Genomic DNA, 57671 nt, shown 5'->3' with positions numbered 1-57671 from the left:
TCAACCTTTAAAAGTCGTGCCAGCCCATAGACGACACCAAGTGTAGTCACAAGTAAAATCGCGGCATACAAAAAAGTGCTCCAACCCGCAAAATAAATATCAGCTATATCTAATCGCAACCCTAATAAAATAATTCCTATACGTAATAACTTTTTACTAGAAAATTCAATGCCCGATCTCCATTCATTTTTCACCTTGAGCGTATGATTCCAGATTGTCCCTAAAATCATCGCTATTACGAGCTGTCCGATAATCGTTAAGTAGGGAAGTTGAGCTAATAATGCTGAGGCAACCGCAATAATGAATGTGATTAATATACCTAAATAAAATGACTGGTCCTGTAATTGTCTATAATTCTTCATGATGTTCCCCCTGTTATGATTAAGGATACGCCAAGACTATCTATTTGTGAAATGAATATATATAATCATACTTATAGGGAATATTAATAATTGAGGGTGATGTCTGTGCATCTAGACGAATTAGAAACATTTATCACATTAGTACAAGAGAAAAATTTTACTAAAACAGCGGCTAAGCGAGCATTATCACAGCCGACCGTAAGTGTTCATATCAAAAACTTAGAAAAAGAATTTGCTACAGCGTTGATTAAACGGACAACCAAGCATGTGAGTTTAACACCAGAAGGCGAGCTTTTTTATGACAAGGCCCTGCAGATGAGGGACTTATATAAAGAGCTGCAAGAAACGCTATACGAGAAAAAAGAGCAAGCTTCCGGACTGATCCGGATTGGGGCAAGCTTTACGGTTGGAGAATACTTACTACCAAAAATCATTGCAAACTTACATTCAGATCATCCGCAATTAGATTTTCATAGCTCGATTGGCAACACAGATAACATAATAGATGCTGTTCGACGTTTAGAGGTCGATATCGGATTGGTGGAAGGGAAGAGCCATTCAAAGGATGTCATTCAAACTCCTTTTCAACAAGACAGACTCGTCATCGTCCGTTCACGGTTGTCTCCAAAAAAGATTCAAACATTGACCGATTTAGATGAACAAGTATGGATTATCCGTGAAGAAGGTTCGGGGACAAGACAATCATTTGACCATTTAATTCAAAGCCATAACATTAGGGTCGGAGCTACTTTTGTTTTTAGCTCAACCCAAGCGATCAAGGGAAGTGTCACGAGTGGAATGGGAATTGCCTTGTTATCAGAGGCGACCATTCAAGAAGAATTAAAGCATGGCACCCTTGAAATTATTCCAATTGAAGGCTTGTATGAGGAAAGGGCTTTTTCTTCGATTTTGACTAAGGGAGCAAAGCCCAGTCGGAATGTCCAGCTGTTGCTAGAATATTTATGAAGAAGAATGAGAAGTAATGATATAGGAGGATGAATATGAGTAAAAATATTAAATTAAGAGCCTTTGAGCTCTTTGATGTTTCAGCTTTGCATCACTGGCTAAATGATGAGGAGTCTATTTCTATGGTCGGAAGAACGCCTATGACTAAGGAGGAAACAGAAAACTATGTGCTCCATCTGCGAAAAGAGAATGCCCTGATCATGGCAATTGAAAATCAGGAAAAAGAGTTAGTAGGGTGGGTCCACTTATCAAATGTATCACATGGCCATGGAAGGGCGGAAATAGGGCTATTATTAGCCCCAGAATTTCGTGGGCATGGGTATGGAAAGGAAGCAATGGAAGAGATGATAAAAATGGGCTTTCACCAGCTAAGATTACATAAAATCTATTTAACGACTAGAGCAATAAACGAACGGGCAATTGGCCTTTATAAAAAACTTGGTTTTCAAGTAGAAGGTACTTTGCGTCAACATAGTTTTATTAATGGAACTTATTACGATACGATTTTTATGGGGTTATTGGCTAGTGAGTGGAACCAAATACGAAACAAAATAGAAAATTAAATAGGGAAGAAGACCATAGCAGATATCTATGCTTCATTAAAAAAAGTTCGAGAAGAAAAGATTTCCCGAACTTTTTTCTGTTTAGGGGCCTTTGAGCGGATATCTTTGTTTTGAAATGGTTAACTTTTTTCAATTTCGTAAGTAGTAATCCAATCACTATAGCTACCAACATATAATTTTACTTTTTCGTAGCCAGCTTCTTTTAATGCGGCATAGACAGGCGATGCGGTAACGCCACTTCCGCAATAAACGACAATCTGCTCATCTTTAGAGACGACTTTTTGTAACTCAGCTGTTGGGGCAAGTGTTTGTTCATTTTTTAAGTGAGCCCAAAAATAATTGCGAGCAGATGGAATGTGTCCCGGAATTTTATCAATTGGTTCAGATTCACCACGGTAACGAAATTCTTCCCTGGCATCAAGAAGGACGCCAGAGGCATGTCCATCGACCATCTTTTTAACTTCTTCTCGGCTAGCATAAATGGACGGATCCCAATTAAGAACGAGCGTTGTTTCTGGGTAGTGCGGAACAGTAGTATCAACAGCATAGCCAGCTTTTATAAGTGCCTCAAATCCTCCATTTACAACATATACATGCGGAAATTGAGCGTATTTAAGAAGCCAATAGGCACGGGTTGCGTAAGGTTCGCCGCCGTTATCATAAAGGGCAATTACTTGTTCCTTCTTTAGTCCAGCTCTTTCAAATAGTTTTTGCAAGTTCTCGTGAGAAGGAAGAGGATGTCGCCCGTTCTCACTTGATAAGTCAGACAAATCCCGATTGAGATCCCAATAAATAGCCCCTTTAATATGACCTTTCTGATAAGCATTGTACCCCGTTGTTAAATCAGTTAGTGAAAAACGCGTATCAATAAAACGTACTTCTTTTGGAAGTTCCTCGGCATTAATAAATACTGACATATTCATTCCTCTTTTCTTAATTTGACAGGTGCCTATTACCCCTCGGTTTTTGTCGAATGATGAGAAAAAAGGAACCTTTCAATCACGATGAGAGGTTCCTTTTGAATGATTTTAATTGAAGTATGCTCCTTTGTCTACTATCTTTTTTCTAACGAATTATTTCGAGCTTTCGTTTGTTCTACAAATAATTCATCCATTTCTTGGGCCAGTTGAAAATCGAGGTCAGTTAAGCCATTTTCATTCCAACTTGAGAGGTTGAGAATGACCATTTTATATTGAATCTGTATAAAGGGATGGTGATTTTCTCTTTCTGCGATAGCGGAAATATTATTTACGAATGTAATCCCATCTAAAAATTCGTTAAAGCGATAACGGCGTTCAATCCATTTAGTGTCTTTTCTTTTCCATTTAGGGACTAAGGTTAATTGTTCAGTGATTTCTTGTTCATTGAGTTTTTTCATTTCGCGATCGTTCTCCGATTGTAGATGACATCTAATCCGTTTTGAATTAATCGTACGTAACGTTCATCTTGCTTTAATTTCTCAATTTGAACCAACAGTACTTTTTTCAATGGTGATTGTGGATGATGATTTTCTAATAATTCAAGGATTTCAATTTGAAGAAGCCATTCTTCTGGAAATTCATGCATAATATTTTGAACAATACTTTGAAGAGGTGACTCTTGAAAAGTGGCTGATTCTCGTATTTGCCTAACTTCTAAATATAATTCTTCTAGCAAAGTCACGGCATTCGCTTCTTTTTCGTCCTCTTCTAGTATTATAGATTCCCCGTAATAGGAGAGATGATCAGCGGCGATTGGACGTGCGGAAACGATTTGACTTCCTACGGCTAAATCATACGTACCCCATGTCGGGTCAAATAAGACTTCCTCTTTGTAAGTCACAAGGCATTCCTCTAATGTGATTAAAACAAGAGCATCTTGATGGAAAACGAGATTAGTAACATGACCAGTAAGTTCAATGCCGCTTTCAAAAGTGATTTGAGTCTTTTTATGGACTTCAACACCTAGCTCTTTTAAACTTTGTTCCGTTTGTCCCTCTAGCTGTGTCCCTCCTAAAAGCTTTCCGATTGGTGCACCAAATCCATCAAAGTGAACCTCTTTTCCATGGTGGGCGAGCTGTTTATTCTGAACAGAAAGAGCACTAGGGCCAGAAGTTTTAACATAAATGGCCTCTCCGTCTGAGTCTTTAAGAAGCTCAGTGAATAATCCGGTGATTTGAAGGCCTGAGTTATACTCAATATGAGCAACTTGACTAGAAGCAATCGCTTTTTCAATCGATTCGGTACCACCTTGTCTGAAGGCCATTGTGTTCCCAAAATGATTCACTTCTTCAATTAATTGTTCAAAGCTTTCACAAACAAATAACTGGGTTTGCATAGAGGTCACATCATAACTGGTGGCAGCGGCATCCTCGATCGTAAATCGACGCTTTTCTACTTCATTAGATAAGCAGTGTTTGCTTTCTCCGACAGAGGATAGTAGTCCAGCCCCAAAGATTTTAGGCTGTTGAAGGTTGCCAATTAAACCAAATTCAACTGTCCACCAAAAAATCCGGGAAATTTGTTCTGATTCAGAAAGACCCGTTACAGCAGCCTGCTTTTCTTTCAATTTCTTTTTTACAGCGTCGATTTCACTCTGTGATGAAGATGGATCCTCCATCACAATCGATAGCTCTCTTGTCGCTTCAAACACTTCATGTTCTTCTTTTGTCGCAAACGCATTGGCTCCGATATGACCGATTAATTTTACAAATTTAGAGTAGGTTTCATTAAATAAAATAGGGGCGTGACCTGCTGCTTCATGTAAGATATCAGGAGCAGGTGTGTATTCGATATTCGATTTCTGACGAATATCTGTCGCAATCGGGAGGATTCCATGTGCTTGCAAATCAAAAAAAGCAGAGCCTGGAATTAATCCGTCAACAATGACGGCCCCCCAGCCGATTTTACTTAACTTTTCGTTCATGTCTTTTACTTTCGGGATGTTGTCAATGTCGATTCCTGATGATTTTAATCCAGTTGTGAATGCTTCATGAGCAATATTTTCAAGGAAATGATGATTCTGCCTCATCACATATCGCCAAACGGCATGGTCGATTGGACTGTAAGTATTGTAATGTTGCTGGGAAACAAACGATCGTAAATGTGTAGGTATTTCTTTTTTCATAATTCATGACTCCTCACATGTTTTATTTTATCGTTTTCAGACAGTACACTCCCACATCAAGAAATGTGTAAGGTTAGTTATAGCTCCTCTTGTTAATGACGAATTTGCCATTTTCGACGTTTCTTTGGTGAAAAGAAGCTATTCCGATCTCTTCGGGCTTCAATTCGGTTTTGACAAATTTGATTAGCCGCTTCAATGGTTGTGATGTCTCGTTTATCAGCTTCTTCAAAAACTTCAAGCAGTAATTGATAGATGGCTTTTGTTTTCGCTAAAACTCGTTTTTTGTTAGGTGTGTATAGTTCATCGGTTACTTGGATAATGCCACCACTGCTCACAATATAATCTGGTGCGTATAGGATCCCTTTTTTCTTTAATGTTAAAGCACTTTCTTTATGAAGGAGTTGATTATTAGCCGCACCTGTAATCGCTTTTACTTGTAATTGATTAATTGTTTGTTCATTAATGATGCCGCCAATCGCACATGGGACAAAGAAATCAGCGTCTACACTATAAATATCATCATTATTTACGGCGACGGCTTTTCGACCAAGTTGCTCTGAAATGTCGATGATTTCTTTCACTGTATCCTCGTTAATATCAGTTACGTATATATCGGCTCCTTCGTTTAATAAGTGCTCTGCGACTTTAAAACCGACTTTTCCTAAGCCTTGAATGGCAAAGCGTCTGCCAGTTAAGTCTTCATTCCCCCAAAGTACTTTTGCGACGGCTTTAATGCTATAAAGAACCCCGAAGGCCGTTGGAATCGATGTTTCGCCGCCCCCATCATATTCTTCTGGGAGACCAGCAATACAGTTCGTTTCCTTATAAGAATGAACAAAGTCATCTAATTCCGTGCCCATGTCGGTTCCTGTATAAAACCGACCATTTAGTGATTCAACAAATTGTCCATAGGCACGAAAAAGTTCAGGTGTTTTATCTTTTGTTGGATCTCCGATAATAACGGCTTTCCCTCCACCGAAGTCGACATCTGCAGCAGCACATTTGTACGTCATTCCCTCCGATAATTTTAAAACATCATCTAAAGCTTCCTCAAAGCTGGCGTAATTTCTCATTCTCGTTCCACCTAATGCGGGCCCTAATGTCGTGTCGTGAATCGCGATAATCGCTTTTAATCCGGTCTTTGGGTCGTTACAAAAAACAACTTGCTCATGATTTTTCATTTTGTCAAACAAATCGATAGAGTTGTTTGTGAAATCTTCCATTTGATTATTTGATAGTGTCATTTTTTCCATTATGATTCCCCCGTAGTTTTTAAAATAGTGAGTTTTTGATAGCGTTTACATATAATTCCGAAATGAAATAGATTCAAGTTGTTGTCATGATTTCCTCTCGCGATTCCTGTTTTATACACAGCTTGATTTTTGTGAGCTTACATATTTTGTGATAGATGAAGAGAGGTTTTCAACCGTATCACTTGAAATATTTTTCCCATTAATGAGGCAAAAAGGTTCTACTATACATTGACCACAATAATTGAGACATTGCTTTTCTACAATATTAATAGAAGGAAGACTGTTTAATTGATTCTTGAGTGTATCTGATTGTGCACTTGCATTATTAGGACAAAGCTTCACATCAAAACACAATGATTTAACCTCCTGTAGAATGTCTTATTTTTGTAGTGAGTATATGTTTGAATCAGAACTCTTGGCAAGGATCGATATGAAAGCTTAAACGCATTATTGTGGTGAAGGGATAAGGGAATAGAGCTTTTGATGCATGATTTTTTTAGGAGAAACTTGCACTATTTTTCAGTAAAGAAGCGAAGCGTCAAAGCAGGTGTTTGCAAGGATTCGTACCTAATATTATTATTTTTAGTAAGGGAAAAATATTCAATCTAGCTGCGCCTGTTAGAAGCTCGAGAAAAATCGGTTCTGACCAAACAGGCTTCGCTTTAAAAATTAGGAGGAATACTAATGGAAAATAAAGTAATGGGTAAGGCAGAGCAATTAACGGAAGATATTTTTCCGGTAGAGAGTTTTCATCATTTAGAGATATATGTAGGAAATGCTAAGCAGTCCGCTTATTATTTCTGTCAGGCGTTTGGATTTCAAATTAAAGCCTATCGTGGATTGGAAACAGGGAGTCGTGAGGTTGTCTCTTATGTGCTAGAACAAGGGGCGATTCGTCTTATCTTATCAGGTTCATTGACAGCCAATCATGAGGTTTCTGAATTTGTAAAATTACATGGTGAAGGTGTTAAAGATATTGCTTTAAAAGTATCAGATGTGGATAAAGCCTATTATGGTGCGATTGAACGTGGTGGAATTGCGATTAAAGAACCTTGGATTGATAAAGATGAAAGCGGTTACGTTAAAAAGGCGATTATTGGTACTTATGGTGATACGGTCCATACATTGGTTGAGTATGGCGATTATCAAGGCTTATTTCTACCAGGGTATCAACCATATGAGGGACCGAACTTCTCTAAACCATCTGGAATTGTCGGAATCGATCATGTTGTCGGAAATGTGGAAAGAATGGAAGAGTGGACGAATTATTATGAGAAGGTGTTTGGGTTTAATGTCTTAAAACATTTTGATGATGAAGATATTTCGACAGAATACTCGGCCTTGATGTCAAAAGTGATGATGAATGGAACGGGACGTATCAAATTCCCAATCAATGAACCAGCAGAAGGAAAACGTAAATCTCAAATTGAAGAGTATTTAGACTTTTACAACGGTCCTGGTGTGCAGCACTTAGCCGTGTTGACTAACGATGTGATTGCAACGGTGAAGACACTGCGTGAGAATGGGGTTGAATTTTTACAAACTCCTGATACGTATTATGAGGATTTAATTGCCCGAGTAGGTGATATCGATGAAGATGTGAAAAAGCTACAAGAGCTTAATATTTTAGTCGACCGTGACGATGAAGGATATTTGCTCCAAATTTTCACGAAACCAATTGTCGATCGTCCCACTTTATTTATTGAAATCATCCAACGAAAAGGAGCAAGAGGGTTTGGAGAAGGGAACTTCAAAGCGTTATTTGAGTCGATTGAACGTGAGCAAGAACGTCGCGGTAATATTTAAAAAGAGTAAGGAGATAAAATGTGTGAAGAAAGGAGTGTTCTCTTGAAGAGAGACGATTACACCCCGAGTATACAGGCTTACTTAGCGAATTTAATTGATTATGCTGGGCTTTTTCCCCCAGCTAATCTCTCTCTTGAAACATCGATTCATAATTTTGTAGATTATCAAAACGATAAAGATGCTTGGATGCTTGGTCGATTTATTATTCCAGCAGCTCGGTTAAAGGAATTGGTTCCGTACTTATCTTTATTTTCAAAAGAGAAGAGATTAGAGCTAGCCGTAGTTGGACAACGGAGCACGGATGAGGCAAGCTGTCTAAATAACTTAAGAGCTGACTTAGAAAAATGTTCTGAATTTTTAGAGGAGTTCAAAGAGGTTGTTCAAATTAATGTGTTTGAAATGCCGCTTCCTTCATCTATTCCAAGTCGCCTGTTACTTGAGGAGATTGCAATTGAAGCGACAAAACATCATGTCCAACTATTTTGTGAGCTGACTTTCCCTTTAAATGAGGAATGGGAGCAGAAGGTTGAAGAATCATTAAGACAAATAGCCAGTCACAACGAGACAAGTTCATTGGTTATTGGGTTGAAGTTGAGAACGGGTGGTGTTACCGCTGATGCTTTTCCAACACCAGAACAAGTAGCCAAAGTGTTAATCGGCTGTAGTGAGCGAGAGATTCCGCAAAAATTCACGGCCGGTTTACATCATCCCATTCGGATGCACCGGCAGGAAGTGAATACACATATGCACGGTTTTATAAATATCTTTACAGCTAGTATGATTGCGAGAATTTATCAACCATCACTTGAAACGTTGATTGAACTTCTTTCTGATGAGGAATCAACAAGCTTTAAATTTTTAGAAGAAGGTATTGAGTGGAAGGATACTTTGGTTAAAGTTTCAGAGATACAGAGATTGCGTCAAGGTATGGTTTATTCGTATGGAAGTTGTAGCTTTGATGAACCAAGAGAAGACCTTCGCAGCTTGCAATTAATATAGGATGGAGGTCAAAACGATGAAATCTTTTATTCCGGTTCATGAAAAATCGCATTTTCCGATTCAAAATTTACCCTATGGTATTTTTCGACCGCATTTAAATGAAAGCCCTAGAGTAGGAGTCGCGATCGGTGAATATGTCTTGGATCTATCGATCATGGAAGAGGCTGGACTGCTCAATGTAAAAGGGGTAACAGCGGGTGAGAAAGTCTTTAATCAACCTTCCCTTAATCGCTTTATGGCCCTTGGAAAAACAGCCTGGAGTGATGCCCGTCACCAAATTCAACAGCTATTAAGGGAGGATGAACCAATCCTACGTGACAACCAAGAGTTAAGAGGCAAAGCGTTGTTACCTTTAACAAATGTGGAATTATTATTGCCAGCACAAATTGGTGATTATACGGACTTTTATGCCTCAAAGGAGCATGCGACAAATGTAGGGACGATGTTTCGAGGCAAAGAGAATGCTTTAATGCCTAACTGGACTCATTTACCGATTGGTTATCATGGGAGAGCAAGTTCAGTCGTCGTTAGTGGGACAGAGGTCAGACGTGTAAATGGTCAAACAAAAGCAGCAACCGAACAATCTCCAAGCTTTGGGCCCACTAAACAACTCGATTTCGAATTAGAAATGGGCTGGTTTATAGGACCAGGGAATGAACGAGGAAAACCAATTCCTATTAAAGAGGCAGAAGAGCAAATCTTTGGTTTAGTATTAGTGAATGACTGGAGTGCCCGTGATATCCAAGCATGGGAATATCAACCTCTTGGTCCCTTTTTGGCAAAGAGCTTTGCCACTTCTATATCTCCGTGGGTTGTTCCACTTGAAGCATTAGAGCCATTTCGAGTGCATGGTCCGAAGCAGGAGCCAGCCCCATTGCCATATTTAACAAAAGTGGGACCGAGCTCGTTTGATGTGAATTTAGAAGTGTATTTAAAGGGAAAATCGATGTCAGAAAAAGAAAAAATCGTCGCTACTAATTTCCAGTATCTTTATTGGAGTATGGCTCAACAAATTAGTCATCATACGATTAATGGTTGTAATTTACGACCAGGTGACCTTCATGCATCAGGAACGATAAGTGGTCCAACAAAAGAAGAACGAGGCAGCTTACTTGAACTTTCTTGGAGAGGAACAGAACCGCTTGTTTTCCAAAATGGGGAAGAGAGAACTTGGATTGAAGATGGTGATGAGTTAACGATGACTGGTTGGTGCCAAGGAGATGGTTACCGAATCGGTTTTGGTGAAGTAACTGGACGAATTTTACCAGCATTTCTAGATGAATAAAATTAAATGTAGGTTGACGTATTTTTATATGTAAGCGATGATCGGGAGAGGAGTTCAACGATGCCATTTTATAAACAAATGGGGGAAATCCCTCGGAAAAGACATACGGTTTTTCGGAAAGAGAACGGAGAATTGTATCGAGAGCAAGTAATGGGGACAAAAGGCTTTTCAGGTATTCAATCGATTTTGTATCACCATCATCCACCAACAGCGATGGTCGAATCTAAATTATTAAATAGCTGTGCAGTCGAGTATGAGGAGCAGCAGGATTTATCCCCACGTCATCTCTATTCTCATCAATATACGGAAGAAACCGATGCTGTTATGGGAAGGGAATACTTTTTAGGAAATGATGATGTTTTACTCGGTGTCGTTAATCCTACGAAGTCAATGGATTACTTTTATCGAAATGGCGATGGAGATGAAGTCTTATTCGTCCATTACGGGACAGGAAAAGTAGAGTCAACCTTTGGTACCCTTTCTTACAAACCAGGTGATTATATTGTCATTCCGATCGGGACGATTTACCGAGTCGTCCCAGATGAGGTAGCGTCTAAGATGTTAGTCATTGAAACGAATAGTTGGATTACGACTCCAAAACGTTATCGAAATATTCATGGACAATTACTCGAGCATAGCCCATTTTGTGAGCGGGATTTTCATGGACCAGAAAAGCTAGAAACAAATGTTGAAAAAGGTCACTTTGAAGTCAAAACTAAATCTAGAGGCTATATGCATTCCCACCAATTCAGTCACCATCCATTAGATGTGGTCGGCTGGGATGGCTATTTATTCCCATATATTTTCAATGTTGATGATTTTGAACCGATTACTGGACGAATTCATATGCCACCACCGATTCATCAAACATTTGAAGGGAATAATTTCGTCATCTGTTCATTTGTTCCACGAATGTACGATTATCATCCTGAGGCGATTCCGGCTCCATACTATCATAGTAATGTCGATAGCGATGAAGTACTCTATTATGTAAAGGGTAACTTTATGAGCCGAAAAGGAGTAAATGAAGGGTCGATGACTTTACATCCTTCTGGAATTCCCCATGGTCCACACCCAGGAAAAATTGAAGGCAGCATCGGCAAAAAGGAAACACTAGAGCTCGCTGTGATGATTGACACCTTTAGACCATTAAAAGTCGTAAAACAAGCTCGAAAATACGAGCAACAAAGCTATAAATATAGCTGGAAAGAAGATTGATGAACGTACGCACCAGAAAAAATGAAAACGTTAAATAGGTTAGATATTTAATGAACGCAAGGTTTTTGCCTTGCGTTCAATCTCATTAATCGACGCGGAGGTCATGTATGGAAAATCAAACTCGTAATCCCTCTTTTTTAGCATCCACTTTTATCCTACTATTAATTGTTGCGATATTAGCAGTAAGCATTCTTTACTACCAAGTCGCACCACAAATTCCAATCGTTTTAGCTGCGACAATCGTCGGTTTATATGCGTATACCCTCGGTTATAGATGGAAAGACCTTGAAGAAGCAATGGTGAAAGGCATTTCAGCAGGACTACCCTCGATTTTAATTTTAATGACAGTTGGTATTCTGATCGGGGTGTGGGCAATGAATGGAACCGTCCCTACTTTAGCTTTTTATGGTTTGAATCTTTTATCGCCACAATTCTTTCTCGTTTCTGCCGTTATCTTATGTGTTATCGTGTCAGTGATGACAGGGAGCTCATGGAGTGCGATAAGTACGATGGGGGTTGCCCTAATGGGTGTCGCTTATGGAATGGGGATTTCTCCAGCGATGACAGCGGGAGCAATCGTTTGTGGAGCGATATTTGGAGACAAAATCTCCCCTCTATCTGATACGACAAACCTTACATCAGCCATTGCTAAAGTGAATATCTTTGAACATATTCGCTATATGCTCTGGACAACCATACCCGCGCTACTTATAACTTTAGCGATATTTTTGTTCATTGGACTTGATTCACGGCTTGTCAATCCAGATATCGGGCAAATGGAATTAATGGTTCACACTTTAGAGGAACAATTTACGCTTTCTTGGCTGACGTTACTATCACCACTCGCTATTATTGTGTTAGGGATGAAGAGAGTTCCAGCCTTACCTACATTGTTTATTAGTTTGCTGATTGCGATTTTGACAGGGCTTTATACAATTTCAAACTTTTCAATTGCGGAACTAATGGTGACCGCACATACGGGATATGTCGCGAACACAGGAGTTGAAGCGATCGATAACTTACTTTCAATTGGTGGATTATCAAATATGCTTTTTGGAGTATCGATTATTTTGATAGCGCTTTCATTCGGGGGGCTTGTCCAAAAGATTGGATTACATACCGTCTTAATTAATGGAATCGTTCACTTTTTAAAACGGACAGGAAATATTGTCTTGACGACTGTCTTGGCCTGTATCGGCGTTAATACAGTTATCGGTGAGCAATATTTATCAATCATGTTACCAGGACAAATGTTAGAATCAACGTATAAGAATGCCAATTTACATCCAAAAACGTTATCAAGGACACTTGAAGATGCTGGCACAGTTGTTCATCCTGCCATTCCTTGGGGAGTGACAGGGGCGTTTATCATGTCGACATTAAATATTGGTGTCGAGTATGCTTTGTTTAGTTTTATATGCTTCATCACACCGCTTATCGCTATTTTTTATGGCTATACAGGAATTTCGATCAAACATATAGAAGAAGATCCGGGTGACTCCATTGCTCAAAATGTAAAAGAGAAAAAAATGCCAGTGTGACGATATTTTTCTATAGGGGGAGCTATATGAAAAAGGATATAAACGAAGCAACTAGAGAGCAATTTTATAAGGCTGTGCTGTCACTGAATACGGTAGAGGAGTGCATCGACTTTTTTGAAGATATGTGTACACCAAAAGAGCTAGAGTCTTATGTACAACGCTTTCGAGTCGGAATACGTGTGCTAGACGGGGAATCCTATGAAACGATTAGCATAGAAAACAATGCAAGGTCGAACTTAATATTCCGCGTCAAACAATGCTTACATCGTGAAAAGAGCGGACTTAGAGTGGCGATAGAACGATTAAAAGATCAAGGTGTTATTGAATAAAACGCTTACTAGTTAATGAAATAAGTTTAGTAGAGAAGACTGACTCATAAGAGGAGCCAGTCTTCTTTTCTATGAGTCGATAGTTGTTAACTTTAATCAAGCTGCTAGACGGCAGATGCAAAAGCTAACTTTTCCTTTTGTTATTAGTTGTTAGAAGGATTCATAAAAGAAAGGCCTTTATTCGTAAAATCGTTAATCAATTGGGCGATTTCTTCAGGAGATTCTTTCATACCCTCCGCAAGCCAATGTTGGATAACTTGGATGCTACCACTCACAGTAAAAAGGGCAATATATTTTGAAGACTTTAACGGAAGATGATTTTCTTCTGTCCACTTTTTAATTAATAATTCATGAGTAATAGCCATCACCCTTTTTTGAAAGCTATTACTTCCATGGTCCCCTAATAGCGTCTGACAAACCTCACTTTTTTCGGCAACATACTCCACAATTTTTTTCGTCAACTGCAAAGTTTCACTTTCTGTCGTAAAGTTGTGCTGGCTCAACGTAAGATACATCTCTTCGATAATTTCTTCTTCTATTTTGTAAAGTAATTCATATTGGTCTTTATAGTGGCTGTAAAAGGTCGAGCGATTAATATCCGCACGTTCACATAGTTCTTTAATCGTCACTTTTGTGATCGGCTTTTCTAATAATAACTTCATGAGGCTGTCTTTTAGGACCATTCGAGTATACTGTTTTCGTCGATCTAATTTTGAGGTCATCTGTTTCACCTTCTTTTTATTTTTTAGGAGTAATCCAACAAAAGCGTCCAAAGTGTTGTTCTAGCAACATTTACAAGACAACTGTTTGTTGTATATCCAACATCGTGTAGTTATAATATTAAAGTAAAAATGAAATGTCGACAAGAAGAGGTGTGGAATGATTGACCTAACTGGAGCAATTTTAAAACATAAAAAAACAGTTGTCATTGTCTTTTTACTGATGACACTTTTGTCTGTAGGGGCTCAATTTTTTGTCTCCATAAACTATAATATGGTGGATTATTTACCTGATAATGCTGAATCGACGGTAGCAATGGAAGTGATGGAGACGGAATTTACAGCTTCTATCCCAAATACAAGGGTGATGGTATCTGACGTTTCGATACAAGAGGCATTAGTTGTAAAAGAAAAGCTTTTACATATTGAAGGTGTAACAGATGTGAATTGGCTAGATGATGCAGTCGATCTCAAAATGCCAATTGAAATGATGGATTCAGAGTTAGTAGAATCCTATTATAAAGATGGAAATGCTCTCTTTTCGATAAGCATTCGTAGTGGTGATGAAGTAGCAGTCACCGATGAGGTTTATGAATTAATTGGTGAAGAGAATGCGATGGCTGGAGAAGCTTTAAATACCGCTACCTCACAAAAAATGGCCGGGACAGAATCGATGTATGCAGCCCTTTTGCTAGTGCCGATTATTATCATCATCTTAGTCGTATCGACAACCTCTTGGATGGAACCTATTTTCTTTTTAACCGCAATTGGGGTTTCGGTTCTAATTAATTTAGGTACAAATATTTTTCTTGGAGAAATTTCCTATGTCACTCAGTCCGTTGCTCCGATTTTGCAATTAGCGGTTTCTTTGGATTATGCGATTTTCCTTCTTCATAGTTTTTCAGACTTTCGGAAAAAGACCAATTCTCCTGAAGAAGCTATGAAACTAGCAATGAGAGAATCTTTTCCAGTCATTGCGACAAGTGCGGCCACCACGTTTTTTGGGTTTATGGCCCTAATGTTAATGGATTTTGAAATTGGGTCCGACCTTGGGTTAAATTTGGTCAAAGGTATTTTATTAAGTTTTATAAGTGTGGTCGTATTTTTACCTGCCTTGACGCTATGTTTTTATAAATGGATGGATAAAACAAAGCATAAAAACATCGTTCCTAGCTTTAAAGGGATTGGTAATAAATTAATAAAGCTCAAATACCCAAGTGTGATAATTGTCTTCATTTTGATCGTTCCTGCTTTTTTAGCTCAAAGTAATACATCCTTTTTATACGGTCTAGGCGACCAACCAGAAAATACGCGGGCCGGACAAGACGAAAGAGCGATTGAAGAAACGTTTAGTCAATCAACACCGATCGTTTTATTAGTACCAAAAGGAGACCTAGCCAAAGAAGAAGAGCTCGTACAGGAATTAGAAGGAAGCGAGTATATTACTGGGGCCATCGCTTATGTGAACTTAGTCGGAGCTGCCATTCCACCAGACTTTTTAGATGACTCGATTACGAGAGAATTCTTTTCTGAAAATTACAGTCGAATCATCGTCAATACGAATCAAGGTCCTGAGGGAGAGGTTCCTTTTCAAATTGTGGAAACGGTGCGGGATACAGCTGCCGATTTTTACGGAGAAGAGGCTCTTAGTTTAGGTGAGAGTGTGACTCTTTTTGATATGAAGGAAACGGTGACGAAGGATAATAGAGTCGTTAATGTTATGACGATTGTTACAATAGCTGTTGTATTAATGCTTGTGTTTAAGTCAATTTCGATTCCAATTGTCTTATTATTAACGATTCAGTCAGCTGTTTGGATTAACTTGTCTGTCCCTTATTTTACGAATTCATCACTTGTTTTCGTGGGGTATTTAATTGTCAGCACGGTACAGCTTGCCGCAACGGTTGATTATGGAATTTTATTAATAGAAACGTATAAAGGTTACCGTAAACAGATGTCACCTGTGGCAGCAATAAAAAAAGCATTGGACGAAAAAATGTTTTCTATTATTGTCTCGGCTCTTATTTTATCAAGTGTTGGCTTTATTTTATGGATTACCTCTTCAAATCCAATTGTTTCATCGGTTGGTTTATTACTTGGAAGAGGAGCCTTACTTGCGTTTGTTATGGTCATTTGTCTTTTACCGGCATTGCTTGTCCTATTTGATAAATGGATTAGAAAAACAACGTATAAAGCTAATTATCATGAGGAGGAAAAACGATGAGAAAGAAACGTTGGATAGCTCTTACTTTGGCGATGTTGTTCATTATGCCTTCCTTTTTTGTAAATGCTGCTTCTAGTTCTTCTTCAAAAGATGAGCAGCAAACCTCTGGAGAAATGGCCTCTAAAGATGAAGTCGTTTATGCCAATTTACAAGCAAGTGGGGAAGTTCATAATGTGTATGTCGTCAATTATTTGAACGTGACAAAAGCGGGGATCGTTGAAGATTACGGTTCGTACAGCGATGTCACAAACTTAACCGATTTATCGAAAATCACACAAGAGCGAGACAAATTAGTCATTGATGCTCCGGAAGGTCCTTTTTATTATCAAGGTAATATGGGAGAACAAGTGGAATTGCCATGGAAGTTCTTACTTACTTATAAAATCGATGGGAAAGATATAGAACCAGAAGAATTAGTAGGGAAGGATGGATTGGTCGAAATCATCATCGAGACGAAGGCAAATGCCCAAGTTGATCCTGCTTTTTTTGAAAACTATTTGTTACAAATCACGTTAAATTTAAGTGAAGAAAAGTTTCAGAACATCAAGGCACCGGATGCGACTATTGCTAACGCGGGGAAAAATAAACAAGTAACATTCACCGTTATGCCTGAAAAAGAAGCGGAACTCACGGTTCAAGCAGATGTCCTTGATTTCGAATTTGAAGGAGTGGAAATAGCAGCCGTTCCTTCCTCGATGTCAATTGATTTACCTGACACCCAAGAAATGACGGGTGACATTAGTACTCTCTCTAGTGCGATTGGAGAGCTCCACGATGGGGTTGGGGAATTAAAAGATGGTGTCAACGAATTAAGTAACGGAATGGTTCAGTTATCTGACGGCTCTAAGGAGTTTAAAGGTGGAATGTCCGAAGTAGCTAAAGGCGGTGGAGAACTGGTTGCGGCGTCTGAATTAATGAATGAGGCGTTAAAAACGATTAGTCAATCTGTTAATGGCGATATGGATGAGCTTGCACTTGATGATTGGCAAGCTCTTGAGGAAGGTCTTGCTGAAATTTCGACTGGATTAGAAGAAGTATCAGAAGGGCTTCTCGTATTAAGTGAGCATTATACAATTGCATATAACACTTTAGACGATACCATGAATGCCATACCTCAGGCGGAAATTACAGAAGAAGAAATCGCCCTTCTTTATCGTAGTGATGCAGACAAAGAGATTATTCAAAAACTAATCGATTCCTACTCGGCTGCCCAAACAGCTAAAGGAACGTACTTAGCTGTTAAAGAAGGATTTGACGCGGTTGCACCAACGCTTCAAGAAGTGAGTAGTGGAACGAATGAAATGGGGACCCATCTAAAATTAATCGCAGAGGGCCTTTCGTCTAGTTTAGAAAATGTGGATATTGCTGATGCTATGCAACAATTAAAAATCGGATTAACAGAAGTTGCGACTCATTATGGTGAACTCCATTCTGGAATCAGCAGCTATACAAAGGGTATTCGTCAATTATCCAACTCTTACGATGAATTGCATTCAGGAAATGTTCAGTTAGCCAGTGGAACAAAGGACCTTGAGAGTGGCGTGAATGAACTCCATGATGGGACAGGGGAATTGTACGATGCGACCGACGATATGCCAGAGCAAATGCAAGCCGAAATCGATAAAATGATGTCCGAATTTGATAAATCTGATTTTGAGGCTATTTCTTTTGTTTCGGAGCAGAATAACGAACAAATACATGCTGTGCAATTTGTCATCAAAACAGAAAGTATTAAGCACTATGAAGTAGAGTCGAGCCAAGAGGAAACAGAAGAAGAACAAGGCTTTTGGAAACGACTGTTGAAATTGTTTGGAATAGGTGTATGAGAAGGAGAACGAAATTCAACTTGAAGAACGGAATGAAGTTATGTTAAGTGTTGGAGGAGCGAAGATAGGAATTTGTCTACTGTTGTGAATAGAGTTTAAAAAGGAGTAGCTGATGCTGCTTCTTTTTTTATCAATCAAGCTGTGCTGTTAGAAGCTCGAGAAAAATCGGTTCATCTTTTGAAGAGAAAGAGCGACTTCATAAGCCGCCCCTAATTTTTTCTCGCTTCTGATCAAACAGGCTTCGTTTTTTGTGAAAGGAGGGTAGGTTCAGACTAACCCTAAAGCTTTTCCCTAGTTTTATCCTTCCAATCGAATCTCTACAATCGTTCCGAGTCCAACATGGCTCGTCAAGTTTACTGTTCCTCCGTGTGCCTCGATGATATCTCTGGAAATGGCCATTCCGAGGCCAGTGCCGCGAATGTTGTCGGTATTTGTACCGCGGTAATAGCGTTCGAAGATTTGGTCTAGATCTTCTTCGGCAATGCCTTTTCCGTTATCTTTAATCGTAATACTGTCCGTTGTAACTCGAATATCTATCGTAATATGAGCGTCATTATGAATGAGTGCATTGTAAACAAAATTTAGAATGGAACGTTTCATCAGATGACGGTCGATCGCCCACTTCAATTTGGACGAATCACTCGTGAAGTCAATTTCGTACTGGCCAAATTGCGGATCGTTTAATAAATCAATCACTATTTCGCGGACAAAACTTTCCATTCGTGTTTCCAATAAGTTGAGCGGCAATTCTTGGTTACGTAAGCGCATCGTTAAATTAAAATCATCAAGCAAATCTTTCATATAAATCGATTGCCGTTCAATGACTTCAGCGTATTCTAAACGTTCCACCGGTGAGACATTTTGATCACGAAGTAATTCCGCATATCCTTGGATGGAAGCGAGCGGTGTTTTTAAATCATGAGAGACATTGCTAATCCATTCATTGCGCATTTTTTCTAGTTTCAATCGTTCTTCTTCATGAGCTTGTAAGGTTTTGGAGACCTCATTTAAATTGGCAAAAACCGTCTTGTAAATACCAGGTCTTTTCGTTTTTTGGACAGAAAAATTCCGTGATTTTAACTGTGAGATGCGGTTAATTAAATGAGAGACAGGTTTGGTTAAGATCGTGCTAAACAATAAGCCGACAAGCATGGCAATGAATAAATCGACGATCGTAATCGCTAATAAAGATTTAGAGGCATAGGACCAAATCGATTCGGCATCTACCATAAAAACGACTCGTTCTTCTTTAGACTGTGGGACACCGATTAAATAGCTATAAGTTTCAAACTCCCCAACGAAATATGTCGTGAAATCATCGTCCATATATTTATATTTGTGGATCAGTTCAAATGGACTATAGTGTGTCGACACATCATTTGGTGCAAGATAAGAGGATAGAACCTGTCCGTTTTGATCTAAAATCTGAATCCATCCGCCGAATGCTTGGAGGGCATCGATGCCTTCATTCGAAACAACGGGTTGCTCATTTTCGAGCGAAAGATAATGACTGAATTGGCGTGTGAAGTTTACACCTGAATCGCTAGAAACATCGTCGATCCCACGTGTTTGCTGGTAAAAAAGCATACCAATTAATATTAAAGTATTAATAAAAAGGACAATAAAGACAATGATCAGCACTGAAATCAAGTAGCGAGCTGTTAATTTCCATTTCACTTAAATCACCTATTTCACTATAAATCTATAGCCGAGGCCTTTGACTGTTGTAATAAATGTTGGCTTTGAGGGAGTATCCTCAATTTTTTCTCTGAGCCTTCTAATATGAACCATTAATGTATTATCAGCCCCATAAAAATCCTCTCCCCAAACTCTTTCGAATAATGTCTCCTTGCTTAAAATTCGGTTCGGATTACGCATAAAGCACGCCATCAGGCCGACTTCTTTTGCTGTTAGTTCAAGAATTTCCCCATTTTTAAAAACTTCTGTTTCATCTTGATTGATGTTAAAAGGACCTACAGTTGTTGTTTGATTGGTCTTTGCTTGAGCGGTCATATCGATTGTATATAAGCCTGCCCGTCTAAGCTGAGCTTTTACTCGAAAAGCGACTTCCTTTGGACTAAATGGTTTGGTAATATAATCGTCCCCGCCAATGGCAAGCCCTAAGATTTTATCAATTTCATCGGATTTAGCCGATAAAAATAAGAGCGGGATGCGTGACACTTCCCGAATTTTTTTGCATAAGTCATAGCCTTCTCCATCTGGGAGCATTACATCTAAAATGGCGATATTCGGTGAGAATGTTTGGAACTTCTCCCAGCCTTCTTGAATGGAATTCGCCAACTCGATCTCAGAAAATCCTTCTTTTGTGAGGGCAGTTTTGATTAGCTGGCATAAATCGCTCTCATCATCAACAATCATAATACGTGGTTTTTCCATCTTCAATACACCTTTCCTTCCTACTTCTACAATCTTCTTCGTTTCCTATTTGTTTCAAACAAGAGTTATTTACCAATTATCATATCCTTTTTTATAGTGAGATGCTATTTAAGGATTTTGTAAGGTAGTCGTGAATTTAGTTTAAGGATGCCTCGTTATAGTAAAGACATACGAAAGAGGTGCATAGAAATGGAATCATTATTAGCGGTACGAAATGTTGAAAAGACTTACGGAAAAGGTGCAAATCAATTTAAAGCACTTAAAGATATATCTTTTGAAATTGACCATGGTGAGTTTGTTGGCGTCATGGGGCCATCTGGGGCAGGAAAATCGACGTTGTTAAACGTTCTTGCGACAATCGATTTACCAACCAATGGAGATATTTTAATTGGAAATGACAATATTGCGAAGTTGAAAGAGGAAGCATTGGCCGATTTCCGGCGTGATCATCTTGGCTTTATTTTTCAAGATTATAATTTGCTCGATTCACTGACTGTTCGTGAAAATATTTTACTACCACTGGCGATTGCGAAAAAGCCAGCTAACGAGATTAAAAAGCGTGTGGAAGCACTTGCTGATACATTTGGGATTTCATCATTATTGGACAAATACCCTTACCAAATTTCTGGTGGGCAAAAGCAGCGTACGGCCGCGAGTCGTGCCCTTGTTTCAAACCCTAAACTTATTTTTGCGGATGAACCTACCGGGGCTTTGGATTCCAAATCGGCAACAGACTTGCTAGAAAGTTTAAGTCAGCTAAATGTAGACCATGAAACGACGATTATGATGGTGACACATGATGCGTATGCAGCAAGTTTTTGCCGCCGAATTTTATTTATTAATGATGGTCAATTATCAAAGGAACTCTTCCGAGGTACGAAATCACGCAAGGAGTTTTTCCAAATGATCTTAGATGAATTAGCACAAATAGGTGGTGATGTGCATGACGTTATTTGATATAGCCCTGAAAAATATTCGACGTAATTTTAAAAGCTATTCACTTTATATTGGAACGACTATTTTCTCCATTGTGATTTATTTTACATTTGTGACCTTGAAATATAGTGAGGATATCAGTGCCCTTTCCGAAACCTCTAAACAAATTAGCGGAATTATGAGTGCTTCGGCCTTTGTTTTAATGATTTTTGTAGCCATTTTTATTGCTTATTCGAATTCCTTTTTTATGAAAAAAAGAAAAAAGGAAGTGGCTCTTTATTCGCTATTAGGTGTTCGGAAACGTTCGATTGGCTTTATGTTGTTTTGTGAAAATATGGTGATCGGATTATTTTCATTAGTAGTTGGCGTTGGTCTGGGCTTTCTCTTATCACGTGTCTTACTGACGATTTTAATGAAATTAATGGGTCTTGATATCGCCATTGGATTTACTTTTTCAATGGATGCAGTGATGAATACGTCTATTGTTTTCTTCCTTATTTTCTTAATCACATCGCTGCAAGGGTATCGCGTCATTTATCAATTTAAGTTAATTGATTTATTTCATGCTGAGAAAAAAGGCGAAGAATTGCCAAAAGCACGAATGATAACGGCGATTTTAGGTGTGGTCACACTAGCAGGGGCTTATTGGCTCGCTTTACAAGATTTAATGACTTCACAAATTTGGCGGATGCTCGGTTTATCGATGCCCATTGTCATTATTGTTTTAACAGTGATTGGCTCAGCTTTATTATTCCACAGCGTTCTTGTGTATGTGTTATCTGTTCTGAAAAAGAATTCGTTTTGGGCTTGGAAAGGGCTTAATTTAATGACGGCCTCTCAGCTGTTGTACCGTATTCGTGGGAATGCGAAAACATTAACGATTATCGCGATAATGAGTGCGACGACAATGACAGCGGGTGGAGCGGTATTTGGGATGTACTATAATGTGGAAAAAAGTATTCAAACCTATGCACCGCATACTTTTATGTGGGAAGGCTCTCCCAAAGAGATTGAGCCAGATCTAATCGAATATGCTGAAACAATTAAGAGTAAGGAACTGCGGATTGCCCATGACTTATATGAGATGGAATATGCGGTTATCAATCAATCTACCTTTAATAGACTAGCAAATCAATTAGAATGGTCTGACATAACAACGATTCAAGATGGGGAAGTCTTAATGCTCGATGTGTTTTATGATGAGCGTTGGTCACAAAAAGAAGAATCGATTGGGATTGAGGGAAATGAATTTGTAGTGGCTGAATTATATGATCAAGCTGTATTTAATGCATTCACTGTTGGAGCAAGTACGATTGTCGTCACAGATGATTTCTACAATGAAATCACGGCAGAGGAAAAGACATATCAGGCGGTTCAAGTAAAGGATTATAAAAACCAATTAGCTTTGTCAGAGGAATTAGCCGCTTCAACTGAGAACTTCACAAGCGCGACACAAGACTATAAAAGTGCAATCGAGGCATCGGGTTCGCTGTTGTTTGTAGGAAGCTTTTTAGGACTTGTTTTCCTAGTTGCGACCGGAAGTATCATCTTTTTCAAAATGATGACCGAGGCAGAGGAAGATAAAGCGAAATATACTGTCCTTCATAAAATAGGTGTATCGCGTCTGGAAATGAAGCGGACCGTTCGCCATCAAGTGGGAATGGTTTTTACAGCACCTCTCGTTCTTGCCTTGATTCATGCAGGGGTTGCTTTAACGGCCTTCTCTAATTTATTGGCGATGAACTTACTCGTTCCTATCGCTATTTGGATGTTAGCTTATACGATGATTTACGCACTTTATTATGTTATTACGGTTCGTAGTTTTTATAAGACTTGCTACGTCCGTTAGAAGCTCGAGAAAAATTAATCAACGTAGTTCACTGGCTTTTGGTTAACCAAAACGGAGACAGTGGAATGCCCGGAGACTCCTGCGGGATTAGTGAGGAACGGGAGACCCCGCAAGCAAATAGCTGAGGAGGCTCCCGACTCACCCGCGGAACGCGTAGGGCATGCAGCTGACGGAGTAAACAAACTACACTATTCTCGCTTCTTGGCAAACGGATTTCGCTTTTCAAACGGTACACAAAGAAAATTTGGAGGGATAATTATGAAGAAATTAATGGGGATTTTACTAATTGGAGCAGGGCTTTTTGTTGGGATTATCTTAGTATTAGCAAATGTAGATTTTAATAGATTAGGGAAAGAAAATGCTTACGTGCAAATTACGACGGCAGATTCAGTCGAAGAAACCAAATTAGATTCAGGTGAAATTATGAAACACTACTTATATAAGCTCCCTGCTTATAACGAAAAAGGAGAAATGATAGAAGTTGAATTTTTCGCAGCAAAAGAACTACGTATCGATGCGTACTTGATGCTCTATTTAAAAAAAGGTGATCAAGTAACATCATATGATGAAGTCCAGTTAAATGAAATACCTGAAAGAGTAAAAGTGAAGTTGAATGGTGAGGTTTAAGGGAAGGGGACTATAGTGAAATTAAGTTAGATAAAACATGAACATGCATACTAGAAAGCAGCCTATTCACTATTAGGCTGCTCTTTTGGTGTGCATGATACCTAGGTAGTGAAAGTCCACTATAGGCTTGGTAGTAGAAAATGTTAGTTTAAGGAAAGGCTGTATGGGCTGAGCAAAGACCTAAAAGAAGCCAACATAAAAAATCATGAGCAGAGAACAAAAATGATAAATAAAGAGATAGATAAGTTTGTTAAACCAAACGAAGTCAAATACTATCCGAATCTCTAATAGTAACTTCTTAACTTTTATATTATTAGAAAATTAAAATTATATTGACTATTAAGAGAGTCTGGTTTATCATGATTTTAATATGATGTCATATGACGTCATAAAAATTTGGAGGTGTAGGAATGAAGACAGAACAAGAGACAGTCAATGAGGAAATAGGAACCGGTACAAAAGAAAAGAAAGGTGCAAAATTAAAACCAGAGCATGAAGCTGAGATTAAAGAAGTTATTGAAGTTATAAAATCGAGAAAAATCGAGAATGTGTTTTTCGTGGCTTGCGGTGGGTCTATGGCTTCCTTGTCTTTTGGTGAATATTTCTTGAGTAAAGAAACAGGTATTCCAAGTTTTGTCTATACGTCAAATGAATTTATTCACCGTAACCCTATGGCTTTAGGTGAAAATAGTTTAGTCATCTTACGATCGCACTCAGGTACGACCCCGGAAACTGTTAAAGCTGTGAACTTTGCAAGTAGTAAAGGAGCGCTCACGGTGGCGATTTCGATGGACAGAAAATCACCACTTTGCGAAGCTGCCGAATACATTATCCATTACAATTATAAAGATGGCTCTGATGCAATTGATGGAGAAACAGGCATCTATTATACGCTGATTTTCGAATTATTAAATACGTTCTCACCAAATGAAAAATATACTCGTGTGATTGAGCAACTGTCTAATTTGGACGAACTAATTAAGAAGAACCAGAAACTGTTCACAAAAGCAGCAAACGATTTTGGTGAAAAATACAAGCGTGAAAAAATAATCTATACGATGGGAAGTGGTGCTTATATACATCACGCTTACTCTTTTACAAGCTGCTTGTTGATGGAAATGCTGTGGATCCACTCAAATCCAATTCATTCTGGGGAATTTTTTCACGGCCCATTCGAAATTACCGATTTCGATGTACCTTTTCTCGTCATCAAAGGAGACGGAGCCAGCCGGCCACTTGATCAGCGTGCACTTGATTTCGTAACTAAATTTAGCGTAAAAGTAGAAGTGGTAGATGTTGCAGAATTGAACTACGAAGGAATTGACGAAGATTTGAAAGAGTATTTTGGGCCTGCACTTGTTGGTTCAGTTTTGAGACTGTATGCGGATGGTCTCGCTGAACATACTGGACATCCACTGTCTGTCAGACGATATATGTGGAAAATGGATTACTAAAATTGAGGGATTTTTATTTCAAAATTTAATCACTTTAGGAATGAAAGGAGTTTTATAAATGAAAAAAATAATCAAAGTTTTATCTTTGTCCTTACTCCTACTCCTTCTGTTGTTGTCAGCTTGTAATTCGAAAGATGTAAGTAGTGAATCGGATGGTGGAGAAAAAGTCGAAATTGACTTTTTCCACCGTTGGCCGAATGAGCCACGAAAATCGTTCTACGATAAAAAGATCGAAGAGTATATGGAAGCGAATCCGAATGTTAGTATCAATGTAGATTATGTATTGAATGATTCATATAAAGAAAAAGTCAGGGTATTGGTATCAAACGATAATTTACCGGATATATTCTCTTCATGGTCGAACTCATTCGCTGAAAATCTTGTATCTTCTGGCAGGATCATGCCATTAGATGATGTTATTGATGAGGACACTGAATGGTCATCAAAATTCATGGAATCTCAGTTTGAAGGGTTCACTTTCGACGAAAGCACGTACGGGGTTCCTTTTACAGTGGACGGCAAAGCCTTTTTCTATAATAAGGCGATCTTTGATGGAAATAATCTTATTATTCCGGAAACTTATGATGAATTCATTCAAGTCTTGGAAGAACTGAAGAAGGTAGGTTATGAAACACCTCTGATGGAAGGATTGATGAATACATGGGCCATTTCACATTATATGGGTACGATTTTCGAGCGTGTAGTTGATCCGGCTATTCTGGAAAAAGATTATAATTTAGCCACTGCCGAATTTACCGATGAAGGATACGTTAAAGCACTAGAAATTTTCAAAGAATTAACATCTTACATGGGGGAAGTTTCAACAGCTATTGACCATGAAGCTGCCCGAAATATGTTCGGAAACGGTGAAGTACCAATATTGTACATGCAGTTTGCAGAAATTAAATTAGTGGAAGAGATTGGTGGCGTTGAGTTCGGTTTCTTTGATTTCCCAGCAGTCATGGACGGCAAGGGCGATTCTAGTTCATTGACTGGTGCCCCTGAAGGATGGATGGTCAGTAAAAACGCACCAAAAGAAGCTGTTGATTTCCTTAAATTCCTAACTTCTGAAGAGACAGCTTTCGAGTTTACGCAAATAGACGGTCAATTAAACGCCATTAAAGGAGCGGTAACTCCCGAAAACGCTAATGAAACTAGTCTGGAAGCTTACAACATGGTTTTGAACGCTACCTCTACGGCCCCCTGGTTCGATAACGCACTCAATATAAACGTAGCGGATGTCTTTATGCGTGGTGGTCAGAATCTCGCGACAGGCCAGACCACTCCAGAAGAAATTGTAAAAGAAGCTCAGCAAGTAGTCTTAGACCAAAAGTAATCGTTCTAATGCATAGTAATAAGTCCTAATGTTCCCCTGAATATTAGGACTTATTTAAAATGAAAGAGGTGTATGTATGAATTCAAGGAAAGTTATTCCTACACTGTTCCTGTTGCCTAGTCTCTTGCTGTTAGGTATTTTTATTTATATTCCGCTCGTCCAAAATTTTTACAACAGTTTCTTTGATTTCAGTGCGTTTTCTCAATCGAAAGAATTCATCGGATTCACAACCTTTGAAAATTTGTTTAAAGACAAAGTAGTGATGAGCTCACTTTTAAACAATATTAAATATGCCGTTATTTCCGTCTTATTCCAAGTTTTCTTTGCATTGATACTTGCATCTGTTCTTGAAGACAAGTTATTTCGAAAAATCGCACCTGCACTTCGGGTGATTTACTTTATTCCGGTGATGATATCGGTTTCTGTCATCGCTTTACTATTTAATTTTATATACAACCCTCAGATGGGGTTATTAAATAGCTTTTTAGAATTGATTGGTCTTGAAGCTTTAACGGTTCCTTGGTTAGGAAATGCAACTACAGCCATTTACGCCGTCATTGCCATGTCACAGTGGCAAAGTATTGGATTTATTACAATGTTGTTTATTGTTGCTATACAGAAAATTCCAAAAGACTTATATGAAGCGGCTGATATTGATGGTGCCGGAAAAATAAAAAAATTTTTCAATGTAACAATACCGCAAGTAAAGGAGACAATGTTCGTTAATGTTCTCATCACGGTCACAGGATCTATGCTGGTCTTTAATGAACCTTACATTCTGACAAATGGCGGACCGGGAGTCAGTTCGATGACGATGGCCGTACACATGTACCAGCAAGGATTCGTAAAAGATAATATGGGTTATGCTTCAGCAATTGCTACCTTAATTTTTGTCTTTACTGCTTTGCTCGCTATAATCCAGATACGAGTGTCTGGAACAGGAAAGGATGATTGACATGTCCAAAGTAGATGTAAGAAGTGTATACTTAGAATACCGTAATAAAATCGTAAAACAGCACAAACCAGTTGGGAAAGTGAATATACGTACAAAAATATCTAAAAATTTGGTTATTTTAGGGTTGTTCTTACTTGCTTTTATCATTTTGTATCCTTTGTTCTGGATGATGATATCATCTTTTAAAAGCTACAATGAAATTTACAATGATGTATGGGGTCTTCCATCTGTCTGGCATTTTGAAAATTACATGTCTGCATGGTCGAATGGTATCTCTGGATATTTTATCAATAGCTTGTTTGTCACAGGAGTTACGATTGTCCTTGTCGTGTTGTTCGGTTCTATGGCAGCTTTTACGTTGTCTCGATACCGGTCACGATGGATTGACATAGTGTTGTTATTTACAATCGGTGGCCTTATGATGAATCCGCAAGTTGCATTGATTCCACTGTTCGAAATGCTGACAGCTGTAAATTTAATCAACACACATTGGGCACTAATATTCTCGTATGTTGCCTATCGTCTACCACTTACCATCATCCTGATTCGTGCTTACTTCTTGAGCATTCCACGGGAGTTGGAGGAGTCGGCTATTATTGACGGTTGTAGTGAACTTAATATTTATAGGAAGATTTATCTGCCGTTGTCGCTTCCGATTATTATGACCACGGTAGTCTTGACAGCTTACTTTGCGTGGAATGAATTTCTATTCGCTACTGTTTTCATTAATTCAGATGCATTGAAGACGATTCCTTCAGGACTGATGAATTTCCGGGATGCTCTTCGAACTGATTGGGGTGTCTTACTTGCAGGGATGGTCATAGCTTCGTTACCTATGATTATTTTACTGTTTTTCCTGCAGCGTTATCTAGTAAGAGGACTTTCAGAGGGATCAGTAAAAGGATAAGGGGGAGGATTGTACATGAAATTGATTGCCATTGGTGACAATGTAGTGGATTGTTATTTAGATCAGAAGAAATACTACCCAGGGGGAAACTGTGTAAATGTTGCCGTGAATGCCCGGAAGAACGGTGCAGAAAAAGTCGCTTACATTGGTATTTTCGCTACGGATGATAAGGCTGAACATATTAAGTATGCATTAACGCAAGAAAACATTGATTTTGCGATGTCTCGTACTGCACAAGGAATTAGTGGCCAACCTCAAGTATCACTTACAGAAGAAGGGGATAGAGTTTTCATAGGAGGGCCAAAAGATACAGTACAACACAAGTTCAAAATCCAGCTCACTAATGAAGAATTGTCTTTTATATCTGATTTTGATATTTGTCATATTAGTTGCTATTCCTCGATGGAAAGTGAACTTTTAAAACTATCGGATGTCATCGATGTAGCCTATGATTTCTCGAATAATCTAGATCTTGAATATGTGTCATCGGTTGCTCCTTATATTCGATTTGCTTTCTTTTCAGCGTCCGAATTAGCAGGTAAAGAAATTGATTTATTTATCAAAGAATTGGAACCGTTCCGCTTTAACGTAGTTGTACTAACACGTGGCAGTTTGCCTGCCTTATTCATTTATAAAGGGACTGTATATGAACAAAAACTGAAGTCTATTTCTGTTTTAGATACAATGGGGGCTGGGGATAGTTTGATTGGTGGTTTTTTAGTGAACTATATTAATGGCCTAGGAATGGAAGCTTCTATTGAAAAAGCCACAGAGTCTGCAGAAAGAACGTGTATGATCTACGGTGGTTTCGGTTATCCGATGGAATCCTAAACATTTGTTTTAAAGTTTCTCCTCATGTACAGTTAAATTAATAATCAAATCAGAATGAAATGGGGGAGTTACTATGGAAAAACAAGATGGAATGAATGTTGACAGTCCAATTCTTCTATATGAAGAAATAAAAGCTGGAATACGGGAAATGATAAAAAAAAATAATTTGAAATCTGGTCATAAACTTCCGAATGAATCCGAATTGTGTGAGTTTTTCAATGTCAGTCGAATTACAATCCGGAGAGCCATCAAAGAATTAATTAATGAAGGTATCATTGAAGTGATAAGGGGGAAAGGAACTTTTGTCAAGGCTTCCAAAAAAGATCTGCATTTGTTAAATTTGAAAGGCTTCACTGAAGGTCTATCGACAATAGAAAATAATATAGAAAAGGAAGTTTTGTCTAAGAAATGGATACAAAATGAGACTGACATTGCTAAAGCTTTCTCGTTTCAATATACCGATTTTCTTGAACTCACACGTATAGTGACTGATGCAGATGGTCCATTTAGTGTAGACTTTGCTTATTTTCCTGCCGACATATTCCCAGGGATAGAACCTCATTTGATTGATAATATTTCGACCTTTGAATTAATTAGAAATGAATATGGGATTGAATTTACAAAAGTACACAAAGAAATTGAATATGTTCATCCGACTCCAGAGATTTGTGAATATTTAGGGGTCAATAAAACTTCTGTGGTCATCTTGGTGAAAAAAGTAATTTTTGGTGCTGACTATTCACCTGTTCATTACTCCAATTACTATTTAATGGGGGACAAAGTCAAGTTTTATATTGAAGCTGATTACAAGGTAGATGAATAAAGTGTTCTAAAAATATTAAAAGGCTATTCGAGTTGTTTTGTCAACTAGGAATAGCCTTTTTAAAATGAAAAGAATACATGAGTGTCTTGGTTTGAGAATGCGAAAGGAAATAGAGGTTAAACATGCCAGAGGCTAAGAGATTAGGGTTTCACTGTTGCTTTGATTTAAAAGTGCTCGACAAGTTCTACATACTTTAGGCTCTCTCATATGTAAATGTTTCTAAAATTATGAAAGAGGTTATATAATTAAAAGCTAATACATTGTTACGACTTTTTATAAAAAGGAAAGAAGGTGAATGGAGTATGGCTGATAGGAGTCCAATTAGTCAATTGACAAATCATCTTTCTCTGCTTAATAAGGGAGGGCATATTTTGTATATGTTTAATGAAATGGATAAATATATAGAAAATGCCGTTAGCTTTATCGAGGAAGGTATAGAGGAAGGATCCATTGTTTTCATTAAAGAATCCGATGAAGTCATGGATTTAATAAAGGCTCAACTTGCAGCTAAGGAGTTTACTGAAAAAGAGTGTAATTTGATTATTTATCTAAATAACCGTGAGTTTTATTTAGACGGAAAATGGTTTAATTACACAAGAGCTGGTCAAAGTTTAATTAGTCTAGTCCAACCATACTTGGACCAAGGCTATTATATCCGGACATGGGGACATATTCCATTTCCTGATAAGGATTTTGTAGAAACGTTAATAAACTACGAATGTAATTGTGATGAATTTATTAGTGAACAAAAAATTATCTCTGTTTGTTTATTTAATGGTTTATTTACTCCTGCCTATGTACAAAATGAATTATTGAAAACGCACACACACCTTTTATTAGATAATGATTATAATCTATCCCCTTTTTATAATAAAAAACATCATGCCTCTATTTCTATTGAAGAGATTGAGAGAATTCAGAGAATAGAAGTGCGAAACCAAGAGCTTCAAAAGAAAAATAAAGACTTGGTTTTTGAGAATCAATTAATTAAATCAACAAATGAAGTCATTAAGGGAAGTGAATTAAAGCTTCGTACCTTAATTAAAGAATTACCAATCCCGATTATTATTAGAAATGAAAATCATATTCTATTTGTGAATGAAATAGTTGAAGAGGCTTTACATATTCATGAAAATCAGACAGTTAAGGAAATAAAAACGACTTTAAAGCCATTTTTTGAACAATTTGATTTTAATTTAATTGATTCCACAACCAGGGAAATACAAGAGCAACAATTTATACATATGAATGGTGAAAGGAAATACTATTTGGTTAAATCTATCGATATTTTATTTGAAAAGAAGCCAGCTATTCTTCATGCATTTGTCGATATGACACAAGAGAAAGAAAATGAAAATATGCTCATTCGCTCTGAAAAATTGCAAATAGCAGGAGAGCTTGCAGCAAGTATTGCCCATGAATTACGTAATCCACTTACTTCGATTAAAGGCTTTTTTCATATGTTAAAGAATGCTGGAGTCGAAAAAGAGATGTATTACACCATCATAGAAGATGAGCTTTCTCGAATTGAACAAATATCGGCTGAATTATTAACGTTAGCGAAACCACATTCTGAGAACCGAAAAAATCATAATCTTGTTCAAATCATCGAGGAAATTAAGGTATTGCTTACCTCTGAGGCGAATATGAAAAGCATTGAATTAGTCTTTGAGAGTCATGATAAGCAACTATCTATCTATTGTGAGGAGACAAAGATTAAGCAAGTCTTTATCAATTTAATCAAAAATGCCATTGAAGCAATGGACAGTCCCGGGAAAATTGTCATTAAGGCCGCTCAAATAAAAGAAACGATTCAAGTTCAAGTCATTGATCAAGGGTGTGGAATCTCAGAAGAATTAATTAATAAGATTGGAGAACCTTTTTATACGACAAAAGAACAAGGAACAGGTATAGGGTTAATGGTTTGCTATCAGATTATCGGAAATCATGGCGGCACTATCGATATAGAGAGCAGTATCGAAAATGGAACCATATTCACAGTTACACTACCTGTCACGATAAAAGTATAACTATTTAAAAAGCGGAGTGCTGTGTGACAGGAGTGGCTATTTTTTTGAGGTGAATTGCGACGAGAGAGCCAGTCACAATTACATAAAGCCCGTCGTAAAGCTGAATAAGCGGCGAGAGAGCCGGTCGTAATTACATAAAGCCCGCCGTAAGGGCGTATAACCCAAGTAAGGAAGGGTGAAATCTTATATTTTGCTTTCAAAACTGGTGGGTGTTCCTTTATTAAAGAAGGAACGCCTTTTTAATGTCATGAGTAGTTTTGAAAGGAATAAAGTTTCTTATTAACCGGTGATTAGTGGGGCCTTTTACGACAAACTTGATTTGAGCGCGCTTTGAATCGGAAAAGTGCCAAGTATCCTTGGAGTGAATTAAATGGAGTATTTGTCGTGTATAGGAAACCCGAATAAGACGAGAAAATATCTCTTGCTAGTTGATAATTAAATGAGTTATCTTGAAATTAATTACAAAAAAATCAGAATTTTTATAATGAGGAGTAATTTTTATGTTAATTGGACATATCAAAGAACTGATTCGTCATCCTGTGAAGTCTTTTTATGGTGAAACAGTACAGAAAACGAAGATCATGGAGTATGGGTTATATGGAGATCGTAGCCATGCTTTTATAGATGAAATGAGACGAGGGAAGTTTTTAACGATCACTCAATTTCCAGAAATGGCTCGATATAAAGCGAGGTTTGTTGGGGAAGAGACTATGGACAAATATCCTAAAGTTGAAATCATCACACCAGAAGGCAAGGTTCTGAATTGGAGGGATGAAGAATTAATCAAAGAAATAGAAACTAAATCACAACGAAAAGTCTCGCAGTCTATATTTACACCGTTGCATATACCTTTGGGGGCAATTGAAGAAGAGCATATTCAGTTAGTAACCGACACTTCATTAGATAGACTAAAAGAATTAACAGATAAAACAGAACTAGATTTTCGTCGCTTTCGCCCTAATTTACTTCTTACATTGAAAGATAAAGAACCCTTTATAGAAGAAAAATGGTTTGGTAAACGAATAAAAATTGGCTGTGAAGTTGAAATTCAAATAAAAAGGCATTGTGAACGATGTATGATTATTACGGTTAATCCTGAGGATGCCAAACGAGATTCGTCTATATTAAAAACGGTTGTAAAAGAAAGAAATAATCATTTTGGTGTTTATGCTTCGGTCATTAAAACAGGTGTCATTCAAGTAGGGGATGAAGTTGTCCTTATGGAATAGCTAGTTTTAGTAACGAGGGTAGCAAGAAGAGATTTAAATATGTTTTATATAGTTGACACAGGAGGAGTGATTGCATGATTTTAGATTTAAAAGGCGAATCTGAAATGGATGCGGTTATCGGTAGACTTTACTCAATGGTAGACGGAAATTATCAACGTTTAAAATCGATTGTCGCCGGTATGTCTCAAGAGGAGTTAGAATATAAAGGACCTAACCAGAATTTCAACAGTACCGCTCAACTGCTAAGACATTTAGCTTACGTCGATCTTAGATGGGTGTTTAGAATAAAGGGAGAGGTTATTCCTATTAAACTTGAAGAGAAATATGGACCAATGTTAGATGGAAATAACCAATTACCTGAACTTAAAGCTCCCTCTTTGACTGTGCTTCTGAATGAATATGATGAGGTCATCAGTATGATTAAATCATTATGTTACCAGTTAAAAGATGAACATCTCAATCAAATAGTGAAATATAAAAAAGGAAATGAAGCAACTGTCCAATGGGGGATTTGGCATATAGCAGACCATAGTAGGTATCACCAAGCTCACATTAATCAACTACGTAAATGGTATAGCGACTCCTGTCGTGTAAGTGAGTGAGTCTTATTCGTTTTGAGGCATTTATTAAGAATAATATTGCCAACAATTCAATCCGAATTTTTCAAAAGGACTAATAAATAATTGTCAGTCAAGAAACAGAGATTTCAACCAAAGGTGTTTATAAGGAGAATGATAGATGGCATACGTCCTCTTGGCAGTAATCATTAGTTATCTTTTTGGGTGTTTACATGGTTCGCAAATGGTTGGGAAAATGAAAAAAGTGGATATAAAAAATGCTGGGGTTAAAAATGCAGGTGCCTCTAATACGACGATACTATTAGGCTGGAAATATGGCATTATTGTCGCCCTGATTGATATTTTGAAAGCGGTTATCCCTGTCGTTACGATTCAAATTATTGGAAGTCATTATGGGCTTACAAAGGAATCAATGAATACGCTCGTTTATTTCGTTGGTTTTATTGTCGTAATTGGTCATATTTATCCAGTAACGATGAAATTTAGTGGTGGCAAAGGGACTGCTTCTATGGTTGGTGTATTACTGGCTATTGATTGGAAGCTCGCTGTAATCGGTATTATAACGTTAGTGCTGATAACTTTGATAAGTGATTATTTAGTAGTCGGGGTTATCGCTATGTATGCTGCCTTTATCATTACGACAGTTTTATTTGATTATGGAACATACAGTATACTGATTGCCATTTTATTAACCTTATTGAGTGTATATAAACATTTGGAGAATTATCATAGAATAGTTAATAAAACGGAAAGAACAATCTCTAGTATGATGAAGAAAGGGAAGTCTGCTTAGAAAGTCTTTTTTATAGCAAAAGTTTTGAAGATGAAAAGAAAAGGGGAGCTAGCTGATGCACCAAGCATTGTTTATTGATAATAAAAGGATAGAAACAAAGAGTACGCTCGATGTTATCAATCCAGCGACAGAACAAATCATTGGAACGATTGCCAATGCAGGGGCAGAGGAAGCGAGGCTTGCGGTCGATGCCGCAGCCTCAGCCCTTGAAAGCTGGAGAATAAAAACGGAGGCAGAACGTGGTGAGCTGTTACAAAAATGGCATCATTTAATTCAACAAGAAGAAAAAGAGATTGGCACTTTGATGACAAAAGAACAAGGAAAACCACTTACTGAAGCAATCGGAGAAGTACGTTATGCGAACAGTTTTCTGTCTTGGTATGCAGAAGAAGGCAAGCGTATTTACGGGGAAACGGTTCCAGCTAGTTCACCAAATAAACGGATTTTCGTTCAAAAACAGCCGATAGGGGTTATCGCAGCGATTACACCTTGGAATTTTCCAGCTGCGATGTTAACGCGTAAATTGGGGCCAGCACTTGCTGCTGGTTGTACGGCTGTTGTAAAACCGTCTGAATTTACCCCATTTACAGCGTATCGGCTTGTGGAACTTGCACAAGAAGCTGGGATTCCTAAAGGGGTTATTAATCTCATTACAGGTGATGCTGTAGCAATTGGAAAACAGTGGATGGAGGATGAGAGAATTCGTAAAGTATCATTTACGGGCTCGACTCGTGTCGGAAAACTACTCATGGAACAAGCGGCTCATACAGTGAAGAAGTTATCCCTTGAGTTAGGAGGTCAAGCCCCTTTTATTGTGACCAAAAACGCTGATATTGCTCAAGCAGTCGATGGGTTAATGGCTTCGAAATACCGCAATGCTGGGCAAACTTGTGTCTGTGCGAACCGAGTTTATGTAGATGAATCGATTCATGATGTTTTTGTTGAGGCTATGGTAGCTGAAGTGAAGAAGTTAAAAGTTGGAAACGGATTAGAAGAGGGCACAGATATTGGACCGTTAATTAACGTTGAGGCCCTTTCAAAAGTAACGAAACATATTGCCGATGCCAAAGAGAAGGGGGCCAATGTTTTATATGGTGCTGATGTAAAAGAGGAAAAAGGCTATTTCCAAGCACCAGCCCTTGTTGTAGGAGCGAATGATGATATGCTCTGCATGCAGGAAGAAACATTTGGACCACTTGCCCCAATTGCTACCTTTGCTTCAATTGACGATGTGATTCGTCGGGCGAATGAGACTCCTTTTGGGCTAGCAGCTTACGTTTTTACAAAAGATCTCTCTGAGGCTTTTAAGATTTCCGAAGCATTGGAATATGGAATTGTCGGCTTAAATGATGGCTTACCCTCTGTTGCACAAGCTCCATTTGGAGGAATGAAAGAAAGTGGACTCGGACGTGAAGGCGGGCACTGGGGAATTGAAGAATATTTAGAAGTGAAATATATATCGCTGCAATTATAGGTATAAGGCATAACACATAACACATAAACTTGGACTAGTAGAAAATAATGGCCCTGTAAGGAGAACTTGCAGGGTTATTTTGTGTTCTGGAGGAAGGGGGAGCAAAGATGTTGAATGAAGCCGGAAGCCATTGAATTAAAGTCGCAAAGGGAATCAGAGCGTGCCAATGAAGCCGGAAGCTAGCAATTTAATGGAGAAAAGGGAATCAAAGAGCTGCAATGAAGCCAGAAGCCATTGAATAAAAGCCGGAAAGGGAATCATAGGGTGCCAATGAAGCCGGAAGCCATCGAATAAAAGCCGGAAAGGGAATCAAAGGCCAGCAATGAACCCCGAAGCCATTGAATCAGAGCCGCAAAGGGAATCAAAGAGCTGCAATGAATACCGAAGCCATTGAATAAAAGCCGCTTCGGGAATCATAGGACGTCAATGAAGCCGGAAGCCATTGAATAAAAGCCGCTTCGGGAATCATAGGACGTCAATGAAGCCGGAAGCCATTGAATAAAAGCCGGAAAGGGAATCATAGGACGTCAATGAGTCCGAAAGCTATCAAATAAAAGCCGCAAAGGGAATCAAAGCACAGCAATGAATCCGAAAGCTATCAAATAAAAGTCGCAAAGGGAATCAAAGAGCCGCAATGAAAGGGGCACAGAGTTTTTTAGCCGTCCTCTTTCATTTTTAAGTCCCTAGCATTTCCTGTTTTTGGTATAATATACTTTAATAAAATATGACTATTTAAGTTGGATATTCACTTGTTAAAAAGGAAAATTTTTCTTTGTTTGTTGTAAAAAAGGGGGGCAATTATTGCAAAATATCGTTCTTTATTTGTTAAGAGCAGTCTTTTTAGTTATTTATTTTTGTTTGGAGCCACTTGCCGATAAATTCTTCAATAGGAGTCCTTGTGGGGAGTTTGCTCGTTTTTTTCACATCCTTAGTGCTAGCAATTTTCACCTCCAACAAAGTGATCGAAGTGCTTCGAGATTGAGGTTATAAAATGCTTTAATTCAAGGTTTTTGATTTTTTACTAACTGAACGAAAGGATATAGTTAAATGCTCACACACCGCCTGCTTACACAAAAAACTAGAAATCAATTAATGGAGCAAATGGATAAGGACCAGCATTTGCTTTTTTATAGTTACTTAACGCAACGAAAGGAAAGTGCCCAATTTGTTGGTCAATATATAGATAATCAATTGACGGCTGTTTTAGCCTATCTAAGTGAGCTCTCCTTTCCAGCTTTTTCTTTTTATCATATGAGCGAAAAGGAAGTCTTTTTGCCAGAACTGATCGCTTTTACAAGAGCTACTTTTCAGCTTGAGCAAAATGTAATTTGTGGTACCATCTTATCTCAACGTGACTTTCAGCTATTTCAGTCTTTTGGTCTCATTGTTGGGGAACCACAACGTTTTTTAACAATGAAACACGTCGACCAATCAAAATTGCTCGAATCTAATAAAGTTGAACTTGTGAAAGAGAAAGAGTTTTCTGAGGTGCTAGATTTTTTACAAGGCGGAGGGATGAGATTTTTTACGAGGAGTGAACTAGAACGGTGTCCTTTCCTTGGGATCAAGGATGGGAATGAATTCATAGCTGTAGGTGGTTTTCATTTTTATGATCGCGAGCTTGTCGAGCTAGGAAACATTATCACTAGACTAGATTATAGGGGAAAAGGATTGGCTAAGAGCCTGACGAGCCAACTTACCTATTTAGGGAAGCAACTTTCCGCAGATGTCTACTTAGGTGTGTTCTCAGAGAATCTCCCTGCTGTTCATGTCTATAAAAGTCTTGGCTATGAAACGACGGTAGAGCTCTGGATGGTTGATTTTACATTGTCGTAAGATTTTTCTCTACTTCAAAACTGAATTCTTTCTAGTAATCAAAAAGGCATTTCTTATCTTAAAGGTGCTTTTTTTATATGCTAGAAAAGGGGAAGTTTGTTAAAAAGAAGGACATATTCGATTAGTGTTGAATACTTGCAAGAGTAAGTAGAAAGAGGAATATTGTTTAAATAACGAGGGAGGAAAAAAGATGAAGATGAATGTTAAAGATATTTTATTAGCACAGTTAAATGCTTGTCATGAAAACACTTGGTTTGTATCATTACTCCACTCAATAGATGATCTTACAGAAGAACAAGCAAGTTGGAAACCGAGTGAAACAACGAATTCTATTTTTGAAATAGTGAATCACTTAATCTTCTATAATCAACGTTATTTAAATCGGTTTAAAGACATACCAAACGAAAGGAATGTGGAGTCGAATACTTTTAGAAATGCAGAAGGTTTAACTTGGAATGATACGGTTAAGCGGATAGAAAATATTACGACTGAATGGCAAAATGTCGTCGAGGAAGCTGAAGCTAATAAACTTGATGACATGGCATCTGATCTTGCTTACCTTACGATTCATACGACATACCATACGGGGCAGATTCTTTATATTAGGAAGTTGCAAGGCTTATGGGATTCGAAAGACGGTGTACAAGGGTAAATAGTTTCTCAGCTAATCTTTCAACCAAAATAATTGATTTTTACGGATTTTCTGATGGCTTTTGTAATAAAAAGAGGTAGGGGGTGTGCTGAACTTTGTTGCTCACATACGCCCTCTCTTTTTTGTTTATTTAATGTGATTCTTATTATATTAATGGAGCAGGGCGGGTAATATAGAATTTTTAATAGTTGATCAAAATGAAAATGAGATCTTAAGTCATTCAGGTGGAGGGAAAGGGGAACTTTTCGACAACCGTATGGTATTTACAAGTAATAAGAAGTTTGACCCTATTGATTCAGCAGTGAAAGAATTAACAATTACTCCTTATTTATTACTTCCAACTGATGGAGGAGGAGCCTGTTTGTATGAAAGTGGAGAAATGATTGAGTGGGAATTTAGAGGCCGATCTTTAAATTCAGTTGATTTTAAACCATTTAAAGTAAAATTATTACCATAAGAATAGACCAGTTAGTATTGCTAAGAAATCATTTACTACTCCTTCTTAATAAGTGTACAATTTGTGAAGAGGTGAGAGAGTAGAAAGGTAATCTATTTATTGAGGTGATTTTATTGGGCAAGAATGTGGACATTGAACAAGTGAACAAAATCGAAGGACATATGAATGAATTATCGGAACTCTTAATACAGGTAGTAGAAGATGATGCATCAATTGGGTTTTTACCACCACTGCCATTAGCGGATGCAACTAAATATTGGAGTCATGTACTAGAGCCAGAGGTGATTTTATTTGTCGCTAAAATAAATAATCAGATAGTTGGAAGTGTGCAATTGCAGCTATGTGGAAAACAAAATGGGCGTCATCGGGCTGAGATTGCGAAACTAATGACACATCCTCATTATCGAAGGAATGGAATTGGGCGTTCACTGATGGAAAAAGCTGAGGAACGGGCTAAGCAGGAGGGACGGTCGTTATTGGTTCTAGATACAAGAGAAGGAGACCCTTCTAATAAACTATATACGTCATTAGGTTATATCCAGGCAGGCCGGATTCCTAACTATGCGAAATCGGCAAATGGTGAATTGGATGCAACGATTTTCTATTATAAAGCTATGAATCAGTCTTTAAAATAAATAAACAGTAGATAATAAAGGGTGGTTGCGGATATCGATAAGAGTGCATTAAATATATGGCCTTCCATATTCCATACATCCAATATGAATAAGCTATAGGTTAAAGAAATCATTAGACCTAATAGGGAATATATGAGCATATGCCCAATTTTATTTAAGTTCCATTTCATTTTGATGATGACCATATCTATTATAATGGAAATAATAATGCCAATAATAACAGCAGGAAAAGTAAAAAAGGCAATAAAAATTAAATAAAATAATGCATCACTGTTATAAATTATGTATACGATGAAAAAAGAGCAGAGGATATAGCAATACGAAATCAATGCTGATTTAAGTCTTGCTCCTATAAACATATCATTAATGGTTTGGTAGATATTCATAGTATCACTTCCCACTTATAGAAAATATTAAACGGTAACGAACGTCATTATCTATAATGATTGCTGAGATAATGATAAGTTTCATTAGTATCACTTATTATAGAGAAGGCAGTAATATTTTAACAGGTAGCACTATTAAATGGCTTACCTGTTTTTTGTTTACTAAAAAACACAAAACAAGCATTTCAAACATTGAAGAATGTAGTTCATGTTATATCTATAATGAAATTGATAACTCAGGTGAAAATTGAGAATAGCCGCAGTGTCCATTATTAACTATTCACAATTTTATCACACTAACATGGATGATTATTCAATAAGTGGTATAATTTTCTACAAAAAAGGAGTTGATATTGTGGGCTCAAGAATTATGCACCTTATCATCGCAAACCGGGTTGCTAATCAATTATCCATTACAAAAAAATCTTCATTTTTAATAGGAGGGGTTGCTCCTGATGCTGTCTCGCCAAAAGATTTATCGCACTTTTTTGTTGGGGATTTCAGTGATTATTCAAGAAGGATTGATTTTGAAGGTTTATTACATAAATATAGTGAGTACAAACAAACCGATTATCTATTGGGGTACTACTCTCATCTAATTGCCGATGATATTTGGCTAAAGGGTTTTTATTTACCTTGGTTAAAAAACAGGTTAGAAAATGATCGAGAGGTTTTTCAGCGTTATCATAACGATTTTCATTTATTAAACGGAAAATTAATCGATTACTACGTTGTAAAAGATGAATTAGAACAAGCATTACAGCACAACAATGAAATCATTGATTTAGAGGAAGTGACAGTAGGGGATATAAGGAATTTTACTCCATATGTTTTAGAAGATATGAACTTTGAACAATCCAAGCTTAAGGAACCTCTTAAGGTATTTACCTTGGACCAAATCATTGGTTATATAGAAACCTCAGTCCAAGAGAGCATAAGGCATATTCATTTAAGAAGTAAATAATTCTTCAAAATAGGTGTGCTTCGGTTTTATATAATAATTTAAATTGAAGTTGTTATTTCCGTATTGGAAAGGAGGAGTGGCATTGAATGTACTTATTTTTATCATGTCTTATCTTGTTATAAGTCTATTAGTTTCTTTATTTTATATAGGTTTATTAATGTTTACTTTTATGATGATAAAAAAAATCTTCCATATGAATCAAGCTAAATGGGATTCTTTCTTCAAATTTAGGAAAGGAAGAGGGCTGTATTATGTAATGACTTTGCCGTATTTATTAACCCTCCTCATTATGTTTCCACTAAGTATGTATTGGTTTGACTTAATTGATTTTGAATTTAAATTGTTAAGCTCTCTTTCAATGATTATGATCTTAACACTGACTGGGATTTTTAAGTTTTCTAAACTGAAAGAGTTTATTTTGTATAAAATTTAAAAAGAGAGTGTTCATTCAGGTAATAATAGTATTGGCTAGTAGGTTACTCCACCTACTAGCCAATATTTTTAATACTAATTACCTTTAAAATTTTACTGCATTTACTGAAACTAAATGGACACTTTTTCGTCTAAAAGGTAAAGAGGAGGTAAATTATGTGCTAAATAATGAAATTTTAAGTCATTTAATGGCTGAAGATAAAAAAGAATTAATATTTGAAATGATAATGGACGAGTACGGTGAGAAGCTCATTAGATTAGCTTATGGCTATCTGAAGGATTGGGGGCTTGCGGAAGATGTTGTGCAAGAGGTTTTTATAAAATGTCATCACCGTCTTGAGAGTTTTCGGATGGACTCATCTATACAAACATGGCTTTACTCTATTACAAGCAATCAGTGTAAAGACGTTTTACGAAGTACTTATTTTAAAAGAATGATATCAAATATCTCCATTTTTAAAACGAATCCAGAAGCTCGAACAACACCTGAATTAATATTGCTTGAGCATGAGAAGGATCAACAGATGACGAATGCCCTATTAACTTTACCGGTTAAATATCGTGAAGTGTTGATTTTATTCTATTACGAAGATGCATCGATCCTGGAAATTAGTCAAATTTTAAGAACGAATGAAAACACAGTTAAAACAAGATTACATAGAGGAAAGAAATTATTAAAAAAAATGATAGAGGAGGGTCCTAGTTGGAAGAATTAGGGGAACAAATCAAAAAATCACTTAATAGAACTGTGTATAAACAAAATCGATTTTCTAAGAAACATAAGGAAAACATTCGTAAAAGGGTTCTAGTTAAAAAGAGAGCGAACAAGTTTTATCCTAGTCTTCTAATAAGTGCCGCTATTATCATTCTGTTATTATTAGCTGCTCAAGTGAGTGAAATCTTTATTCATAATGAATTTTCAAGTGCTTATAAAGAAAACGATTCAGGACCGACCTTAAATGAAATTAATCTTAAGGGTGAAGTTGATAATTTACAAAAAGAAATAGAATTACTTGAGGATTTAAATCATCGAATGTTTGGTTACGTGCACCGTTTCGAGGATCCGTATGTCGAAATGGAAGTTTTACATAAAGAGAAGATAGGAGAAGATTATTTTCTACTTTTTCAGATGGAAGATAGGTTGGAATTTTACTACAAACCAAATCCACATGGAACCGCGGGTGAGCTCTCTTCTTCTTATGAGGAAGATTATGTAGAACGCCCTATCCAAGGATTTAGTTGGTCAGGTGTAAAGGGACCGAACGAGAATATGTACTACGGTATGCTATTGAATAAAAACATTGCAACCGTACGGATAAAAATGGATTCAGTCGAACAAGAGACATTTATTTTTGAAAGGGAGAATGGAGAAAGAATTTGGGTTAGTTTTTTTGAGGATGACCCTAGTGTAACAGGAGAACACAGTATAATTTCAATTGAAGTAGTAGACTTAGAAGGTAGTATTATTTGGAATGATAGCTTTCAGAGTGGATATGTTAATTAGCAATTGAATACTTTAGATATTGGGGCTGTCTCAAAAGTTTCTGAATAAAGTATGTGTATGGGATAGGATGATGGTTAACTTTAGAAGAGCTGTTTCCAATTTTTTAACCGAGCCAGCACAATACCCGGAGACTCCCGCGGAACGCGTAGGGTATTGTGCTGGCGGAGTATGCTAACTAATGGAACCATTTTTAACGAGTAGACCTTTTTTTAGTGGCCTCAGAAGTGAAACCAGGAGCCCCCGCAGCACTTTGTCGTGAGGGGCTCCTGGTTCACTTGAGGAATGCGTAGAAGCTAAGTTGTTTCATTAAGTTACTTACCTATTCTCCCGCTTTACGTTTTCCTAATTCTTGTTCGTAAATATACAAAGCGTTTGAATCGTCTTTAATACGAGTCAAATAATCAATATGCGTTTCAAATGTTGATTCTTCTTCAACTTGTTCATCCAAGAACCAATTTAAGAACGAGAGGGTTTGGTATTCACGTTCATCTTGGGCAATTCCATATACGTCGTAGTAACTTTTGGTTACTTTACGTTCTTGCAATAAAGCAGCTTCAAATGTTTCAACTAAAGAGCCGAACTGAGCTTTTGGAGCTTTAATTTCTGAAAAAATAGCTGGGTGTCCTTTATCGTTTAAATACGTGTAGACTTTCATTCCATGATCACGCTCTTCTGTCGCTTGTTGTAAAAAGAAATTAGCGAACCCATCATAGCTAGTTTGTTGGCAATAGGCTGCCATTGCCATATAATCGTGTGCTGCTTGAAACTCAATATTCATTTGTCGGTTAAGTGCCTTAACAAGTTTTTCTGATAACATACAATCACTCCTATTCTTTTTAAGAAAAATTAATATTGAAATAACTACGGTTTTAGGGAATAAAGTTTACCTAGTAATAGAGATTCAACGAATGCCTATAATGAATCGGTAAACATTAAATCTATTTCTGAAAATCTCTTTATCTTTACCTATACCCTTAAAGCCCGATATTATAACTTAATCAGTATTCATAAATAGTACGATAGAACGAGCCATGCTACAATATATAACTTAGAAAAACCTAATGAAAATGTTGCTCTTAAGCATATAAAGAGGTTGATACACGTAGAACTGGTTGGCTCTGTTATTCAAGGGTATTTTGTAATTAAAAAACAAAAGAATACAATTAATTATACCTTATTTTGACACAATCTGCCCCTTTTAGCTTAAGAAGGTTTATTCCTCAATAGGATGAGCCGTGAATTATCATTTAATTCGACGATTATAGTGGAGAATCCTTTATTAACCAGCGATACTCTTTTTTAAGAAAAAAGCAGGTCAGTGAAAGAAGGATTGTGACATCATCATCTTCTCGGTTTTAACAAATACCTCATAAATATATACCTCATTTCAATCGCTACAATTCCTGAATTTACCTCTTAATACTTGTTCGTGGTTGTTAACCTCCTATTGCTACCATGTATCGAGTTGGAATACTTATAATTCATCAATAAAATCAGAAACAACAAAATTTTAGTTAGAGATATTTATATTTAACTTTTAGGAGAGAATAAAAACAGGAGAATTTATGTAATTCAGTTAGAAATAAAGGTGAAAAATATGCAGGAGCTAAACAAACAACATTATGATGTAATAATTGTTGGGGCAGGATTAGCAGGCTTGTCAGCGGCTAAGATGCTAAAGGAAAGAGGTGTGAATTACAAAGTGATTGAGGCGAATTCACGGCCAGGTGGAAAAGTAATCTCAAGTTCTTCGGCTGAACGTCCCCGTTATTTTGAGCTTGGTGCCCAATTTTTAAATAAAGATATGACAGAAATGGTGGAGCTGATTAAGCATTCGGGAATGGAAATTCTTGAAACCGATGTGACAGAGGATGCCGTTGAAATTGATGAAATAAAGAAAATATCGGTCGATTCGATCTTAGAAGAGGTTGAAAAAGACTTGTTCATTCAAATTCATAAAAAGGATGAACGATTGTCTGAGCTGTATGAAAAGGTGATAAAAGATAATCATATCCAAAAAATCATCCGTAGTTACCATTCAGAGCTATTTAATATTAATCCTAAAAATTTAAGTAGTAAAGCATTATTGGATGCTAAAGAAAAGTACCTATCCACTCAGAGTGACCTCACTCATCAAGCTTCAGGGCCATTGAATAATCTTGTTTTATCTTTAGAAAAAATTTCGAAAGACAAGATTGTATATGGTGAACCTGTGAATGAAGTACTAGAAATAGAAAATGGTTATAAGATTCGTTCTGTAAATCAAAAGTATACATCGGATGCAGTAATACTCGCTATTCCACCAGCTGCAGCAAGCCGGTTAACGTATAGTACGAACTTAGCTCATCATTTCGAAAAAGCTTTAAACAGTTATTCAGATGGAGCTATTATCAAAATAACTTGGGCTTATAAGAAACCATTTTGGCATGAATACTTAGCAAAAGGTAAGATGAAACGATTGAAAGGGGTCATTTATACAGAGTCGCAAGGGGTAAGTGTAATCGATTCTTCAAAAGTGGGTGATGAGAGTCGTTTGACGATGTTCATTGGAGCAGATATAGCAAGACGTCTGGCAATGAAAAGTAAGGTACAACGAATAGAATATGCTCTCGAACGATTACATGATGTATTTGGGGAAGTAGCTCGAAATTATTTAGATATGGAAGAATGCGTTTGGGTAAACGATCCATACTGTGGTGGTGGCTATAGTGCAAAGGTTCATTTTAATGGATTATATAATGCGGCCGACATCTTAAGAAAACGATATAAAAATTTTATCTTTTCGAGTAGTGAAATCTCACCAAGCTTCCCTAACTTTATGGAAGGGGCTATATGTTCCGGGAAATATGCAGCAAATAGTATTTTAGAGGTTTTAAATAAATAGGAAAACCTTAAAAGTAGGGGCTAACTATTCATTAATTTAGTAGTGTAGAAATTAGAAAAGCGGTTTTCCTAGTTTTTTAGGAAAACCGCTTTAATGATACTAAACCTCTTTTTTTAGACGTTTTATCTAACTTCTTAAAGATTTTTACCAAAGAAAGCTGTTAACTTAGATACAGCTTGTCCTACATATTCTGGGATATCGTACATAGCAATATGCGTTGCACCCTCAACTTCGAACAATTCTTTTGGTCCATTTGACAATGCGTAGAATTGGTCACTGTAACCGCGTGTATCAGCCGCATCGCCTACAATTAATAACATCGGTTGAGTGAGGTAGGTGCTAATTTGGCTTGAAGCTGAGAATGACATTAGTTTGTCCATACTTGTAAATTGGAATCGATTTGGAGAATTAGGATGCTGTGCTCTGGGTGTTCTGTAGTAGTCATAAGCTTCACGTAAAAGCACAGGTGTTTCTTCGTTAATTTCCCGAAGCGTATCAGGTGCCCAAGTAAGTTGATTCACTTCTGAACCATTTGCTTCGGCAGTACGCTGCTTTGCAACGGCCTCAAGTGTTTGTAATTGTGTTTCAACGCTTGCTTCTCCTCGGAACATGGCACCAATATCTACGGCACTGACTGTCGCTACTGCTTTGATACGACGGTCTGTTTGAGCGGCAGAAACAGCATAACCTCCACCTGCACAAATACCAAGTGCTCCAATCTTTTCTTGATCAATATATGGAAGAGTCGTCAAATAATCGATGGCACAACGTACATCTTCTACTCGAGCATATGGGTCTTCAAGTAAACGTGGTTCACCCTCGCTCTCTCCTTGACAAGACGCGTCAAATGCTAACGCAACAAAACCTTGGTCAGAAAGTTTTTGTGCATAGACTCCTGCTGTTTGTTCTTTTACTCCGCCACCAGGATGGACACTAACAACTGCTGGATAGGTTTTATTTTCGTCAAATCCATCTGGTAAATAAAGATTGCCTGCCATATTTAAAGTACCATGTTTAAACGTTACTGATTTTTTCATGTTTTTTCTCCTTCTATAAATAAATTTTTTGACCACATATATTTTGATTAGAAACAAATTCTATTAACTATAATGACAAACGAAACTATTAGTGGATCTATATAAAATCTAACTTAGTTAATCCCTTCTTTTTAAAATCTCCATCCCTTCTTTCTTTGAATATTCCTGTTTTATAATGTTACAGGTAGATAAATAACATACAGGAGAAATAATGCGTTAATATGTATTATTTCTTCTGTATGTATAATATAATAGGAGAACAGGATGTTTTCAAACGTCAATTTCGATCAATTTATGCATTAATGCACGAATGAATTGAAATTGTGCATTAATCTTCAAGAAAGTTTGGTGACTAGGACCATGACTAAAGTCGATAGAAGGATACTTAAATCTCAAGAAGCAATAAAAAACGCTTTTATTGAGCTCATGACAGAAAAAATCTTTGATAAAATTACGGTAAAGGATATTTGCGATGGAGCGAACGTTGGGAATAGAACGTTCTATTTACATTATCTCGATAAATTCGATTTACTCGATAAACTCATTGAGGAACATTTAGCTGACTTGAAAGTTATTTGCGAGCAAAAAAAAGACAAGGGTTTAGTAGAAGGTACAGTTATTTGGTTCGAATATTTTGAGCAAAACAAGTTATTTTTTTCACCTTTATTCTCAAGTAAAGGAACAATCACCTTTAGAAATCATTTTTTAGATTTTGTAATAGAAGAAATTAAAGAAAAAGTCGATTTAAAAAATGGAAAAAATAAAGGAATTAGTGAGGAAGTGTTTTTCCGATTTTTGGGAATGGCCATTGTTGGAGTCATGGAATTGTATCTGTTAGATGAAACCCCTGAAAGTACGGATTCAATAGCTAAACAAGTCAGTATGTTGCTTGAAAGGAATTTTTAAAAAGTTTATTGAAATCAAATAATAGATTGTTTATAAAGTGAGTTACTTAAATATTTGTACGTAAAAAAGGAGGAAAAAAATGAATAGAAAGTCTAGAAGAATATTTGAATATATGACAGTGGAGCAAAAGAAAGAAGCAGTATTGTTATTGAAAAAAGATAGAGATGAATTGAGTTCCGTATTTGAAGAGACAAGAGGATCTTATCCTACTATTGTAAAACAAGTTATTATTGATTCATTAGATAAATGGGAGCTAGAAATTGAAGAATTGGAATTAGATATAAAGAATAATGTAGGGGCAATTAACAATTGATTTTTTTATGATGAGGATACTGTAGAGCGATACCTAAAAAATGGTATTGCTCTTTTTCTTGTGGAGGAAGAAATTTTTAGTTAAAGAAGAATTTCCCACAAAATACGCAATCATAAATAAAAATATGTTAAGGTTGACTAGTTATTGGACCTTGCATTGTACTTAGGAGGTAATTTGATTTGAGGAATCTATTACATTTATTCTTCTTTCTTTTTATACTTGTTGGGTGTTCTACACAGACATTCGATAATGAGGATACAATTGCTCTTTTAAATGATAATGAAATTAGAGCTGAAGATGTTCTTAAGGTATACCCTTTAGAAGAGGATTTTATTATTCGTTATTTGCAAGATGAAATTGTCATTCATGAAGCAAAAGAGTTAGGAATAAAAATTACGGATGAAGAAATTGAAAAACTTAAAAATACGATCTTCCCAGGTTACGATACTTTGGAAGTGCATGAGTTCTTAGAGGTGATTGGAAATGAAGAATTTATTAAATATCAAGCTTCAAGGTTAGGAGTTTCAGAGGAAGAGTATTTTGATATTTGGTTTAACGAAACACATAAAAGGTCTGCTTATATAGACGAGTATATTGAACAAAAATTTGGTGAGCCACCTTTCGATGAATTTGATGAGTGGGCTGAAAAAGTTGAAGAGCATTTAGATAAACTATTTAATGATTATCAAACGAATGAAAAGTTAATAGTCTTATTCAGATAAGGGGGGAGGTTCAATTTTGCAAAAGTGTGAGAAGTGTAAAGAACAGTTTAGTTGAAGTGAAATATATCAATCACTTTGGTTGAATTATAATCCAATTAAATGCAATAAATGTGAATCTGTATATAAAATAACATTCTCTAGTAGGTTTATTTTTGTTTCCTTAACCATTGTACCCATGTTGATATTTGGACATTTTCTTTCGCCTTTTTCAAACATAATGCCTACTCTCGGTGTAAGTGTTCTTATAGTGCTTTTGGGTTCCTTGTTGGGACCATTTCTTGTTACTTATAAAAACCGCTAGTGAAACGACTATACTAAAATAAAGAGAGTGATACCTAAACAAAGGTATTGCTCTTTTCCTATGGATGCAAAGAGTCACGTTATTTTAAAATGCTCTTAATTTAGCATAAGAGGATATCATAAGAAAATGTATATGGAGGAATTTTATTGAAGAAAACTATGGTTTGGGAAAATATCGAAACTCGTGGACTGGAGTATATGGAATTAACATCTGATGATAAAGAAATTATTGTTAAGAGTACAATAATTAATACGACAAATCTACCTACTAAAATGGAATATAAAGTGATTTTAAATAACAATTGGACGGTTAGCAAACTCGAAGTTAAAAACAGCAAACATGGTCGAGAACTCTTTATTTCTAGTAATGGTTTAGGAAAGTGGTTTGATGAAGACCGAAGAGAGTTGGAGCATTTAGAAGGAGCTATTGATATAGATTTATCCTGCACTCCCTTCACAAACTCTCTCCCAATAAATAGAGCTGATTGGAAGGTAAATGAGCCATCGTATAGAGTCTATTGTTGTGCAGAACAATGGACAATATTCGGACTCAAAAACAATACAGTTTTTATTAAGGGTATTGTATCTTTAAAGCAAGGAGGATAAGAAGATGGTTCTTGATGAACGAAGTGCTGACATAATACGCGTATTACAACAAGCATCTCCTTTAAAAATGAGTGAACTTGAAGCGCAAACAGGTTTGACTCGAAGACAACTGCAATATGGAATAGGGAAACTAAATGATTGGTTAAAGTCATATGGGTATAAACCGATCCACTTTGACAGAAAAGTTGGATATGATTTGTCTGATAAAATTCGAGATGAGGATTTACAGGAAAAACTGACTAAACGAACTTATGTGTTTTCTGAGGAAGATCGTGAAAAAGTTATTTATCTAATGCTTTTACTCAGTGAGGAAACGCTGTCTGTCTATCATTTTCAATATATCACAGGAGTTTCTCGTAATACGATTTTGAAAGATCTGCGGCAACTTAAAGAAAAGGCACAATTACAACAACTTCAAATTATATATTCTAAGCAGAAGGGCTATCTAATAAAAGGCGATAGTAACCTAAAAAGGTACACGATAGAACAACTCATACATGATGTATTGAATAGCACTAGTAGCAACCTCATTATTGATTGTATATGGGGTGACCGAGAAGAACAAATTCAATCGATACAGTTGCAATTGGAGTCGGTAGAACAAAAATTAGGCATCACCCTTACTGATGAACGGTTACAAGAGCTGACCTATTTGTTCTTATGTACGGACCAGTTAATTGGAAAGGGAGAAGCATTAGAGTCTATCCATAGTTGGGAAGGATTGACTTCAACAAATGAATACAAACTAGTTGAGCAAATGACAAAAATGAAAACTTTTCAAGGGGATTGGAATCAAACGGAACGATTGTATGCGACGTTACACTTGCTAAGTATGAATCGAACAAAGGATGTTTCGCCGTTACAAGATGATCATGTCATTCATGAACTTTTACGAAAAATAGTGGAAGAATTTGAAAGGTTAGCATGCATACACTTGCAGGATAAGGAGCTGTTCTATCAACAACTGTATGTTCATTTTAGACCTGCGTATTATCGAATGAAGTACCGGATTTCTCTTATCAATACGATGACAGAACGGGTTCAAAAGGTATACCCGGAACTACATCATCTAACTAAGAAATCGTTATGGCCAATAGAAGAAGCTATCGGTTATTCCGTTTCAGAAGATGAGTTGGCGTATTTTACGATTCATTTTGGCGGGTGGCTTCGCAGACAAGGAGATACATTAGACGATCGAAAGCGAGCGATTGTTGTCTGTCCTAATGGGATTGGCATTAGTAACTTTTTAATCTATACCTTAAGGGAGTTATTTCCAGATATTTTATTCTTAGATGCTTTATCTGTTCGAGATGCGGTTCATTACCCTTTATCATATGATTTGGTCTTTTCAACTGTACACCTTAGAACAAAAGCAGAATTATTTGTTGTGCCACCAATTTTGGAGATGCAAGATAAGCAGAAGCTGCGTCAGAAAGTCATGCAGGAGTTATATGGATATACCGCACAAAACTTGGATGTAACTTCTTTATTAAAGGTTATTTCTCAATATGCAACGATTCATGATACTGGTCAGCTTGAAAAAGCACTTCAATCACAGATTTATACTCATACAGATAAAAGAAATAAACATTTATTGGAAGGGGTGGAGAAGCCAGTGTTAGAAGAATTACTCACATCACAAACGATTCAATTACAGTCGCGAGTTTCTGACTGGAAAGAAGCGATTCGGGTTGCATCACAGCCACTGGTAGACTTAGGAACGATAGAAGAAAGATATGTAGAGGCGATGATTCAATCGATAGATACGAATGGACCTTACGTCGTCATTACTCCAGGGGTAGCGATTCCTCATTCACGCCCGGAGCAGGGAGTCCGTTCTTTATCGATGAGCCTTTTGAAATTAGATGAAGCAGTCGATTTTGCACCAGAGAAGCCAGTTCGACTAATTGTTGTTTTGGCTGCGGTTGATAGTGAGTCCCATTTACGTGCATTAGTTCAATTAACACAGCTACTTGGGGAACCATCTAATATAGAGGATATTTTACAAAGTACAGATAAAGCAGTGTTACTAGATTATATTCATAAATATTCGAAGGAGGAAACAATATGAAGATTATGGTCGTTTGTGGAAATGGGTTAGGGAGCAGTTTTATTATGGAAATGAATGTGAAGAAGGCGTTGACGGAAATGGGGAAGACAGCAGAAGTAGATCATACCGATTTAGCTTCAGCAAGAACCGTACAAGCAGATATTTATATAGGAGCAGCGGATATTTTGGGACAATTGGATGATGGGAGTAGAACAATTGTTACATTAGAAAACATGATGAGTATCCCAGAAATTAAATCTAAGTTAGAACTGCATTTAACTTAAAGGAAAAGAGAAGAAAGGGGGAGGGCAGAATATGTTAGAAATTATTATGAAAGATATTTTGGCGACTCCAGCTATTTTGGTAGGTCTCTTTGCTCTAATCGGATTGTTATTACAACGTAAAGCGACTGCAGATGTTGTATCTGGTACTTTAAAAACGATAATGGGATTTGTCATTATTGGAGCGGGTGCGGGAGTTCTGATTGGCTCCCTAGATATCTTTAGTCAGATGTTTAATTATGCCTTTAACGTTCAAGGAGTGATTCCTAACAATGAGGCGATTGTGGCTGCTGCCCAAAGTGAGTTTGGGACATCGACTGCACTTATTATGGTATTTGGTATGGTTGCTAATATTCTACTTGCACGCTTTACACCGTTTAAATATATCTTTTTAACAGGTCATCATACTTTATTTATGGCGTGCTTGATCGCGGTTACATTATCCATTGGAGGACTGCAAGGTGTTCCACTTGTTCTGATTGGTTCCATTATTCTAGGTTTATGTATGGTGTTATTCCCTGCTATGATTCAACCATATGTAAGAAAAATTACAGGGAGCGATGATTTTGCAATTGGGCATTTCGGGACACTCGGATACTTTATCTCAGCAAAAGTTGGAAAATGGTTTGGAAATAAAGAGCAAACAACTGAACATATTAAAGTTCCCAAATCTCTAGGTTTTTTACGAGATACGTCCGTAGCTGTTTCACTTACTATGGTCATATTCTTTGTCATTGTCGCATTGTTTGCTGGTCAAGGGTATGTTGAATCTACACTCTCTGACGGCTCGAACTTTATTGTGTTCTCATTAATGCAGGCGATTACATTTGCCGCAGGGGTATATATAATTTTAGCTGGTGTAAGAATGTTGATTGCTGAAATTGTCCCAGCATTTAAGGGGATTGCTGAGAAAGTGGCCCCAAATACGAAACCAGCATTAGATTGTCCAACCGTTTTCCCTTTTGCACCAAATGCTGTTATTATTGGATTTTTATTTAGCTTTATTGCCGGACTTTTATCAATGTTTATTTTACCTATTATCGGTTTAAAGGTTATTGTACCCGGCTTAGTGCCACACTTTTTTACCGGTGCAGCAGCTGGAGTATTTGGAAATGCTACAGGCGGTCTACGCGGAGCGATATTTGGATCACTGGCTAACGGAATTATTATTAGTTTTATCCCAGCAATTTTATTAGTCTTAATGGGAGATATCGGTTTTGAAGGAACAACATTTGGAGATTCAGACTTTGGCGTAATTGGAATATTAATCTTAGCGATTTTGAAATTATTTGGAGCAGCGTAGTAAATTGGCGTTTATCAATTTATTGTTAGGAATGAGCTTTTCTATCTAGACGTTTTTCATCCTATAAATGGCTTTTGGTAGGAAGTTGAGCCCTCACTCCAGAGAACGGAGCCTGAGTGACTTAACGTGGCTACTCTCTCTAATATAAAAGGGGGCTGTCCTAAAAGCCCTTAAATAAAAAAAGAATCGAGAAGTTTCAGCTTCTCGATTCTTTTTTTAGGACAATATGGATAGAGTTTGGTTTTCGAGCGACGACTGATCGTCGCTCGCTTCCTAATATTGTGAGCGAGGGCGATAAGCCCGAGCTCCACATGAACTTTTTCTTTACCTCGTAAGTGTAATCGTCGAAAGCCCAGGTTCTGTTTGACATGACCAAATACACTTTCCACCTCGATTTTTCTTTTTTGGTAAAGTGCTCGGCCTTCTTCCCTATTTAGTTTTCGGTTTTGCTTCACTCGTAATTCTTCATCAACCGGGTTGTAATGAACCTGCCGGTTGGCTTTGGCTTTTGTACAATCCGATTTAAATGGGCAACCTTCACATGATTCACATTCATAAATCTTGAAGTCTCTTATGTAGCCATATCGGTCCGTACGTTGACTGTATCGCTTAAACAGGACTTTTCGGTGGTTCGGACACCAATAAAAATCATCGACTTCTTCATAGTTCCAGTTGTGTGGATGAAATATCTTCTTGGAATACGAACGTTTTTGTTCCTGACGAAAGGTGTTATAAGGAATGAGCGTTTCAAAAGGTTCATCTTCCATCGCCACATAATTCGACTCACTTCCATAACCGGCATCGGCCACAAGAAGTTTCGGCCAGGGTAAACCACTTTGTTTCAAGGCCTCAACATGTGGGACTAAACAGCGTGTATCCGTTGGGTTCGAGTGAAGACTGTAAAAAAGAATAAATTGGTTTTGAGTCCCGATTTGCCAATTGTACCCCGCCTTCAATTGCCCGTTGTTCATATGATCGTCCTTCATCCGCATAAAGGTCGCATCGGTATCTATTTTGGAGTAACTATTTCGGTGCCCCAATAACTGAAAGGACTTTTCATATTTCTGCAGACGTGGAAGATAATCGGTCTGGGCTTTTTTATGTGCTTTCTTAAGAGAGCGTATTTCTTGTTTCGTCTCTTTTTGCTTCTCTACATCTTGGATTTCTTCGAACTTCGATTCTTTTTGTTGGAGTTCTTCTTCTAGTGCTTGAATGACACTCTCAAGAGCCTCGCTTGAAAGCCGTTGTTTTTGAAAAAGAGGATCTTCTTTTCGGAGCACTGACGTATCGATTTGGATTTGTTCGTGGATCTCCTCTAATAGATCTTCTACTTTAGCTTGAAGTTTTTCTTCGTAGCCTTGAACACTCTTTTTCCAAACGAATGAATATTTATTCGCGTTGGCTTCGATTTTGGTTCCATCTAAGAAATAGTGCTGACCATCGATATAGCCTTCTTTGATTAATAGTTTGGTTAACTCTGTAAATAAACGATCCATCAAAGGCTTTAAACGTTCAGAGCGAAAGCGATTGATCGTTCGAAAATCTGGCGTTTGCCCCGCAGCTAACCACATCATTGGAAGGTTCTCCGTTAGGGCTCTGGCGATCTCTCGACAGGAAAACCATTTTTGGGTGTAGCCAAATAGGACAATCTTCGTCATCATTTTAGGGTGATAGGCAGGACGCCCACCTCCTTGATACGCTTCGAAGAAGATTTCATCCTTTAATCCATTCACCATATCGTTCACCACATGAACCATATGATTTTCAGGAATTAAATCAGAATAATCCATAGGAAGATAGAGTTGGTTCATGTTATAATCTTGGAAAGTAGCCTTTTGGTTACACATAAAAATCGCTCCTCTTTGGTTTGTGCTGTGGTAAGTCCATTCTAAAGGAAAGAGCGATTTTTTTGTGCTTTTTTTTGCTAGAAAATGAAAGGTAGCGGACGAGATGGGTGGCCGACTCCTGCAGGAGGAAAGGGCAGGCTGAAATCCACTGGCGTAGACAGTTAGTTCAGCGCCCGCCTGCGGAAAGCGTGCCACCCATCTCGGGAGCGGTGTCTTCCCTCTCACTTTATAATATTCAAAAAGGGGCTGAACCCTCAAAGGTCATTTTCATGACTTTTGGGACAGCCCCTTTTTATTATGGCAAAAAAGACACATAAGTAATCATTCATTCTTCATCCACTGATGCTTCTTTTGCTTTCATCACTTGAACGATAAATTCATCAAATGCATTTCCACATAGTAGGGTGATAGTAGAAGTTTTAATGAATTATCCAAATGATTTTGAAGAACCAAGGAATGAAGGTGAAGTAGTAATTGAAATATAACCAAAGGGAAGGCCTTGCTTATTGTGCAAATGGCAGGTCATGAAAGAAGGAATCTGATTAGAACGTGACGAAATATTTTGAAAGAATATTAAAGGGAGGACGAAAAAAATGACCTGGAAAGAGTTCATCAGCTCAATATCAAAAGACTATTCATTCAAAGAATCAGTAATAAAAAGTGAATTAACTCAAATAAAAGCAGAATTAAAAGTCGAATTACCCGAGGAATTATTAGAGTTATTGAAGGAAACAAATGGAGTATTTGATAATTATGGTTGCCCTTTAATCTGGTCAACTTCTCAAATTGTAAAAGAGAATTTATATTTTCGGAATGAGGTCGAGTTCAAAGATATATATATGCCCTTTGATCACTTATTGTTTTTTTCTGATGCGGGAAATGGTGATTTATTCGGCTATAGAATACTTAATGGTTGCATTCAAAATGATGATATTTATGTTTGGAACCATGAAGATGATAGCCGAAAGTGGATCGCTCCTTCGTTGGAAGCATTTATTAAAGGTTGGGCTACGGGTGAAATCTCTGTATAAGTGGAGACACTCTAATAAAGGGTATTGTCTTATTGGCTTGATAAGATAATATCCTCCCTAATTTTCCTCAGTCCATTCTTCTTCATTAATTGCCTTTACGTAATGACCAATTTCATATTCAACTACAATTGCATGCGCTCTTGATATACCTTTTATTTCATATAACTCTGTACCAATCTTATATATATTTGAAAAATTACCCGAATAACTACTTGAATGATTTTTTTCTTCATCCGAATATTTATCTACTTCTCCTAGTAATTCCCCTACTTCTTCCTGCTCTACTATTTCGTCAGTTATAACATAAGTAACTCCATTAATTTGTACAAATTCAAAAGCCCAACTATTACTAGAACAGCTTATTAGAAGTAGTGAAATGACTAAACACAATATTAATTTTTTCATTCATATTCCTCTCATACATACATAAATAAATCACTTACGTATCATTATTCTTCTTTGACTATGTAATTCCTTCTCTCATAAATACGACATCTTCTATATTTCCTAATATGTTTTTTATTACATCGTAAATATAATGACAATGAATAGCCCGATGATGGCCCCGATATCTCCTGCAAATCTTTTATTCTCTTTTCTTTTTTGAAATACAGTTATTAACTTTCCTAGTATGACTAAAAAGGTGGCAGTCGATATCACGGTTTGACTAAACGTTGAACTGAATGTGGTATCGGACATAAGCGCAATTGATATTGGGATTCCGACCAATAGTACAGCACTGAAATATAAGAGCCATTTTAATTTTTCCATTAATAAATTTACCCCCTATTATCTTAGACAAAGTTGAAACTTCTTGATATATTTTACCATATATAGGTATATGATAAATATTAATAGTTTAGAAAGGTCAGAACAAGGAGGGATTATTTTTGATAGTAACATATAGGAATTTTCTTTTATTAGTGTTAATGGTTATTTTTATTAGTGGCTGTACAAACTTAGAGCCCGAAAGTAGTAGAGAGCTACCAGAGGATTTTGATTTTAGCCTCATCTATGGAACATACGGAAAACAAAAAATAGATACTTATAATCATACTGTTATAAAAGACCTTATAGAAAATGGAATAGTGGAAGCTGATATTCCTTTAA

Annotated in this window: 57 protein-coding genes (2 of these 57 cut by a window edge); 42 read left to right on the top strand and 15 right to left on the bottom strand. The window is 37.1% G+C overall.

From position 1 onward, the window contains the following. Positions 1–362: the 5' portion of a YeiH family protein gene (locus AA0017_RS15750; RefSeq protein WP_413375955.1), read on the bottom strand. 661 nt of this gene lie to the left of the window's left edge; only the first 362 of its 1023 coding nucleotides appear in the window; the start codon lies at positions 360–362; the stop codon falls past the left edge of the window. A gap of 99 nt (positions 363–461) precedes the next feature. On the opposite strand from AA0017_RS15750, the gene AA0017_RS15745 reads away from it, so the two are divergent. Together AA0017_RS15745 and AA0017_RS15740 are read left to right on the top strand one after the other, a co-directional pair. After that, entirely contained in the window at positions 462–1328 is an 867-nt protein-coding gene (locus AA0017_RS15745) for a LysR substrate-binding domain-containing protein (RefSeq protein ID WP_413382631.1), read from the top strand. A gap of 35 nt (positions 1329–1363) precedes the next feature. Then, positions 1364–1891 carry a GNAT family N-acetyltransferase gene (locus AA0017_RS15740; RefSeq protein ID WP_413375953.1) on the top strand — a complete coding sequence of 176 codons (528 nt, stop codon included), beginning with the start codon at positions 1364–1366 and terminating at the stop codon, positions 1889–1891. Between the two features lie 119 nt (positions 1892–2010). Here the strand turns inward: AA0017_RS15740 and AA0017_RS15735 are convergent, their stop codons facing one another. From AA0017_RS15735 to AA0017_RS15715, 5 genes are all read right to left on the bottom strand, one after another. Continuing rightward, entirely contained in the window at positions 2011–2808 is a 798-nt protein-coding gene (locus tag AA0017_RS15735; protein ID WP_413375951.1) for a sulfurtransferase, read from the bottom strand. Positions 2809–2945: 137 nt separating this feature from the next. Next, complete coding sequence (locus AA0017_RS15730; RefSeq protein WP_413375949.1) at positions 2946–3269, bottom strand: 4a-hydroxytetrahydrobiopterin dehydratase; 324 nt, start codon at positions 3267–3269, stop codon at positions 2946–2948. Next, positions 3266–4996 (bottom strand): aromatic amino acid hydroxylase, encoded by a 1731-nt coding sequence (locus tag AA0017_RS15725; protein ID WP_413375947.1) that lies wholly within the window; start codon positions 4994–4996, stop codon positions 3266–3268. Before AA0017_RS15725 ends, AA0017_RS15730 begins: the two co-directional genes overlap by 4 nt. Before the next feature lie 92 nt (positions 4997–5088). Beyond that, the gene (locus AA0017_RS15720; protein WP_413375945.1) at positions 5089–6249 is read right to left on the bottom strand and encodes a Leu/Phe/Val dehydrogenase; all 1161 of its coding nucleotides are present in this window, start codon (positions 6247–6249) and stop codon (positions 5089–5091) included. Positions 6250–6360: 111 nt separating this feature from the next. Then, a complete protein-coding gene (locus AA0017_RS15715; protein ID WP_413375943.1) occupies positions 6361–6603 on the bottom strand; it encodes a DUF1450 domain-containing protein in 243 nt (80 codons plus the stop codon). Positions 6604–6933: 330 nt separating this feature from the next. On the opposite strand from AA0017_RS15715, the gene hppD reads away from it, so the two are divergent. The 6 genes from hppD (at position 6934) to AA0017_RS15685 (ending at position 13427) form a co-directional block, all read left to right on the top strand. Beyond that, positions 6934–8055 (top strand): 4-hydroxyphenylpyruvate dioxygenase, encoded by a 1122-nt coding sequence (hppD, locus tag AA0017_RS15710; protein ID WP_413375941.1) that lies wholly within the window; start codon positions 6934–6936, stop codon positions 8053–8055. Between the two features lie 42 nt (positions 8056–8097). Continuing rightward, complete coding sequence (locus tag AA0017_RS15705) at positions 8098–9054, top strand: hypothetical protein (RefSeq protein WP_413375939.1); 957 nt, start codon at positions 8098–8100, stop codon at positions 9052–9054. A 16-nt stretch (positions 9055–9070) separates the two neighbouring features. Further along, entirely contained in the window at positions 9071–10339 is a 1269-nt protein-coding gene (fahA, locus tag AA0017_RS15700) for a fumarylacetoacetase (RefSeq protein WP_413375937.1), read from the top strand. 60 nt (positions 10340–10399) lie between these two features. Continuing rightward, entirely contained in the window at positions 10400–11557 is a 1158-nt protein-coding gene (locus AA0017_RS15695; RefSeq protein WP_413375936.1) for a homogentisate 1,2-dioxygenase, read from the top strand. Between the two features lie 107 nt (positions 11558–11664). After that, positions 11665–13098, top strand: coding sequence for a Na+/H+ antiporter NhaC (gene nhaC, locus AA0017_RS15690; RefSeq protein WP_413375934.1), 1434 nt, complete (start codon positions 11665–11667; stop codon positions 13096–13098). A 26-nt stretch (positions 13099–13124) separates the two neighbouring features. Next, positions 13125–13427, top strand: coding sequence for a YerC/YecD family TrpR-related protein (locus tag AA0017_RS15685; RefSeq protein WP_413375932.1), 303 nt, complete (start codon positions 13125–13127; stop codon positions 13425–13427). A gap of 143 nt (positions 13428–13570) precedes the next feature. On the opposite strand, the gene AA0017_RS15680 is transcribed toward AA0017_RS15685, so the two are convergent. Next, positions 13571–14149 (bottom strand): TetR/AcrR family transcriptional regulator, encoded by a 579-nt coding sequence (locus AA0017_RS15680; protein ID WP_413375930.1) that lies wholly within the window; start codon positions 14147–14149, stop codon positions 13571–13573. A 157-nt stretch (positions 14150–14306) separates the two neighbouring features. On the opposite strand from AA0017_RS15680, the gene AA0017_RS15675 reads away from it, so the two are divergent. Next, entirely contained in the window at positions 14307–16370 is a 2064-nt protein-coding gene (locus AA0017_RS15675) for an efflux RND transporter permease subunit (protein ID WP_413375928.1), read from the top strand. Then, on the top strand, positions 16367–18196 hold the full coding sequence (locus AA0017_RS15670) for a YhgE/Pip domain-containing protein (RefSeq protein WP_413375927.1): 1830 nt from the start codon (positions 16367–16369) through the stop codon (positions 18194–18196). The genes AA0017_RS15675 and AA0017_RS15670 overlap by 4 nt, the downstream gene beginning before the upstream one ends. A 297-nt stretch (positions 18197–18493) precedes the next feature. On the opposite strand, the gene AA0017_RS15665 is transcribed toward AA0017_RS15670, so the two are convergent. After that, a complete protein-coding gene (locus AA0017_RS15665; protein ID WP_413375925.1) occupies positions 18494–19873 on the bottom strand; it encodes a sensor histidine kinase in 1380 nt (459 codons plus the stop codon). Positions 19874–19882: 9 nt separating this feature from the next. Continuing rightward, entirely contained in the window at positions 19883–20593 is a 711-nt protein-coding gene (locus tag AA0017_RS15660; RefSeq protein WP_413375923.1) for a response regulator transcription factor, read from the bottom strand. Between the two features lie 189 nt (positions 20594–20782). On the opposite strand from AA0017_RS15660, the gene AA0017_RS15655 reads away from it, so the two are divergent. From AA0017_RS15655 to AA0017_RS15570, 18 genes are all read left to right on the top strand, one after another. After that, positions 20783–21550: an ABC transporter ATP-binding protein gene (locus tag AA0017_RS15655; protein WP_413375921.1), complete on the top strand. Its 768-nt coding sequence runs from the start codon at positions 20783–20785 to the stop codon at positions 21548–21550. Then, the gene (locus AA0017_RS15650) at positions 21537–23378 is read left to right on the top strand and encodes an FtsX-like permease family protein (protein ID WP_413375919.1); all 1842 of its coding nucleotides are present in this window, start codon (positions 21537–21539) and stop codon (positions 23376–23378) included. The genes AA0017_RS15655 and AA0017_RS15650 overlap by 14 nt, the downstream gene beginning before the upstream one ends. 258 nt (positions 23379–23636) lie before the next feature. Next, positions 23637–24005: a YxeA family protein gene (locus AA0017_RS15645; RefSeq protein ID WP_413375917.1), complete on the top strand. Its 369-nt coding sequence runs from the start codon at positions 23637–23639 to the stop codon at positions 24003–24005. A gap of 410 nt (positions 24006–24415) precedes the next feature. Then, positions 24416–25459 (top strand): SIS domain-containing protein, encoded by a 1044-nt coding sequence (locus AA0017_RS15640; protein WP_413375915.1) that lies wholly within the window; start codon positions 24416–24418, stop codon positions 25457–25459. A gap of 58 nt (positions 25460–25517) precedes the next feature. Further along, positions 25518–26795 (top strand): ABC transporter substrate-binding protein, encoded by a 1278-nt coding sequence (locus AA0017_RS15635; RefSeq protein WP_413375913.1) that lies wholly within the window; start codon positions 25518–25520, stop codon positions 26793–26795. 76 nt (positions 26796–26871) lie between these two features. After that, a complete protein-coding gene (locus AA0017_RS15630) occupies positions 26872–27750 on the top strand; it encodes a carbohydrate ABC transporter permease (RefSeq protein ID WP_413375911.1) in 879 nt (292 codons plus the stop codon). Position 27751: 1 nt separating this feature from the next. After that, positions 27752–28657 carry a carbohydrate ABC transporter permease gene (locus tag AA0017_RS15625; RefSeq protein ID WP_413375909.1) on the top strand — a complete coding sequence of 302 codons (906 nt, stop codon included), beginning with the start codon at positions 27752–27754 and terminating at the stop codon, positions 28655–28657. A gap of 15 nt (positions 28658–28672) precedes the next feature. Beyond that, entirely contained in the window at positions 28673–29488 is an 816-nt protein-coding gene (locus AA0017_RS15620) for a PfkB family carbohydrate kinase (protein WP_413382628.1), read from the top strand. 73 nt (positions 29489–29561) lie between these two features. Beyond that, entirely contained in the window at positions 29562–30311 is a 750-nt protein-coding gene (locus AA0017_RS15615) for a GntR family transcriptional regulator (RefSeq protein ID WP_413375907.1), read from the top strand. A gap of 302 nt (positions 30312–30613) precedes the next feature. Then, entirely contained in the window at positions 30614–32341 is a 1728-nt protein-coding gene (locus tag AA0017_RS15610) for an ATP-binding protein (protein ID WP_413375906.1), read from the top strand. Between the two features lie 500 nt (positions 32342–32841). Then, positions 32842–33570 (top strand): MOSC domain-containing protein, encoded by a 729-nt coding sequence (locus tag AA0017_RS15605; protein WP_413375904.1) that lies wholly within the window; start codon positions 32842–32844, stop codon positions 33568–33570. 74 nt (positions 33571–33644) lie between these two features. Then, complete coding sequence (locus AA0017_RS15600) at positions 33645–34172, top strand: DinB family protein (RefSeq protein WP_413375902.1); 528 nt, start codon at positions 33645–33647, stop codon at positions 34170–34172. Between the two features lie 136 nt (positions 34173–34308). Beyond that, positions 34309–34941, top strand: a complete 633-nt coding sequence (locus AA0017_RS15595; protein ID WP_413375900.1) for a glycerol-3-phosphate acyltransferase — start codon at positions 34309–34311, stop codon at positions 34939–34941. 55 nt (positions 34942–34996) lie between these two features. Continuing rightward, positions 34997–36415 carry an NAD-dependent succinate-semialdehyde dehydrogenase gene (locus tag AA0017_RS15590; RefSeq protein ID WP_413375898.1) on the top strand — a complete coding sequence of 473 codons (1419 nt, stop codon included), beginning with the start codon at positions 34997–34999 and terminating at the stop codon, positions 36413–36415. 1047 nt (positions 36416–37462) lie between these two features. Next, positions 37463–38251 (top strand): GNAT family N-acetyltransferase, encoded by a 789-nt coding sequence (locus tag AA0017_RS15585; protein WP_413375896.1) that lies wholly within the window; start codon positions 37463–37465, stop codon positions 38249–38251. Between the two features lie 190 nt (positions 38252–38441). Then, positions 38442–38903 (top strand): DinB family protein, encoded by a 462-nt coding sequence (locus tag AA0017_RS15580; protein WP_413375894.1) that lies wholly within the window; start codon positions 38442–38444, stop codon positions 38901–38903. 172 nt (positions 38904–39075) lie between these two features. Then, positions 39076–39360: a DUF5643 domain-containing protein gene (locus tag AA0017_RS15575; RefSeq protein ID WP_413382625.1), complete on the top strand. Its 285-nt coding sequence runs from the start codon at positions 39076–39078 to the stop codon at positions 39358–39360. 161 nt (positions 39361–39521) lie between these two features. Continuing rightward, positions 39522–39995, top strand: coding sequence for an N-acetyltransferase family protein (locus tag AA0017_RS15570; RefSeq protein ID WP_413382622.1), 474 nt, complete (start codon positions 39522–39524; stop codon positions 39993–39995). Here the strand turns inward: AA0017_RS15570 and AA0017_RS15565 are convergent. After that, positions 39980–40381 carry a hypothetical protein gene (locus AA0017_RS15565; protein WP_413375892.1) on the bottom strand — a complete coding sequence of 134 codons (402 nt, stop codon included), beginning with the start codon at positions 40379–40381 and terminating at the stop codon, positions 39980–39982. The genes AA0017_RS15570 and AA0017_RS15565 overlap by 16 nt on opposite strands. A 355-nt stretch (positions 40382–40736) precedes the next feature. Here AA0017_RS15565 and AA0017_RS15560 point away from each other — a divergent pair, with 355 nt between their 5' ends. From AA0017_RS15560 to AA0017_RS15545, 4 genes are all read left to right on the top strand, one after another. Further along, on the top strand, positions 40737–41345 hold the full coding sequence (locus tag AA0017_RS15560) for a zinc dependent phospholipase C family protein (protein WP_413375890.1): 609 nt from the start codon (positions 40737–40739) through the stop codon (positions 41343–41345). 82 nt (positions 41346–41427) lie between these two features. Continuing rightward, on the top strand, positions 41428–41778 hold the full coding sequence (locus tag AA0017_RS15555; protein WP_413375888.1) for a hypothetical protein: 351 nt from the start codon (positions 41428–41430) through the stop codon (positions 41776–41778). Positions 41779–41935: 157 nt separating this feature from the next. After that, positions 41936–42493 (top strand): sigma-70 family RNA polymerase sigma factor, encoded by a 558-nt coding sequence (locus AA0017_RS15550; RefSeq protein ID WP_413375886.1) that lies wholly within the window; start codon positions 41936–41938, stop codon positions 42491–42493. Continuing rightward, the gene (locus tag AA0017_RS15545) at positions 42481–43281 is read left to right on the top strand and encodes a hypothetical protein (RefSeq protein WP_413375884.1); all 801 of its coding nucleotides are present in this window, start codon (positions 42481–42483) and stop codon (positions 43279–43281) included. Before AA0017_RS15550 ends, AA0017_RS15545 begins: the two co-directional genes overlap by 13 nt. A gap of 319 nt (positions 43282–43600) precedes the next feature. On the opposite strand, the gene AA0017_RS15540 is transcribed toward AA0017_RS15545, so the two are convergent. Then, on the bottom strand, positions 43601–44098 hold the full coding sequence (locus AA0017_RS15540; protein WP_413375882.1) for a ferritin: 498 nt from the start codon (positions 44096–44098) through the stop codon (positions 43601–43603). 780 nt (positions 44099–44878) lie between these two features. Here AA0017_RS15540 and AA0017_RS15535 point away from each other — a divergent pair. Continuing rightward, positions 44879–46165, top strand: a complete 1287-nt coding sequence (locus tag AA0017_RS15535) for a flavin monoamine oxidase family protein (RefSeq protein WP_413375880.1) — start codon at positions 44879–44881, stop codon at positions 46163–46165. A gap of 134 nt (positions 46166–46299) precedes the next feature. On the opposite strand, the gene AA0017_RS15530 is transcribed toward AA0017_RS15535, so the two are convergent. Next, positions 46300–47202, bottom strand: coding sequence for an alpha/beta hydrolase (locus tag AA0017_RS15530; RefSeq protein WP_413375879.1), 903 nt, complete (start codon positions 47200–47202; stop codon positions 46300–46302). Positions 47203–47562: 360 nt separating this feature from the next. Here AA0017_RS15530 and AA0017_RS15525 point away from each other — a divergent pair, with 360 nt between their 5' ends. The 7 genes from AA0017_RS15525 to AA0017_RS15495 all read left to right on the top strand — a co-directional run bounded on the left by AA0017_RS15525 (position 47563) and on the right by AA0017_RS15495 (position 53683). Beyond that, the gene (locus tag AA0017_RS15525; RefSeq protein WP_413375877.1) at positions 47563–48108 is read left to right on the top strand and encodes a TetR/AcrR family transcriptional regulator; all 546 of its coding nucleotides are present in this window, start codon (positions 47563–47565) and stop codon (positions 48106–48108) included. 79 nt (positions 48109–48187) lie between these two features. After that, a complete protein-coding gene (locus tag AA0017_RS15520; RefSeq protein ID WP_413375876.1) occupies positions 48188–48421 on the top strand; it encodes a hypothetical protein in 234 nt (77 codons plus the stop codon). Positions 48422–48600: 179 nt separating this feature from the next. After that, positions 48601–49143 carry a hypothetical protein gene (locus AA0017_RS15515; RefSeq protein ID WP_413375874.1) on the top strand — a complete coding sequence of 181 codons (543 nt, stop codon included), beginning with the start codon at positions 48601–48603 and terminating at the stop codon, positions 49141–49143. Between the two features lie 447 nt (positions 49144–49590). Then, a complete protein-coding gene (locus AA0017_RS15510) occupies positions 49591–50049 on the top strand; it encodes a putative glycolipid-binding domain-containing protein (protein ID WP_413375872.1) in 459 nt (152 codons plus the stop codon). A gap of 4 nt (positions 50050–50053) precedes the next feature. Then, positions 50054–52120 carry a BglG family transcription antiterminator gene (locus tag AA0017_RS15505; protein ID WP_413375870.1) on the top strand — a complete coding sequence of 689 codons (2067 nt, stop codon included), beginning with the start codon at positions 50054–50056 and terminating at the stop codon, positions 52118–52120. After that, positions 52117–52383 carry a PTS sugar transporter subunit IIB gene (locus AA0017_RS15500; RefSeq protein ID WP_413375868.1) on the top strand — a complete coding sequence of 89 codons (267 nt, stop codon included), beginning with the start codon at positions 52117–52119 and terminating at the stop codon, positions 52381–52383. The genes AA0017_RS15505 and AA0017_RS15500 overlap by 4 nt, the downstream gene beginning before the upstream one ends. Positions 52384–52414: 31 nt before the next feature. After that, positions 52415–53683, top strand: coding sequence for a PTS ascorbate transporter subunit IIC (locus tag AA0017_RS15495; RefSeq protein WP_413375866.1), 1269 nt, complete (start codon positions 52415–52417; stop codon positions 53681–53683). 170 nt (positions 53684–53853) lie between these two features. Here the strand turns inward: AA0017_RS15495 and AA0017_RS15490 are convergent, their stop codons facing one another. After that, entirely contained in the window at positions 53854–55530 is a 1677-nt protein-coding gene (locus AA0017_RS15490; protein ID WP_413375864.1) for an IS1182 family transposase, read from the bottom strand. Positions 55531–56123: 593 nt separating this feature from the next. Here AA0017_RS15490 and AA0017_RS15485 point away from each other — a divergent pair. Further along, positions 56124–56561: an SMI1/KNR4 family protein gene (locus tag AA0017_RS15485; RefSeq protein ID WP_413375862.1), complete on the top strand. Its 438-nt coding sequence runs from the start codon at positions 56124–56126 to the stop codon at positions 56559–56561. A gap of 57 nt (positions 56562–56618) precedes the next feature. Here the strand turns inward: AA0017_RS15485 and AA0017_RS15480 are convergent, their stop codons facing one another. After that, positions 56619–56966, bottom strand: a complete 348-nt coding sequence (locus AA0017_RS15480) for a hypothetical protein (protein ID WP_413375860.1) — start codon at positions 56964–56966, stop codon at positions 56619–56621. Between the two features lie 117 nt (positions 56967–57083). Then, positions 57084–57332, bottom strand: coding sequence for a histidine kinase (locus tag AA0017_RS15475; protein WP_413375858.1), 249 nt, complete (start codon positions 57330–57332; stop codon positions 57084–57086). Between the two features lie 119 nt (positions 57333–57451). Between AA0017_RS15475 and AA0017_RS15470 the strand changes: the two genes are divergently transcribed. Next, on the top strand, positions 57452–57671 hold the beginning of the coding sequence (locus tag AA0017_RS15470; protein ID WP_413375857.1) for a hypothetical protein. Its footprint extends 281 nt past the window's final position; 220 of the gene's 501 nt are visible here — the first part of the coding sequence; its start codon is at positions 57452–57454; the stop codon falls past the right edge of the window.

The sequence above is a fragment of the Alkalihalobacillus phoenicis genome (assembly GCF_047302405.1).
In the GTDB taxonomy this organism is placed as follows: domain Bacteria; phylum Bacillota; class Bacilli; order Bacillales; family Bacillaceae_D; genus Alkalihalobacillus.
Note: the sequence above shows the minus strand (reverse complement) of the source record. Positions and strands in the feature narration are given on the sequence as shown.

Bases quoted from the DNA above. Each gene is read 5' to 3' on its own strand.
- AA0017_RS15745 (WP_413382631.1), top strand. From the start codon at position 462: ATGTCTGTGCATCTAGACGAATTAGAAACATTTATCACATTAGTACAA.
- AA0017_RS15740 (WP_413375953.1), top strand. From the start codon at position 1,364: ATGAGTAAAAATATTAAATTAAGAGCCTTTGAGCTCTTTGATGTTTCA.
- AA0017_RS15735 (WP_413375951.1), bottom strand. From the start codon at position 2,808: ATGTCAGTATTTATTAATGCCGAGGAACTTCCAAAAGAAGTACGTTTT.
- AA0017_RS15730 (WP_413375949.1), bottom strand. From the start codon at position 3,269: ATGAAAAAACTCAATGAACAAGAAATCACTGAACAATTAACCTTAGTC.
- AA0017_RS15725 (WP_413375947.1), bottom strand. From the start codon at position 4,996: ATGAAAAAAGAAATACCTACACATTTACGATCGTTTGTTTCCCAGCAA.
- AA0017_RS15720 (WP_413375945.1), bottom strand. From the start codon at position 6,249: ATGGAAAAAATGACACTATCAAATAATCAAATGGAAGATTTCACAAAC.
- hppD (WP_413375941.1), top strand. From the start codon at position 6,934: ATGGAAAATAAAGTAATGGGTAAGGCAGAGCAATTAACGGAAGATATT.
- fahA (WP_413375937.1), top strand. From the start codon at position 9,071: ATGAAATCTTTTATTCCGGTTCATGAAAAATCGCATTTTCCGATTCAA.
- AA0017_RS15695 (WP_413375936.1), top strand. From the start codon at position 10,400: ATGCCATTTTATAAACAAATGGGGGAAATCCCTCGGAAAAGACATACG.
- nhaC (WP_413375934.1), top strand. From the start codon at position 11,665: ATGGAAAATCAAACTCGTAATCCCTCTTTTTTAGCATCCACTTTTATC.
- AA0017_RS15685 (WP_413375932.1), top strand. From the start codon at position 13,125: ATGAAAAAGGATATAAACGAAGCAACTAGAGAGCAATTTTATAAGGCT.
- AA0017_RS15680 (WP_413375930.1), bottom strand. From the start codon at position 14,149: ATGACCTCAAAATTAGATCGACGAAAACAGTATACTCGAATGGTCCTA.
- AA0017_RS15675 (WP_413375928.1), top strand. From the start codon at position 14,307: ATGATTGACCTAACTGGAGCAATTTTAAAACATAAAAAAACAGTTGTC.
- AA0017_RS15670 (WP_413375927.1), top strand. From the start codon at position 16,367: ATGAGAAAGAAACGTTGGATAGCTCTTACTTTGGCGATGTTGTTCATT.
- AA0017_RS15660 (WP_413375923.1), bottom strand. From the start codon at position 20,593: ATGGAAAAACCACGTATTATGATTGTTGATGATGAGAGCGATTTATGC.
- AA0017_RS15655 (WP_413375921.1), top strand. From the start codon at position 20,783: ATGGAATCATTATTAGCGGTACGAAATGTTGAAAAGACTTACGGAAAA.
- AA0017_RS15650 (WP_413375919.1), top strand. From the start codon at position 21,537: ATGACGTTATTTGATATAGCCCTGAAAAATATTCGACGTAATTTTAAA.
- AA0017_RS15645 (WP_413375917.1), top strand. From the start codon at position 23,637: ATGAAGAAATTAATGGGGATTTTACTAATTGGAGCAGGGCTTTTTGTT.
- AA0017_RS15640 (WP_413375915.1), top strand. From the start codon at position 24,416: ATGAAGACAGAACAAGAGACAGTCAATGAGGAAATAGGAACCGGTACA.
- AA0017_RS15635 (WP_413375913.1), top strand. From the start codon at position 25,518: ATGAAAAAAATAATCAAAGTTTTATCTTTGTCCTTACTCCTACTCCTT.
- AA0017_RS15630 (WP_413375911.1), top strand. From the start codon at position 26,872: ATGAATTCAAGGAAAGTTATTCCTACACTGTTCCTGTTGCCTAGTCTC.
- AA0017_RS15625 (WP_413375909.1), top strand. From the start codon at position 27,752: ATGTCCAAAGTAGATGTAAGAAGTGTATACTTAGAATACCGTAATAAA.
- AA0017_RS15620 (WP_413382628.1), top strand. From the start codon at position 28,673: ATGAAATTGATTGCCATTGGTGACAATGTAGTGGATTGTTATTTAGAT.
- AA0017_RS15615 (WP_413375907.1), top strand. From the start codon at position 29,562: ATGGAAAAACAAGATGGAATGAATGTTGACAGTCCAATTCTTCTATAT.
- AA0017_RS15610 (WP_413375906.1), top strand. From the start codon at position 30,614: ATGGCTGATAGGAGTCCAATTAGTCAATTGACAAATCATCTTTCTCTG.
- AA0017_RS15605 (WP_413375904.1), top strand. From the start codon at position 32,842: ATGTTAATTGGACATATCAAAGAACTGATTCGTCATCCTGTGAAGTCT.
- AA0017_RS15600 (WP_413375902.1), top strand. From the start codon at position 33,645: ATGATTTTAGATTTAAAAGGCGAATCTGAAATGGATGCGGTTATCGGT.
- AA0017_RS15595 (WP_413375900.1), top strand. From the start codon at position 34,309: ATGGCATACGTCCTCTTGGCAGTAATCATTAGTTATCTTTTTGGGTGT.
- AA0017_RS15590 (WP_413375898.1), top strand. From the start codon at position 34,997: ATGCACCAAGCATTGTTTATTGATAATAAAAGGATAGAAACAAAGAGT.
- AA0017_RS15585 (WP_413375896.1), top strand. From the start codon at position 37,463: ATGCTCACACACCGCCTGCTTACACAAAAAACTAGAAATCAATTAATG.
- AA0017_RS15580 (WP_413375894.1), top strand. From the start codon at position 38,442: ATGAAGATGAATGTTAAAGATATTTTATTAGCACAGTTAAATGCTTGT.
- AA0017_RS15570 (WP_413382622.1), top strand. From the start codon at position 39,522: ATGAATGAATTATCGGAACTCTTAATACAGGTAGTAGAAGATGATGCA.
- AA0017_RS15565 (WP_413375892.1), bottom strand. From the start codon at position 40,381: ATGAATATCTACCAAACCATTAATGATATGTTTATAGGAGCAAGACTT.
- AA0017_RS15540 (WP_413375882.1), bottom strand. From the start codon at position 44,098: ATGTTATCAGAAAAACTTGTTAAGGCACTTAACCGACAAATGAATATT.
- AA0017_RS15535 (WP_413375880.1), top strand. From the start codon at position 44,879: ATGCAGGAGCTAAACAAACAACATTATGATGTAATAATTGTTGGGGCA.
- AA0017_RS15530 (WP_413375879.1), bottom strand. From the start codon at position 47,202: ATGAAAAAATCAGTAACGTTTAAACATGGTACTTTAAATATGGCAGGC.
- AA0017_RS15525 (WP_413375877.1), top strand. From the start codon at position 47,563: ATGACTAAAGTCGATAGAAGGATACTTAAATCTCAAGAAGCAATAAAA.
- AA0017_RS15520 (WP_413375876.1), top strand. From the start codon at position 48,188: ATGAATAGAAAGTCTAGAAGAATATTTGAATATATGACAGTGGAGCAA.
- AA0017_RS15505 (WP_413375870.1), top strand. From the start codon at position 50,054: ATGGTTCTTGATGAACGAAGTGCTGACATAATACGCGTATTACAACAA.
- AA0017_RS15500 (WP_413375868.1), top strand. From the start codon at position 52,117: ATGAAGATTATGGTCGTTTGTGGAAATGGGTTAGGGAGCAGTTTTATT.
- AA0017_RS15495 (WP_413375866.1), top strand. From the start codon at position 52,415: ATGTTAGAAATTATTATGAAAGATATTTTGGCGACTCCAGCTATTTTG.
- AA0017_RS15490 (WP_413375864.1), bottom strand. From the start codon at position 55,530: ATGTGTAACCAAAAGGCTACTTTCCAAGATTATAACATGAACCAACTC.
- AA0017_RS15485 (WP_413375862.1), top strand. From the start codon at position 56,124: ATGACCTGGAAAGAGTTCATCAGCTCAATATCAAAAGACTATTCATTC.
- AA0017_RS15480 (WP_413375860.1), bottom strand. From the start codon at position 56,966: ATGAAAAAATTAATATTGTGTTTAGTCATTTCACTACTTCTAATAAGC.
- AA0017_RS15475 (WP_413375858.1), bottom strand. From the start codon at position 57,332: ATGGAAAAATTAAAATGGCTCTTATATTTCAGTGCTGTACTATTGGTC.